The sequence below is a fragment of the Agromyces sp. Root1464 genome (genome assembly GCF_001427265.1).
GTDB classification, from domain to species: Bacteria; Actinomycetota; Actinomycetes; order Actinomycetales; family Microbacteriaceae; genus Agromyces; species Agromyces fucosus.
In genome coordinates, this window is the sequence record NZ_LMFU01000001.1 from 1,190,413 (window position 1) to 1,246,670 (window position 56,258).

Here is a 56,258-nt window from a genome sequence, read left to right on the forward strand (position 1 = left end):
TCGTGAACCTCAGGGGCCTGGAGTTCATCAGCGACGGCCTGACCCACGCGGTGTTCCCCGGCCTGGCGATCGGGCTCGCGGTCGGCGGCAGCGCCGGGCTGCTGCCCGGCGCTGCGATCGCCGCCCTCGCCGGCGCACTCGCCCTCACCTGGCTCGATCGAGCCGGCATCACCTCCGACGCGGCGATCGCGATCGTATTGACGGCGACCTTCAGCGTCGGTGTGATCGTCGTGTCGCGCAGCGACGACTACGCCGGCGAGCTCGAGGCGCTGCTGTTCGGCCGGGTGCTCACGATCCCGCCCGACGAGGTGCTCCCGCTCATCGTCGTGAGCATCACCGCGCTCCTCATGGTGCTGGTCACGCTGAAGCAGCAGTTGTACCGTGCCTTCGACGCGAAGGGCAGCCGCGCCGCCGGCGACTCGGCCCTCGTGCTCGACCTCGTGCTCAACTCGGCGATCGCCCTCGTCGTGGTCGCAGCGGCGAGCACGATCGGCACGCTGCTCGTGCTCGCATTGCTCATCGTTCCGGGTGCCGTTGCGCGGCTGACGACCGCGCGGCTGTGGTGGCTCTTCCCCGCGGCGGCCGGGTTCGCCGCGATCGCCGCATGGCTCGGTCTCGCGCTCGGATTCGCGGTCTCGGTGGGCGCCGGGGTCGACGTGCCGGCCGGCAGTACGGTCGTCGCGGTGTTCGTGGTCGGCTACGCGATCGTGCTGCTCGTGAGCAGCACGATTCGCTGGTCCAGAACCCGCATCAACGGCAGCCGCGACCGCGCTGAACACCGCGATCCCGTCGTGGCGGGGGATGGGCGCTGATGGGGTACTTCGAGCGAGCGCTCCTCGCCGCGATCATCATCGGCGCGGGTGCCGGGCTCGTCGGCGCCCTGGTCGTCGTGCGGCGGCGAACGTTCTTCGCGCAGGCACTGACGCACGGCACGTATCCGGGCGCCGTCGCGGCGGCCGCGCTCGGGGTGAGCGTGCCGGCGGGCGCGGCCGTGGCATCCGTCGTGCTCGTCGCCGTCATGGCCGGCATCGCGCGCGTGCGGCGGCAGGGCGCGCAAGTGGCGGCGGGCATCGTGCTCACGGGCGGATTCGCGGCCGGTGCACTGCTCCAAGCACTCATCCCCGGGCTGCCTGTACGCGCCGAATCCCTGCTCATGGGCTCGATCCTGACGGTGAGCGACGGAGATATTCTGCTTGCGGCATCCGTCGCCGTCGTCGCGGTGGTGTGCATCTCGCTCTTCGGCAAGGAGATCGCGTTCTCGACGTTCGATCCCCACGGGTTCCGTGCCGCCGGGTACCGGGAGTGGCCGATCGAACTCCTCGTGCTCGGCCTCACGGCGGCGTCGGTCGTGAGCTCGCTGCCCGCGGTCGGCGCCATCCTCGCGATCGCCCTGATCGCGGCGCCCGCCGCCGCCGCGCGGCTCATGGTGCGATCGTTCCGCGGCCTGCTGTTCGCGGCTCCGGTGATCGGTGCAGCGTCGGGCGTGCTCGGCGTCACGTCATCGCGACTGTTCGAGATCGCCGCAGGCCCGGCCATCGCGCTCGCGGCGACCGCCTTCTTCCTTCTCGCACTGGGTATCTCCAAGCTTCGGGGACTACCGTTGAACTGAGTCGCCATACCGGTGGAGACCGCGGAGGACGCACGGATCGCATGAAGCGCAACACCTGGCAGCGTGAGGCTGTTCGCGAGGCCCTCGACGACACCGAGGGTTTCATCAGCGCGCAGGCGCTGCACTCGACGCTGCACGCCAACGGCTCGCCGATCGGCCTCGCCACGGTCTACCGAGCGCTCGGCGACCTCGCCTCGAGCGGTGAGGCCGATTCGCTGCAATCACCCGACGGAGAGGCGATCTACCGGGCCTGCAGCACGACGGGGCATCACCATCACCTCATCTGCCGCAACTGCGGGCTGACCGTCGAGATCGCCGCCGACGAGGTCGAGGCATGGGCGAAGACGGTCGCGGCCGAGCACGGGTTCACCGGTGCTGCGCACGTGGTCGACGTCTTCGGCCTGTGCGCCAACTGCACGAAGCTGCAGACGGCAGGGGAGTAGCGCACCACTCGCGCCGAGTGAAAAGCTCTGATCAGGGCATATTTATCACTACTCGATTTGGGTTGCCCCGGTGACCTCGATACGGTGGACACGGTCCTGCAAGACCGAATCGCCCAGTCCGCGCTGCTGCATTCCGTAATCGGCATGCTGCGGCGTATGGTTCGGCGGCGTGGCATCCGGCCCCGATGGCCGCTTGCGCGGAAGTCGTGTTCTCGCCCTCAGACAGGGCTTGAGTCCACACCTCCCATCGCCGTCAACCCGGCCGTGACCCACGAGTCAGCCCTGCCCGATTCTCGACCGCTCGCGTGTCAACGTGCGCGGTGTTCGGCGTGCGCTCCGGGAGCCTGTCCATGTCCGAAACACCCGTATCCGCGGCCGAGAGCCCAGCACTCTCCGTTCGTCGCCTGACCAAGTTCTTCGGCCGGAAGCCGAAGGAGGCGCTCGATCGCCTTCGCGCCGGTGCCGGCCGTGCCGAACTCGCGCCCCTCGGCACCGCAGCGGTGATCGACGCCGACTTCGACGTGCGGCGAGGCGAGATCTTCGTCGTCATGGGCCTGTCGGGTTCGGGCAAGTCGACGCTCATCCGCACGCTCAACGGACTGCTCGAACCGACCGACGGCAGTGTCACGGTGATGGGGGAGACGATCACGGGCATGTCGCCCAAGCGGCTCCGCGAGGTGCGTCGTCGCCACATCTCGATGGTCTTCCAGCACTTCGCGCTGCTGCCCCACCGCAGCGTCCTCGAGAACGCGGCATACGGTCTCGAGATCCAGGGCGTCCCGGCGGCTGAACGGCGCCGACGCGCCGAGCACATCCTCGACCGGGTGGGACTCGGCGGCTGGGGGGACAAGATGCCCTCGGAGCTCTCGGGCGGCATGCAGCAGCGCGTCGGGCTCGCCCGTGCACTCGCGTCGGACACCGACATCCTGCTCATGGACGAGGCGTTCTCCGCGCTCGATCCGCTCATCCGCAAGGAGATGCAGGAGCAGCTCGTGGAGCTGCAGCAGGAGCTCGGCAAGACGATCGTCTTCATCACCCACGACCTCAACGAGGCGATGTTCCTCGGCGATCGCATCGCCGTCATGCGCGACGGGCGCATCGTGCAGCTCGGCACGGCCGAGGAGATCCTCACGGACCCCGCCGACGACTACGTCGCCCAGTTCGTGCAGGACGTCGACCGCTCGCGCGTGCTGACGGCCGGCAACGTCATGGAGGCGCCGCGCGCCGTCGTGACCGCTTCGGCCGGTCCGAGGGCCGCCCTGCGCTCGATGCGCGACCTGCAGACCTCGATGGTGTTCGTGGTCGGCGGCGGCCGGCGCCTGCTCGGCGTCGTGCACGACCGTGACGTGCTGCGCCTCGTGCAGCGCGGTGAGCGGTCGCTCGAACCGGCGATCAGCGACGACCATCCCGTCGTCGGCGCCGACGAGCACCTCTCCGAGCTCTTCGAGAGCGCCGTCGAGAGCCAGTTGCCGCTCGCCGTCGTCGACGACCAGGGACGCCTCCTCGGGGCGGTGCCGCGCGTCACCCTGCTCGCGGCACTCGGCAACGTCTCGTCGAACACGGGGGAGCACGCCGTCATCGAGACGCCGGCGACGATCCCGGTCGACGTCATCACCGCGACGCTGCACCGAACGGCCCGGCCCGACACGGCGATCGCCGACGCGGCCGACGCCAGTGCGGTCGCCGCGGCGGTCGCGGAAGCCGCCGACATCAGGGCCGAAGCCATGCACCGTGACGCAGCGGGGGAGAGGAGCCCGGCATGAACGACATCCGACTCCCGCTCGGCGACTGGGCCGACGCCGTCATCCACTTCATCACCGACGTCTTCGGCGGGTTCTTCGCCGTCGTGCGGAGCGTCTTCGCCGGCTTCTACGACCTCGTCGACGTCGTGCTGCAGACCCCGCCGTTCTGGGTCGTCATCCTCGTGCTCGCGGCGATCGCCTGGTTCGCGAAGGGCTGGAAGCTCGCGACGGGCACCGCGCTCGGCCTCCTCGTGATCGTCGGCGTCGACCAATGGGACAACGCCATGTCGACGCTCGCCCTCGTGCTCGTCGCCTCGCTCATCGCCGTGGCGATCTCGGTGCCGCTCGGCGTGCTCGCCGCCCGCTCCGACCTGGCGTCGAAAGTCATCCGTCCGATCCTCGACTTCATGCAGACGATGCCGGCGATGGTCTACCTGATCCCGGCGCTCATCCTCTTCCGCGTCGGCGTCGTCCCCGGCATCGTCGCGACGATCATCTTCGCGATGGCGCCCGGCGTCAGGCTCACCGAGCTCGGCATCCGCGGCGTCGACAAGGAGGTCGTCGAGGCCGGCCAGGCCTTCGGCTCATCGCCGTGGCGCATCCTCCGCCAGATCCAGCTGCCGCTCGCGATGCCGAGCATCATGGCCGGCGTCAACCAGGTCATCATGCTCTCGCTCTCGATGGTCGTCATCGCCGGCATGGTCGGCGCAGGCGGGCTCGGCGGCGAGGTCGTGCAGTCGCTCACCCGCATCGACGTCGGGCTCGGCTTCGAGGCCGGTCTCTCGGTCGTGATCCTCGCGATCATCCTCGACCGGGTCACGGGGGCGCTCGGCACGCCGAGGAAGCCGCGCGGTCGAGACAAGCAGGCGCCGACGACGGATGCCTCGGAGCCGCTCGGCCCCGAGGCGGAACGCCTGCCCGCGGCATCCGCCACCGCCTGACCCGCTCGCACCGACCGACCGACCGACCTGCCACCGCCCGACCGGCGGTGCAACGCTCGTCGCGCGGAATCGCGCGGCGCTCCCCAACACCCGCGACAGCACGCGGGAGGAAAGGAACACATGAAGAAGCGCATGCTCACCGGAGCACTCGCACTCGGGGCGGTCTCCGCCCTGGCACTCAGCGGCTGCGCCGCCGGCGCCGAGGCCGAGACCCTCGAGAACGGCGACCAGAAGGACGTCACCATCGCCGTGTTCAACGGCTGGGACGAAGGAGTCGCCGCGAGCGAGCTCTGGAAGGCCGTGCTCACCGAACAGGGCTACGACGTCACGCTCGAGTACGCCGACCCGGCGCCCGTCTACACCGGCCTCACGACCGACGACTACGACGTGACCCTCGACACTTGGCTGCCGATCACCCACGCCGACTACATCGAGCAGTACGGCGACGACCTCGTCGACCTCGGCGCGTGGAACGAGGACGCCAAGCTCACGATCGCCGTGAACGAGGACGCCCCGATCGACTCCCTCGAGGAACTCGCCGCGAGTGCCGACCTCTTCGGCGGCAAGCTCGTCGGCATCGAGCCGGGCTCGGGCCTGAACCGGGTCACGACCGACGAGGTCATCCCGACATACGGCCTCGAGAAGATGGAGTACGTGACGAGCTCCACGCCCGCGATGCTCGCCGAGCTGACTGCGGCCACCGAGAACGGCGAGAACGTCGCCGTCACACTCTGGCGCCCGCACTGGGCCTACGACGCGTTCCCGCTCAAGGACCTCGAGGACCCCGAGGGCACGCTCGGCGACGCCGAGGGCATCCACTCCTTCGGCGGCAAGAGCTTCGAGCAGGACTACCCGACCCTCGCCGGCTGGCTGAAGGACTTCCGGATGGACTCCGAGCTGCTCTTCTCGCTCGAGAACGCCATGTTCAACGGCGACGGCGACGCCGACGACTACGCACCGGTCGTCGAGCAGTGGATCGCCGACAACCAGGAGTATGTCGAGACCCTCACCGACTGAGTCGGTTGGTTCCGAACGAGCGGATGCCGCGGGCGCAGTGCTGCCCGCGGCATCCGCTCGTTCGACTCAGTGCGTGAACGTCGAGACCTGGCCCTCGACCGGCATGGGCGCCTCGAGTGCGTCGAGGTAGTCGACGGCCTCGCGGATGTCGAGCACGAGCGACTCGGCGAGGTTGCGACTCAGGCCGTTGCGTACGACGATGCGCTGCACCACCAGGTCCGAGATGTCGTCGGGCATCGGATAGGCCGGGATGAGCCAGCCCTTCAGCCGCAGGCGCTCCGACAGGTGGTACAGGTTCCACTTGTCGGTGTGGCCCTTCGTGAGCTGCCAGGCGAACACGGGGATGTCGGTGCCGTCGTTCCAGAGTTCGAACGCGTCGATCTTCGCGATCTCGCCCGAGAGGTAGACGGCGACGTCCTGCGATGCCTGCTGCACCTTGCGATAGCCGTCCCACCCGAGCCGCAGGAACAGGTAGTACTGCAGCAGCACCTGCGCGCCGGGGCGCGAGAAGTTCAGTGCGAACGACGGCATGTGGCCGCCGAGGTAGGTGACGTCGAAGACGAGCTCCTCGGGGAGGTCCTCGACCGTGCGCCACACGACCCAGCCGAGTCCCGGGTACACGAGCCCGTACTTGTGGGCGGAGGTGCTGATCGAGACGACCCGGTCGACACGGAAGTCCCACTCGAGCTCGGGCTGGAGGAACGGCGCGATCATGCCACCGGATGCCCCGTCGACATGGATCTTCACATCGAGCCCGGTCTTCGCCTCGATGTCGTCCAGCGCCTTCGCGATCTCGGCGATCGGCTCGTACATGCCGGTGTACGTCACGCCCATGATGCCGACGACGCCGATCGTGTTCTCGTCGACGTACTTCTCGAGGTCGTGCCCGTCGAGCACCTTGTGCTCGTCGCTGATCGGCACGTAACGGGCCTCGACGTCGAAGTAGTTGCAGAACTTCTCCCAGCACACCTGCACCGCGCTCGAGAGGATGAGGTTGGGCTTCTCGGTCGACTTGCCCGCTGCGCGACGGGCGAGCTGCCAGCGCCGCTTGAGCGCGAGCCCGCCGAGCATGCACGCCTCCGACGACCCGATCGTGGAGGTGCCGATGGCGCCCTCGGCGCTCGGCGCGTTCCAGAGGCTCGCGATCATCTTCCAGCAGCGCGTCTCGATCGCGGCCGTCTGCGGGTACTCGTCTTTGTCGACCATGTTCTTGTCGGCCGATTCGGAGTACAGCTTCGTGGCGAAGGGGTCCATCCACGTGCCGACGAAGGTCGCCAGGTTCAAGCGGGCATTGCCGTCGAGCATCGACTCGTCGTGCACGACCTGGTAGGCGGTCTCGGGCAACGACTCGGCGTCGGGCAGCCGGTTCAGCGGGAAGTCGGTCGCCTCGCCGGCTCGCGCGAAGATGGGATTCAACTGCGTGCTGTCGCCGATGCCCGAGAAGGCGTGGCTCGATCGATCAGGCGTGATCCGGGCGTTCTCGCCACCGCCCGAGTGTGATCGTGGTTTGCGGTCGGTCATGGTGTTCCCCCGAGTGCTGCATCGTCGTGCACGAATGTGAGCGCCTCGGGAAGACAGGGTGTCAACCCCCGAAGACGGCCCAATCCCCGAGTGTGGTCGCATGGCACTGGAGCGTCAATAGTCCACATCGCGTGAAATCGACGAGGAGAGTTGACGGGCGGGCGAGCGGGTTGCAGGCTCCATCCATGAGCGTGCAGACGAATACTCGTGACCGCCGTCGCTTTCGGCTGCGCCGCGAGGCATGGGGCTTCGCCGTCGGCTCGCTCTGCTTCCTGGTCGGCGCCATCCCGTTCTACGCGGCGTGGGCGGGCCCGGTCGGCGTCGGCATCACCTTCTTCGTCGGGTCGATCTTCTTCACGCTCGCCGCGTTCATCCAGTTGAGCCTCAGCGGCCGGCACGTGCCGAGGCGGGGCACGAACCAGGCCGATCGATGGGACTGGTGGGCGGCCGCCATCCAGTTCGCGGGCACTCTGCTCTTCAATGTCAGCACCGCCGCTGCGCTCGCCGCGGCGATCGCCGACCCTGAGCGACTCGGGGCCGGGTGGCGACCCGACGCATGGGGGTCGGCGGCGTTCCTCATCTCGAGCGTGCTCGCCGTGGTCGCGACGAAAGACCGCGGCCGACTGTGGGACCGGCACGCGCGGTCGTGGCACGGCACCTGGCTGAACCTGCTCGGCTCGATCGCGTTCGGCGTCTCGGCGATCGGCGCGTACGTCGTGCCCCAGACCGACTCGCTCGTGAGCGCGTTCTGGGCGAACCTCGGCACGCTCCTCGGGGCGCTCTGCTTCCTCGTCGCGGCGCTGCTCTCGCGGCGCGTGATCGACGAGGAGCCCGTACCGGCCGGGTGAGGAAGCGAGCCACGGCATCCGCTCGGTTCGGCCCGCCCGCCCGCTTCTGGTAAGCTGGCTCGTTGGCTGGGCACTTCCACTGCCCATGCCGCGACAATCCCTATCGAAACCGTGCGAGAAATCGCGGGCTTCAGCGTGGGGAGGGTCAGCAGACAAGAGACCTTGGGAGGGGCATCCGCCCCTCGGTATTGGAGGAAACCAATGGCAGCAGTGTGCCAGGTGACTGGAGCCGTTCCCGGCTTCGGGCACAACATCTCGCACTCGCACCGCCGGACGAAGCGCCGCTTCGACCCGAACGTGCAGAAGAAGACCTATTTCGTGCCGTCGCTTCGTCGGAACATCACCATCAACGTGTCCGCCAAGGGCATCAAGGTGATCGACGCTCGTGGCATTGAAGCAGTGGTCAAGGACATGCAGGCACGTGGGGTGAAGCTCTAATGGCAAAGGCACAGGACATCCGGCCGATCATCAAGCTTCGGTCGACCGCCGGCACCGGGTACACCTACGTGACCCGCAAGAACCGCCGCAACAACCCCGACCGCCTCGTGCTCAAGAAGTACGACCCTGTAGTGCGCAAGCACGTCGACTTCCGAGAGGAGCGCTAAGACATGGCGAAGAAGAGCAAGATCGCACGCAACGACCAGCGCAAGGTCATCGTCGAGCGGTACGCCGCGAAGCGTCTCGAGCTGAAGAAGGCGCTCGTCGACCCGAACGGCACCGACGAGAGCCGCGAGGCTGCTCGCAAGGGCCTGCAGAAGCTTCCCCGCAACGCGTCGCCGGTTCGCCTGCGTTCGCGTGACGCGATCGACGGCCGCCCCCGCGGTGTCCTCACGAAGTTCGGCGTCTCGCGCGTCCGCTTCCGTGACATGGCGCACCGTGGCGAGCTGCCCGGCATCACCAAGTCGAGCTGGTAAGCACGTAGCTTCACCGAAAGGGGCGTCCCGCAAGGGGCGCCCCTTTCGTCGTCCCCGGGGGATCGACGGGGAGTCCTGCCCATGGCGGACACCGTCCTCCGTTTCGTAGCGTGAGCACCATGCCGTTCCCGGCTCTCACGGAAGGACGTCCGATGCCCTCGCTCACTCCAGACTCACCACCGGCCTCGCGCCGGCGGCGGCTCACCGGAATCCTCGGCGCGCTCGCCATGCTCGTCGGCCTCGCCGGGGTCGCGTCGCCCGCGTACGCCGCAGAGCCCGAGACCGGCTCCATCGCGGGAGTCGTGACGGGCGAGGCCGGCGCACCGCTCGAGGGTGTGCGCGTTCAGCTCTTCCGCTGCGACGAGGACTTCGACCCGCTGGAGCAGCGCGATTGCTGGACGCTGCTGTGGGGCGACGGCACGGAAGGCGCCACGGCGGCCGACGGCAGCTTCTCGATCGAGAACCTCACCCCCGGCACGTATCGGGCCTCGATCAACCCGCAGGTGCAGACTGCCCGGTACGTCTCCGAGTACTGGGACGACGCCGCCGACTTCGAGTCCGCGACCGACATCACCGTGACCGCCGGAGCGACGGTGACCATCGAGCCGACCCTCGAGGTCGGCGCGACCGTGTCGGGCCGGGTGGTCGACGAGGCCGGACAGCCGGTCTCCGGCGGGTACGTCTACGCCTACCTCTCGTCGGACATGACGGGGACCCGGGGCGGGGCATCCGTCGCCTCCGACGGCAGCTACGCGATCACGGGCCTGCCATCGGGGGAGTACGTCCTCAAGGCCGGGCCCGGCTGGGGGAGCGAGTCCGAGCTCGTCGACGAGTACTGGCAGGACGTCTACGACGAGGATGCCGCGGCTCGCGTCGACCTGGTGGCGGGCCAGTCGTTCGCGGCCGACTTCGAGCTGAACGCCGGCGCCGTCATCGAGGGCACCGTCTCCGCCGGGGGCGCACCGGTCGAAGGCGTCGAGGTCGCAGCTTCGTACGCCGGCTCCTCCGACGCCTACGTCGCGACCGTGAAGGCCGTCACGGCCGCCGACGGAACCTACCGCCTGGCGGGCCTCCAAGCGGGCGAGTACGTCGTCGGCTTCTCGGACTTCGACGGCGAGTGGGCGCACCAGTACTGGCAGGGCGCGGTCGATCGCGCATCGTCGACCCACCTCGAGCTGAGCCCCGGCGATGTCGTCGAGACCATCGACGCGAACCTCACTGCCGGCGGCACCCTCACCGGCACCCTCACCGAGCGCGCCGAGGCGGGCAGCGTGCCGTCGGCACAGGCCTACTTCGACGTGCTCCGCAAGAACTCGAGCGGCGCGTGGGAGACGGTCGCCTTCGAACGGGCGGACGCCGCCGGGGCGTACGAGGTGTCGGGCCTGGCGCCCGGCGAGTACACCGTGATGTCGTACGGCTCCTGGAGCGCGAACTGGGCGAAGACCTACTACGGCGGTGCCTTCTATCAGGACGAGGCGGCGGTGGCCCCGGTCACGGCGCAGGCGGTGACCCCCGACGTCGACGTCGAGGCGGCGCCGGGCGTGCAGATCTCCGGCAGCATCATCGACGAGCACGGCGGTCCGGCGACGGGGGCGAGCCTGCGCCTGCTGCACGAGCGTGCACCGGGTGTGTGGGCCCAGCCAGAGCAGATCAGCGGTGCCGGCGACGACATCTCGTTCCGCATGGGCGGACTGCCGCCTGGCAACTACGTCGTCGAGTTCGCCGACCGGAGCGATGCCGCAGTGCCCTATGCCACCCAGTACTGGGAGAACGCGGCGACCCGCGACGCGGCCACCGTGCTCGAGGCGCCGAACGGCGGCGCGTTCACGGGCATCAACGCCGTCATGACCCGCACGGCTCCCGAGCCCGAGCCGGCGCCGATCCCGACGGTGAACGGCGTCGCGCAGGTCGGCCAGGCGTTCACGGTCGACGCGGGGGACTGGGGCGACGGCGCCGTCCTCGCCTACCAGTGGCTCTCGGACGGTGAGCCGCTCCCTGACGCGACGGGCACCGAACTGGTGCCGGGAGACGCACTCGAGGGCGTCACGCTCGCGGTCACCGTCACCGGAACCCGCCCCGGAGCCGAGCCCATCGCGGCCACGTCCGAGGCGACGGCCGCCCTGATGCCGCGGTTCGCCGACCTCACGACCGGCGGTCACGCCGACAATGCGCGCTGGGCCGGGAGCCAGGGCATCATCGGCGGGATCCGCGGCGACGACGGCATCGTGCGGTTCGATCCGAAGGCTCCCGCGACGCGAGGCGTCACCGCGATCGCGCTGTACCGTCTCTTGGGCTCGCCCGAGTTCGAGGTGCCGGCAGTGCCGACGTTCGCCGACGTTCCGGCCGATCACGACGCGTTCACCGCGGTCGAGTACCTCGCGAGCGCCGGCATCACCGCCGTCAAGAGCAACTTCGGCCCCGGCGACGTGCTGACGCGCCAGCAGATCGCCGCGTTCCTGTATCGCGCGTCGGCGCCGTCCTTCACGGCGCCCGGCACCGCGACGTTCAGCGACGTCGCGGTCGGGTCGACGTACTTCAGGTCGATCGAGTGGCTCGCGGCCGAGCGCATCACCTCCGTCAGCGGCGCGTTCCGGCCCGCGGCGACCGTGTCGCGGGAAGAGCTCGCGACGTTCCTGAAGCGCTGGTCGGCGCTCGAGGACTGAGGCGTTCTTCGCGTCCGCTAGTGCGAATTCGCTCCCAGCGGACGCGACACGCCGAGGCGAAGGTGCTCGAAAGGGCCGGAAATCCGCGGGATTCCGCGGAACTCTGTTACATTCGAGGCGGCCTGATCGGCCACGGGGGCGGTTGAACGATCGTTCCCGAGAACTCACAACTGCTGTACCGAACAGCGAACGTCCGAGGAGGACATTCAATGGCTGACAAGTCGCTCAACAAGACCGAGCTCGTCGCGAAGGTCGCAGCGTCGACCGGACAGAGCCAGGCTACCGTCGACGCCGTTCTCGGCGGCCTCTTCGAGGCGCTCGCCGAGTCCGTCGGCTCGGGCACGAAGGTCTCCATCCCGGGCTGGCTCGCCGTCGAGCGCACGCACCGCGCTGCGCGCACCGGCCGCAACCCGCAGACGGGCGCCGAGATCCAGATTCCGGCCGGCTACTCGGTCAAGGTCTCGGCTGGTTCGAAGCTCAAGGCTGCTGCGAAGTAACTGCGACTTCCCGAAGGGGCGTACGGCGCGAGCCGTGCGCCCCTTCGCCGTTCCGGGCTGGTTCACGGGCTCTGCCGGTCGGGCGGGTTCCTGCGGTTCTCGAGCCCGCTCTGGGATGGTTCACGGAATCTGACGTCTAGGCTGGTTCGGTGCCCCGCTCCGTGCGAGTGCTCGGCCCCGCCGCACTCATCGTCGTCGCCCTCGCCGCGACGTTCGCCGGCCTCGCCTACGGCGGCGGAGCGGCCGAACAGCTGATCCAGGACCCGGGCCCCGTCGCCCGCTACGGCGTGCCCGTCGCGAAGCTCTTCGTGAACCTCGGCGCCGCCGGCATGATCGGGGCGCTCGTGCTCGCGGTCTGGGCGCTCAGCCCGAAGCGACGCGAGTTCGACCTGGCACTCGACGTGGCTGCGGCATCCGCTGCCGTGCTGACGGTCGCGAGCGGCGCGACCGGCCTCTTCACCTTCCTGCTCGTCACGGGCGTGCCGTTCGACCTGAGCGACGCGTTCGGGCAGAAGCTCGGCCAGTTCGTGACCACCATCCCGCTCGGCCAGGCGTGGCTCACGACGATGCTCGTGGCCGCCGCCGTCACCGTGCTGTGCTTCGCGGTGCGCAATCACACCGCCCTCGTCTTCGTGACCGTGCTCGCAGTCGCCTCGCTCGTGCCGCTCGCCCAGCAGGGCCATGCGGCGGGCGCCGCCGGCCATGCCGCGGCCGTCACCGGGCTCGGCCTGCACCTCGTCTTCGCCTCGGTGTGGCTCGGCGGGCTGCTCACGATCGTGCTGCTGAAGGGCGAGCTCGGCGAGAAGCGCCTGCCGGTCGTGCTCGCGCGCTACTCGACCGTCGCGCTCATCAGCTTCATCGTCGTGGCGCTCTCGGGATACGCGAGCGCCGCGCTCCGCATCGGCGACTGGGACCAGCTCCTCACTCCCTACGGCATGCTCGTGGTCGTCAAGGTCGTCGCCCTCATCGCGCTCGGCCTGTTCGGCGCCGCGCAGCGCCGGTTCCTGATCGGGCGGATGTCGCGTGGCGACCGTCCTCGGGGCTCCTTCTGGTGGCTCGTGGTGGCCGAGCTCGCCTTCATGGGGCTCGCGTCGGGCGCCGCCGCGGCACTGGCCCGCACGGCCACCCCGGTCTCCGAGGAGGAGGCGGGCTCGCTCGCGCGCACGCCGGCGGAGATCCTCACCGGCGAGCCGCTGCCGCCGTGGCCCGAGTGGACCCGCTTCTTCACCGAGTGGAACCCCGACCTCATCTGGCTGCTCGCATGCGGCTTCGGCATCTTCTTCTACATCGCGGGCGTGCGTCGCCTTCGCAAGCGCGGCGACCGCTGGCCGATCTACCGCACGGTGCTCTGGGTCTCGGGTCTCCTGCTGCTCGCCTACATCACCAACGGCGGCGTCAACGTCTACGAGCAGTACCTCTTCTCGGCGCACATGCTCGCGCACATGGTGCTCACGATGGCCGTGCCGGTGCTGCTCGTGCCCGGCGCACCGGTCACGCTCGCGGCCCGCGCCATCCGTGCCCGCAAGGACGGCAGTCGCGGTGGCCGCGAGTGGATCCTGCTCGCCGTGCACTCGCGGTTCGCCGGATTCATCGCGAACCCGATCGTCGCCGCCCTGCTCTTCGTCGGGTCGCTCTGGATCTTCTACTACTCGCCGCTCTTCCGCTGGACGATGCTCGACCACATCGGGCACGAGTGGATGATCGTGCACTTCCTCATCACGGGCTACCTGTTCGTGCAGTCCCTCATCGGCATCGACCCGGTGCCGTACCGCTTGCCGTACCCGTTCCGCCTGGTGCTGCTGCTCGGCACGATGGCGTTCCACGCGTTCTTCGGCCTCACGATCATGTCGAGCACCGGACTGCTCCTCGCCGACTGGTACGGCGCGATGGGGTGGGGCACCGACGCCCTCGTCGACCAGCAGCTCGGCGGCGGCATCGCGTGGTCGATCGGCGAGATCCCGACGGTGGCGCTCGCGATCACGGTCGCCGTGCAGTGGGCGCGCAGCGACGAGAAGGAGTCGAAGCGCCGCGACCGTCACGCCGACCGCACCGGCGATGCCGAGCTCGAGGCGTACAACGCGCAGCTCGCCGCCATCGCCGAGCACGACCGCCCGCGATAGCGGTTCTGCGGGTCGAGTTCGTGGAGGCGGGGGTCTCGGCAGGCTCGACCCGCAGCGCTACTTCAGCTGGATCGAGATGCTCTCGTCGGGCTGAATGGTCGCACCGAGCGCGACGGTGAACGGGCGGTCCTCTTCAAGCGTGAAGCGGTGCCCGTCGAAGAGCGACTGCACCTCGACCGAGATGTGCGCCACGCCCTCGGTGGGCGGCATGTCGAACGACGATTCCCCCGGGGTCAGGGTGACCTGGGGCGACGCGACGATCGTCCACTGCGGGTCGCCGGTGACGCGGTCGTCGATCTCGATGCCGAACGGGCACTCGGCCGGTTGCAGCACGGGCTGCGCGGCGCACTCGCCCAGGAACTCGTCGAGGGTGACCTGCACGCGGTCGACGAACGCGGCGGTCGGCTGCGCGTCGACGGTCACGGCGGGCCGCTCCGAGGCATCGGCCTGCACCGCGACCGGCACGGCCTCGAGCAGCTCCGAGCTGTACGAGAACTCGTAGACGGCCGGGGCGATCGCGATGTACGGCGCGACCTGGGTGAAGGCCGCGAGCTCTTCGCCCGACTTCAGCGCTCGCGTGTCGAGGGTGAGGGAGCCGACGGTGAACGTCGGGTTGTGCGCGGCCGTGACGTCGATCACGGCGAGCGGACTCACCGCGAACTCCCAGCGGTTCAGCACGCCGTAGAGCGGCTCGATGGGGCGGACATCGAACGATGACTGCACGATCGCGTCGGCGAGCCGGTAGCTCGCGGTCACGGTGTGCGTGCCGTCGGGGTGGGCGACGTCGCCCATGATGCTCACGTCTTCGGGTCCCGACTCGATGACACCGGTGCGCAGCATCGCGGTCGAGACGTCGGGGGCCAGGCCGAGCTCCGCGAGCTCGGCCTCGTCGAGGGCGACGCCGGGGGTCGTGGATGCCTCGGCGATGTCGTCGTTGGCGATGGCGGTGAGGTAGCGCTCGATGAAGCTCGACGAGCCGTAGATCGTCTGGTTCAGCGCGCCGAGCGCGGCGATGAAGGCGCCGGCGAGGAGCACCGCGAGCCCGAGCCACCCGGCGACGGACAACGGCGAAACTCGACTGCCGCGCACTCCGGAGCTCCCCACCCGCAACACTGTACCGGGACCGGGCCGCGGAACCGGCCCCGAGCTGTGAACGCAGGGCCCCGGCACGCCTCGGCGCCCGCGCGAGCCGGTTACAGTGGGATCGCCGCGACCTCCGCCCCGCGGCATCCGCTCGCCGAGTCGAAAGCGCCCCAGTGCAGAACGTCACCCTCAGCCGCGAACAGGCCGCGGTGTTCCAGGCCATCGAGGGCACGCGCGAGCACGTGTTCGTCACGGGTCGCGCCGGCACCGGCAAGTCGACGCTGCTGAACCACCTGAACTGGAACACGCAGAAGCAGATCGTGATCTGCGCGCCGACGGGCGTGGCCGCACTGAACGTCGGCGGCCAGACGATCCACTCGCTGTTCCGGCTGCCGATCGGCGTCATCGCCGACCACGACATCGAGCAGAACGACACCGTCCGCAAGATCCTGAACGCGATGGACACCCTCGTCATCGACGAGGTCTCGATGGTCAACGCCGACCTGCTCGACGCGATGGACCGATCGCTCCGCCAGGCGAGGCAGCGCCCGCTCGAGCCGTTCGGGGGTGCGCAGGTCGTGTTGTTCGGCGACCCGTACCAACTCGCACCGGTGCCGGGCGACGCCGACGAGCGCGCCTACTTCGCCGACACCTACGACTCGATGTGGTTCTTCGACGCCAAGGTGTGGCGCGAGACCGACCTGCGCATCTTCGAGCTCGGCGAGATCCACCGCCAGCACGACGACGAGTTCAAGCACATGTTGAACGCGGTGCGGCACGGCATGGTGACCGCCGAGATCGCGGGCGTGCTCAACAGCGTCGGGGCGCGGCGACCGCTGCCCGAGCAGGGTGCGATCACCCTCGCGACGCGCAACGACACCGTCAATCGCATCAACCGCACGCAGCTGCACCGCCTTCCGGGGCAGTCGCAGGGCAACGAGGCCGAGGTGAACGGCGACTTCGGCGGCCGGGCGTTCCCCGCTGACGAGAACCTCGAGCTGAAGCTCGGCGCTCAGGTGATGTTCCTCCGCAACGACACCGCGATCGGCCCCGAGGGCCAGCGCTGGGTGAACGGCACGATCGGCACGGTGACCTCGCTCGACCGCGTCGTGCGCGTCGACGTGGGCGGTGAGGAGCACGAGGTCGAGCAGGTCACGTGGGAGAAGTACAAGTACACGTGGGACCCGATCCGCAAGAAGCTCGAGAAGCAGATCGTCGCCGAGTTCACGCAGTTCCCGCTGAAACTGGCGTGGGCGGTTACGATCCACAAGTCGCAGGGTGCGAGCTACGACACGGCGATCGTCGACCTCGGGCAGCGCGTCTTCAGCCCCGGGCAGACCTATGTCGCCCTGAGCCGGCTCACCTCCCTCGACGGGCTCTACCTCGAGCGACCGCTGCGGCCGAGCGACATCATCGTCGACCGCAACGTGGAGCGCTTCATGTCGGGGGCCGATCGCGAGATCACGGCGCTGCGACCCTGAGCCGAGGCCGCGCCGTGGCGGCGCGCCGATCGCTGGCCGCCGTCACGACCCGCCGCGGAGTACCACGACCCGCCCCGAAAGCGCGAGGGGACGGGCTTCGCCCCCTCGCCGGGTTACAATTTCACCGGACACACGGCTGAGGGGAGCTAGGTGGCTGGCCAGATCAAGGTCGCACGGAGGCGGGCCGTCATCGCCGTCTTCCTCGTCGGCGTGCTCGGACTCTCCGGGTGCACCGGCGGTTCAGTGGACCCGATGGCCGAACTCGATCCCGTCGGGTCCGCATTCGGCGACGACCTCGCCGGGCAGTTGCAGGCCGTGCTCGATGAGGCCGTGGCGCTCAGCGGATCGAGCGGCGGCGTCGCCGGAGCCTGGTCGCCGTGGTCGGGGGAGTGGACCGGCGCCTCGGGCACCGTCGACTTCGCCGAGAACTCCGAACCCGTCACCACCGACACCGAGTTCCGCCTCGGCACGCTCACGAGCGAGGTGACGTGCACGGTGCTGCTGCGCCTCGTCGACGAGGGTCGAGTGGCGCTCGACGACCACGTCGACGACTACGTCGACTGGGTGCCGGGCCTCGACGGCATCACGCTCGGCCAGCTCTGCGCGCACACCTCGGGCGTCGCCGACTACTACCCGGGGCTGAAGAGCCACTTCGTGGCGAACCCCGAGCGCATCTGGCCGCCCAACGAACTGCTCTCGAGCGGCCTCGCGCTGCCGCGCACCGGTGCTCCGGGCGAGCAGTGGACGCTCTCGCGCACCGGGGTGCTGCTGCTCTCGATGGCGCTCGAGCGACGCACCGGCCGCGCTTGGAACGATCTCGCCGAGCAGTACGTCCTCGATCCGCTGGGGCTCGAGGACACGAAGCTCCCCGCGCCGAACGACACCGAGCTCGAGGACGGCCTCGGCGCATACTCGGCCGCGCTCGCCGCCGACGGAACCGCCGACTGCGCCGTCATCCGCGACGACAGCCGCCAGTCGAGTTCGATGGGCGGTGCCGCGGCGGGAGCCGTCTCGAGCCTCGACGACGCCCGTCGGCTCAGCGCCGCGTTCGCGACCGGCGCCCTGCTCGACGAGGGCACGGCGCGAAAGCAGTGGACTCCGATCCCGCTCGGCGGCGATACGCCGGCCTGGCAGAGCTGGGGACTCGGAGGCGCCGAGTTCGGCCCGATGCGCGGCCTCGCCGGGGAGTCGACCGGTGCACTGACGGCCGCGTTCACGGATCCCGAGAGCGGGCTCACGGTGGTCATCGCTCTCAACAACTCGACCTCAGGCGGGGACTTCGCGAGGGAAGCGGCATTCGCCCTCGCCTCGCTCGCGTCGAAGGCCGCTCCCGCTCCAGAGCACGAGAAGCCGCTCGTCGAGCTGCCGTGGTCGTTCGAACAGGCGACGACCAAGATGCGCGAGCTGGCGAAGTGCCCGAAGCCCGATGCCGCTGCCGAGCCGGCACCGGAGGCGGCGCCCGCGGGCTGAAGTGTCAGGCCGTTCACCCGCGAGGAGGTGAGGATTCATCGCGGCGGCGCTAGGCTGACCGCATCCGCGCTCCGATGCCGGACGCGCTCCGATGCAGGACGAAGGAGCTGAGCCCATGTGCCGCTGGCTTGCCTACGCGGGAGAACCGCTCCAACCATCGCTCGTGATCCTCGACGCGCAGCATTCGCTCGTCGCCCAGGCGCTCGATTCGCCGCTCGGCGCTGAGACCGTGAACGGCGACGGCTTCGGGTTCGGCTGGTATCCCGTCGGCTCGACGGAGGGGAGCATCCCGTCCATCTACCACAGCGTCGAACCTGCGTGGAACGACGAGAACCTGCGCGAGATCACCGACGCGGTCGAGAGCCCGCTGTTCTTCAGCCACGTCCGTGCGGCCGCCGGGCCGCCGATCCAGCGCACCAACTGCCATCCGTACCGGTACCTGAACTGGCTCTTCATGCACAACGGGGTGATCCACGGCTTCCACGAGATGAAGCGCGACCTCACCTTCGCGGTCGACCCCGAGCTCTACCCGCACATCCTGGGCACGACGGACTCCGAGGTGCTGTTCCACCTCGCGCTCACCTTCGGCCTGCAAGGCGATCCGGTCGGCGGCATGACGAGGGCCGTGCAGTTCGTCGAGGAGACCGGCCGCAAGCACGGCATCGACTACCCGATGCAGGGCACGATCGCTCTCGCCGACGGCGCGACCATCTGGGCCTTCCGGTACTCCTCGGAGGGCAAGTCGCGCACGCTGTTCCACTCCGTCGACATCCCCACGCTGCACGAGATGTACCCGGATGTCCCGCGGCTGAAGCTCTTCGGCCAGCGGGCGCGCGTCGTGGTCTCCGAACCGCTCAACAACCTGCCCGGCGCCTTCCTCGAGGTGCCCGAGTCGTCGGTCGCGATCCTCGGTTCCGAGGGCTACAGCTACGAGCCGTTCATGTCGAGCGCCGTGCGTGCCTGATCGCCGTGCCGGCCTGATCTCGCCGTGCCGGCCTGAGGCGCCGCCGGGGCATCCGGTGCCATACTGACCTCGACTCCACATCGCGCGTCGGAAACGGGGATCAGATGAAGAAGTGGTCCGTCGTCGCGATCCTCGGGGCCGCGCAATTCGTCATGGTGCTCGACGGCACCGTCATGAACGTGTCGATCTCGACCGTCGTCGTCGACCTCGACACCACGGTCACGGCGATGCAGGCCGCCATCACGTTCTACACGCTCACGATGGCGGCGCTCATGCTGCTCGGCGCGAAGCTCGGCGATGTGTGGGGGCGGCGCCGGGCGTTCGTCATCGGCTCGTGCATCTACGCGCTCGGCTCGCTCATGACCGCGCTCAGCCCGAACGTGCAGGTGCTCTTCCTCGGCTGGTCGGTCATCGAGGGCGTCGGCGCCGTGCTCGTCATCCCGGCGGTCGCCGCACTCATCGCCGACAACTACGAGGGCGCCGACCGCATCACCGCGTTCGCGGTCATCGGCGCCGTCTCGGGTGCTGCGGTCGCGGCCGGCCCGCTGATCGGCGGGTTCCTCACGACGTACGCCAGCTGGCGCTACGTCTTCGTCGGCGAAGTGGTCATCATGATCGTCGTCGTGCTCTTCACGAGGGTCATCGCCGATCGCACGGCTCGGCAGGCCGCGCACATCGACGTCTGGAGCGTGCTGCTCTCGGCCGTCGGGCTCATCTTCGTGGTGCTCGGCATGCTGCAGAGCAAGACGTGGGGCTGGATCACGCCGCTGAACTCGCCCGAGATCGGCGGCGTCGAGATCGCCCCGCTCGGCATCTCGCTCTGCGCGTGGCTGATCGTCGCCGGCGCGGGGCTGCTCGCGCTCTTCGTGCGTCGCCAGCGCCACCTCTCAGCAACCGGGCGCCAGCCGCTCGTCGACGTCGAACTCTTCAGGATCGCGCGGCTCCGCAGCGGCCTCTCGGTGCTCGGCGCGCAGTACGCGATCACGGCCGGCCTTTTCTTCATGGTGCCGGTCTACCTGCAGATGACCCTCGGCCTCGATGCGCTCGAGACGGGCCTGAAGATCTTCCCGCTGTCGATCTCGCTCATCCTCTTCTCGATCGTCGGCACACGCCTCTCGCGGCTCTGGTCGCCGCGGCGCATCGTGCGCATCGGCCAGATCGCCCTCGTGCTGAGCTCGATCCTGCTGCTCGCCTCGGTCGACCTCGAACTGCAGAGCTTCGCCTTCGGCTTCGGCATGTTCGTCGCGGGCGCAGCCCTCGGCCTTCTCGCCTCGCAGCTCGGCAACGTCAACATGTCGAGCGTCTCCGAGTCGCAGACGAGCGAGGTCGGGGGCCTCCAGGGCGTGTTCCAGAACCTCGGCTCCTCGCTCGGCACCGCGCTCATCGGCTCGGTGCTGATCGGCGCGCTCGCCTCGAGCTTCGCGCTCGGCGTCGCGTCGAGCGAACTCTCGCCCGAGACGAAGGCGCTCGTCAGCGAGCAGACCGAAGCCGGCGTCGCGATCCTCCCCGCAGCCGACGTCGCCGACATCGCGAAGGAGGCCGGCCTCGACGAGTCCGAGAGCGCCGAACTCACCCGCATCTACACCGACTCCCAGATCTCGTCGCTGCACACCGCGTTCTTCGCGCTCATCGTGATCGCGTTCTTCGCCCTCTTCTTCTCGCGCGGGATCCCGACCGAGGTCATGGGCCGAAAGCGCGAGAAAGCGGATGTCCCGCCGGTGACGTGAGCCGGGCGGGGAGACGAGGAACGGGGGAGCACCATGACGACGCACCACGGGGCATCCGAAGCGGGCCGATCGCGCGATGGGGCCGTCGCGCCGCCCGACCCGCTCCCCGATCCCACCGACTTCGCGGCCAGGGCCGAGTGGGGGCGGGCGGCGCGCCGGCGCTCGCCGCGCACCGAGCATGCCGATTGGGCGCCCGCGGCCGACCGGCCCGACCCGGTGGCACTGCTCGAGGAGCAGGCCGAGACCCGCGTGCCCGAGCTGATCCCGATCCGCCACGCGCGCATGATGGTCTCGCCGTTCACGTTCTACCGGGGTGCGGCGCTCATCATGGCGGCCGACCTCGCGCACACGGCCGACTCGGGCATCACCGTGCAGGTCTGCGGTGACGCGCACCTCTCGAACTTCGGCGTCTTCGGCACGCCCGAGCGCAAGCTGGCTTTCGACATCAACGACTTCGACGAGACGCTGCCGGGCCCGTGGGAGTGGGACCTCAAGCGGCTCGCAGCGAGCTTCGAGATCGCCGGCCGGTCGCGTGGCTTCACCGACGCCGAGCGCCGCGACACCACCGTCGCGGCGGTCCGCGGCTATCGCGAGCGGATGCATCGGGCCGCCGAGTCCCGGGTGCTCGACGCCTGGTACGACCGACTCGACGCCGACACGCTCGCCGAATGGGTGCGCGCGGAGCGCGAAGCGGGCCACGCCGAGAAGGAGCAGGTGAAGCGCACCGATTCGATCATCGCGAAGGCGAAGACCCGCGACAGCATGAAGGCCTTCTCGAAGCTCGTGCGGGTCATCGACGGGAAACTGCGCATCGCCGCGGACCCGCCCCTCATCGTGCCGGTCGAGGACCTCGCGCCCGTCGGCCGCACGCATGCCGATGACGAGGAGGCCATGCGCGAGCTGCTGCGCGACTACCGCACGACGCTGCCGCTCGCGAGGCATCCGCTCGATGAGTTCTCCTACCTGCACATGGCGCGCAAGGTCGTCGGCGTCGGCAGCGTCGGCACCCGCGCGTGGATCGTGCTGCTGCGCGGCCGCGACGACGAGGACCCGCTGCTGCTCCAGGCGAAGGAGGCGCAGGCGTCGGTGCTCGAGCGCTTCCTCGGGCCGAGCGAATTCGACCATCACGGCGAACGCGTCGTGCGCGGGCAACGGGTGATGCAGGCCGCGAGCGACCTGTTCCTCGGCTGGCAGCGCGTGCGTGCCGACGAAGGCACGGAGCGCGACTTCTACCTGCGTCAGCTGCACGACTGGAAGGGCGCCTTCGACATCGAGAGCAGCGTGCCGTCGGGTGCGAAGCTCTACGCCAAGGTCTGCGGCGAGACGCTCGCCCGGGCCCACGCCCGCTCGGGCGACCGCGTCGCGATCGCCGGCTACCTCGGCGACAGCGACCGCTTCGACCAGGCGATCGCCGACTTCGCGGTGGCGTACGCCGACCAGAACGAGCGCGACCACCGCGCGTTCGTCGCGGCGGTGCAGTCGGGGCGGCTCGAGGCGTCGGAGGGGTGAGGCCGCACGCACGGGGGTTTCCCCCCGTGCGAACCGGGGGAGCACCCCGTGCCGGTCCGGCGCGCCGGTCGCCATGCTGAGCCGCATGAGCACCGGAACCAGGACCCCAGCCGCATCGGCCCCCGACGCACCGCACGTGCGGGGAGAGGGGATGCCGCCGCCTCGCGCGCCTCGATCGTTCGCCGCGCGCGCGGGATGGACGTGGGTGCTCCTCTCCTCACTGGCGATCACGGTCTACGCCGTCACGCCCTACCTCACCGCATCGCTCGCCGCCCTCTCGGAAGGCGGCGTCGGCCTCGCCTCGAACTACGACGGGCGACCCGGGTTCGTGCAGCTCGCGTTCTACGTGCACATCGTCGCGGGCGCCATCGCCCTCATCGCCGGGCCGTTCCAGTTCTGGCGCGGGCTTCGCACGAGGCATCCGCGGGTACATCGCTGGACCGGCAGGACCTACCTCGGTGCCGTGCTGATCGCGGGCGTCGCCGGCCTCGTGATGGCGCCGTTCAACTCGGCCGGCCTCGTGGGGTTCTTCGGGTTCGGCGCGCTCGCCGTGCTGTGGATCGTCACCGGCGTGCGCGCCTACCGCGCCATCCGGGCGGGGGATGTCCCGAGCCACCGGGCCTGGATGATGCGCAACTTCGCCCTGACCTACGCGGCGGTGACGTTGCGGCTCTGGATCGGCGTGCTGCTCGGCGTGCAGGCGCTGCCCGGCGACTTCGACTTCGAAGCGGCGTTCGACAACGCGTACGCGGCGGTGCCGTTCCTCTGCTGGATCCCGAATCTCATCGTGGCCGAGTGGCTGATCCGCCGTCGGGGACTCCCGTCCTACGCGCTGCCGGCGTGAGCCCGCGTGGCCTCTGTCCTCCGGGGTGGGGGCTGCGCTAGGTTGACGGCAGAAGGACGACCGGCGCCGTCACGGTGCCGATTCTGCACGCCGGTGATCCCGGCTCGGGCGAAAGGCGATCACCATGTACTTCCTCAACAGCGTCTGGGACTGGTTCTGGTTCTGCTTCTGGATCTTCGCCTACGTCGCGTACCTGTTCGCCCTCATCTACATCCTCATCGACATCTTCCGCGATCACTCGCTCAACGGATGGCTCAAGGCCGTGTGGGTGCTCTTCCTCGTCTTCGTGCCGTTCGTCACGGCGCTGGTCTACCTGATCGCGCGCGGCAAGGGCATGGCGGAGCGCTCGGCGCGCAAGCAGGTCGAGTACCAGGAGTACTCCGAGGAGGAGATCCGCGCGACATCGTTCGCGAACCCGGCGTCGGAGATCGAGAAGGCGCAGTCGCTGCGCGAACAGGGACTCATCACCGACGGCGAGTTCGAGGCGCTGAAGAACAAGGCGCTCGGCGGCAAGTACTGACCGCTCCGAACTGCTGACGCGGGCGGGCGCGCGCGGTGCGCGCTCGCCGCGTCAGTCGAGGGGTTCGATCAGCGTCGGGTCGCCCGGGTCGACGGCACGCGAGTTGTTGACCCGACGGTCCACCTCGTAGTTCGAGATAGACGAGGCGACGCGTTCGGATTCGGCCGTCATGAGCTCGATCATCTCGGCCTTGCCGGCGTCGTCGAGCTTCACGGGTGCGAGGTAGTCGTCCCAGGCGTCGCGGTCGAGGAAGACGGGCATGCGGTCGTGCACCTCGCCCGAGGCATCCCGAGCCTCGCGCGTGATGATCGACGTCGAGACCTCCCACTCGTCGCCCACCTTGCGCGCCGTGTAGATGCCGGCCGCCGCGAGGAGCGGCTGCTCGCCGTGCAGGAACCAGGCCTGCTTGCTGCCGGGCTCGCCGGTCCACTCGTAGTAGCCGCGCATCGGCACGAGGCAGCGGGATGACGCGAAGGCGCCCTTCCACAACCCGTTGGTGGCGACGGTCTCGATGCGCGTGTTGAACTGCGGGCGCTTCGACTCCTTCATGAACGACGGGCGGAAGTTCCAGACCGCGGGATCGACCGAACGCCGCACCTCGCCGGTCTCGCTGTTCTTGCGCTCCCGCACGATCGGCACGACCTCGGTCGGGGCGATGGAGAACTGGGGCCGCCAGTCGCGGTAGTCGCCGCCCTCGGCGACGAACTCCTGGATGAGCTCGTCGATCTTGGCGTCGTTCGCGAATCGTCCGCACATACTGCCAGTCTGCACCCCGCCCCCGACACGTGGCCAGAGCGGCCGTCGAGCCGAGTTCGAAGGGGATGGGGCCGCCGGGCCGGTGAAGGGGTCTCACCGGCCCGGCCATCGGTGACCTACGCGGGTAGGGTCGCGGTTCCACCGATGGCGCACGCATTGAGCGAGCGCGTCACTCAGGGGCGAAGAACGGTTGGCCCCCTCCTGCTCCTCGTCCGACCATCACGAGCGGTAGTGAGGAGGCTGCGAACCCGAATCGCAGTCGCCGCCGTTCGTGCTGGTGGGTCGAGATTACCACCCGAACGGCCCCCATTGGGGGGTCGGCGCGCCAGAGCGTTCGGTGCGCGACGCACCCGAATTCGCGATGTGGAGCGGATGACGGGAATCGAACCCGCGCTATCAGCTTGGGAAGCTGAAGTTCTACCATTGAACTACATCCGCACGCGGCATCCGCAGACACCGTGTGCACCATCGTATCAATGGTCTCGATACGCTTCGCTACTCCGCCGGCCGACTCGGCGGGGCCGCGTTGCTACGCTGGCAGCGTGCTGCTCTCAGATCGCGACATCCGGGCCGAACTCGACGCGAACCGCATCGGGCTCGACCCGTACGAACCGGGCATGATCCAGCCCTCGTCGATCGATGTGCGCCTCGACCGGTACTTCCGTCTCTTCGACAACCACAAGTACCCCTTCATCGATCCGGCCGAGGACCAGCCCGAGCTGACCCACCTCATCGAGGTGCGGCCCGACGAGGCGTTCATCCTGCACCCGGGCGAGTTCGTGCTCGCCTCGACGTACGAGGCCGTGACCCTGCCCGACGACGTCGCCGCGCGCCTCGAGGGCAAGAGCTCGCTCGGCCGGCTGGGCCTGCTCACGCACTCGACGGCCGGGTTCATCGACCCGGGCTTCACGGGCCACGTCACGCTCGAGCTGTCGAACGTCGCCACCTTGCCGATCAAGCTCTGGCCGGGCATGAAGATCGGTCAGATGTGCTTCTTCCGCCTGTCGTCGCCGAGCGAGCGGCCCTACGGCTCGGCCGAGTACGCGAACCGCTACCAGGGCCAGCGCGGGCCGACGGCGTCGCGCTCGTTCCACCAGTTCCACCGCACGGATGTCGGTGTCACCGACGCAGGATCGCGGGGCGACTAGCCTGCACCGGCTGTTCAGAGGAACAGCAGCACCGCGGCGACGATCATCAGCGCCGCTGTCGAGACGTGGATGCCGAGGGCTGCCGACAGCCGGCCGTGGTTGCGGATGATCATGAGCGCGTCGCCGATCGGGATGAGCGCTTCGACGAGCAGGATGGCGGCGGCCGCCGCCGGACCGAAGAACACGAGCATCGCCAGCACGGCGAGCCCCGAGGCGATGTCGCGCGGACCCTTGATGTGCTGCCACGGCGTCACCTCGGGGGTGATCGCGGTGGTGAAGCCGAAGCCCTGCGAGACGGCCGTCGGCCACGCCAGGTACGAGATCCCGACGGCGATGATGCCGAGGGCGGGCACGAGGGCGGGCACGAGGGCGGGCACGAGGGCGAGCGAGGCGCCGATCCAGGTGGCGACGGTGAACTGGGTGAGGTCCATGTGGATTCCTATCGTTGACAGATTTATTGCGACGCTAGCATTCCTTTTGATCGAGCAGTAGTCTCGGATTCGTGGCAACGAGTGAACGCATGGCCCGGCGCCGGGAGCAGCGACGCCTGGCGATCCTCGCGGCCGCCCGGGAGTTCGCCGAGGCCGAAGGCTGGCCGTCGGTGACGTCGCGGCGCCTCGCCGATGCGATCGACTACACGCAGCCCGTCATCTACTCGCACTTCGACTCGATGGACGCACTGATCGACGCGGTCGCCGTCGAGGGCTTCGGTGAGATGGCCGACGCCCTCGCGCAGGCTCGATCGGGCGCGTCCACCCCAGAGGGCGCGCTCGAGGCGGTGAGTCGCGCCTATCTCCGGTATGCCGAGGCGCACCCAGCCATGTACGACGCCATGTTCGTGCGCGGCACGGGGCTCGCGTTCGCCGAAGCCGGCACCCTGCCGCAGCTCGTCGCGGGATTCGCCGAGATCCGCGCCGTGGTGCAGCCGTTCACCGAGCACCCCGACACGCTCGCCGAGGTGCTGTGGGCGAGCCTCCACGGCCTCACGATGCTGCAGCGCACCCGCCGGGTTCCGGGCGACGGCGAGGGCCGCCTGGCGGTGCTGCTCGGCCTCATCGCGAGCTGAACCGAGTCGGCTCGAGTCAGCGCGAGGCCGCCTGAGTCAGCCCACCGCTGCCGAGGGGTGCGCTGCGAGTGAGGCCTCCCGTGCCATCTGCCCGGTCGACGCCTCGTCACCCGCGAGCATGAACTCCATGACGGCGTCGAGCGTGACGTCGGCCCTGAGCACCCGGTTGTGGCTGAGCCCCTCGGTCGCGAGCAGCCGGGCGTGACCGCGGTTCGCCTCCAGCAGTCGCTCCGATTCGATGAACGGGATTCGCAGGTCGCCTCGGTCGTGCACGAGCAGCAGTGGCGTCTCGAAGGGCAGCGGATGCCGCACCGCCGAGTAGCGCTCGAAGGGGTCGGGCTGCCCGGTGAAGTCGCGCGCAGCGTATCTCGCGGCGAGGGCGTCGCGAGTCGAAGCATCGAGGCGGAGCATCGTGCCGAAGCCGTCGACGAATATGCGGGGGTCCGCTGCGCTGGCGATGCCGACGACCCGCGTCGCCGGGATCCCGCCGTGCACGGCCATGAGCGCGGCGAGCGAACCGAACGAGTGCCCGACGATCGCGTGCCACGCACCCTCGCGCCGGGTGAGCTCGCCGATGACGTCGAGGTGGTCGACGACGTACGTGTGGCGGCCGGGCGAGTCGCCGTTGGCCGGCCCGTCGAACGCGAGCACGCGGAACCCCTCGCTGCGGAGCTCGCGAACGAGTGGGGCGAACATGCTGGCGCGCGACTGCCAGCCGTGCGCGAGGAGGACGGTGCGCTCGCCCGCGCCCCACTCGTAGGTGACGACATCGACGCCCCTGCCCTGGATACCGGGAATGCGAACGGTGCCGCGACGAGCGGCACGATGCGTCGCGAGGTCGCTGGCGACGACGGGTGCGCGCTTCCCGACGCGCCGGAAGAGCGGCAGCGCGAGGGCCGCACCGAGGTCGGGGGAGATGCGCGCCGCGGCGCGCACTCCGGTGGCGATTGCGGACGCTGCTGACATCGTGGCTCCTCGGTGATGCACCTGACAATACGAACGGTCGTACGCATACTATACGAACGATCGTGCGTACAATCAAGACATGATCGAGACCGACGGGCGCAGGCTGAAGGGCGACGCGTCGCGACGCCTCGTGCTCGATCGCGCCGTCGACCTCGCCTCGGTCGAGGGGCTCGACGGACTCTCGATCGGCCGGCTCGCCGAGGCCGCGCACGTCAGCAAGAGCGGTGTCGCGACCCTGTTCGGCTCGAAGGAGCGCCTGCAGCTCGCCGCGATCGAGGCGGCGCGCCTGCGCTTCGTCGCGAGCGTCATCGAGCCGGCGCGCGGCGAGCCCCGAGGCATCCGTCGCATCGTGGCCCTGCTCGACGGCTGGATCGCGTACTCACGCGGCCGGGTCTTCGCGGGCGGGTGCTTCTTCGCCGCGACCACCGCGGAGTTCGACTCCAAGCCCGGGCCCGTGCGCGACGCGCTCGCCGCGGCCATGGGCGAATGGAACGGGTACATCGCCGCGTCCTTCGGCTACGCCGTGGCGCAGGGCGAGGTCGCGGCCGATGAGGATCACGAGCAGTTCGCCTTCGAGGCGACCGCGCTGCTCGACGCCGCGAACACCCGCTCATTGCTCGGTGGCTCGAACCTGCCCTACGTCTTCGCGCGGCGCGCGCTCGTCGCCCGCCTTCGCGCCGCCGGAGCCGACGACGCGCTCGTCGCGCGGCTCGCCGAGGTCGACGACCTCACCGCCTGACGGGGCGACCCGGGCCACGCGACCGCGTTCGCGGGCGCACCGATCAGGTCGTCGCGAACACGAGCGCGAGGGTCGTGTCGCCGCACGGCACCACGAACTGACCGCCGGGCAGCACGCCGGCCGAGGCCTGGCCCTGATGCTCGTGCAGTGGCGCGAGCACCGAGGCGAGCCCGTCGAGCCGGAGCAGCGCACCGGTGGCGTGCCGTGAGTCGGTCGAGGCGACGATGCGCCCCGAGGCGTTCACGAGGGTGCACGGATGCCCCGACTCGCGCAGCACCGGCAGCAGTTCCTGCTCGAGGCGGGCGACGTACGCGTCGGTGCCGACGACGCCGGCCATCTCGCCGTCGACCATGACGCCCGTGGTGATCGTGACGGTGTAGTCGTCGGTGCAGAGGTAGTCGACGTACGGGCCGGTGAGGTGACGCGTGCCGGTGCGTGCCGGGATGCGCCACCACTCGAGCGTCGTGTAGTCGCGGAACTGCTCGGCGTCGGGGTCGCTCTCGGCGTCGAGGCGACGCACGCCCCCGTCAGCGGCGGCGCGGAACGTGTTCGTGCCGCTCAGCCACCACGCGAGGTGCCACGGCGCATCGGGCAGGAACCCGGGCGCGGCCACGAACCCCGCGCCGGTGATCAGCGCGCTGGAGTCGTCGAGGGCGGGGCGCACGAGCGCGGCGACGACGGGGTCGAGCTCGGCGGCGCTCGGCTCGGCGGTCCTCGCGAGGCGCGCCTCGAGCTCGTCGCGCCAGGTGTCGATGAGCGCGAAGAGCGGGTCGATCGTGGCGGCGATGCGGTGGGCGATGGTGTCGGCTGCGTTGACGACGGGGGTGGTCATGGCCTCAGCCCTTCCGGTCTTCGGCATCCGGTGCCGGTTGCCGACCCTGTTCGGGACCCTGCTGCGGGGACTCGAGCCGGGACTTCTCGTCGATGAGCCACTCGGTGGCGGCTGCGATGTGGTCGGTGGTCGCGCGCCGTGCCCGTGGCGGGTCGACGCTGCGGATCGCCTCGATGACCTCGACCCGCGCCTGTCTACTGCGGTCACGATACGCCTGTTCGCGCAGGCACAGCCAGAGCAGGGGGCCGGATTCGGCCTGCAGGCGGAGCTCCTCGTGCACGAGCCGGGGCGACTGGCTCACCGCGGCGATCTCGAGCTGGAACCGGCTCATCGCCCGTCGGGCGCCGCCCGCGGAGCCGAGGTCGGCACGGGCGTCGACCTCGACGAGGCTCGCGAGGTCGTCGTCGCTCGCGCGATCGGCCGCGACCTCGGCCGCCATGCCCGCGATCGCGGCGTAGTGCAGGGAGAGATCGCGCAGCTCGATGCGGCTGAGCGCGCGAACCCGCGCGTCGGTCATGCGCATGGCGGCGTCGCGGTCGTGGGTGACGAAGCTGCCACCGTCGCGGCCTCGTCGCGTGAGCACGAGGCCCTTGTCGCGAAGCGCCACGAGCGCCTCGCGGGCGGTCACGACGGCGACGCCGAGGCTCTTCGCGAGTTCGGACTCGCTGGGGAGGCGCTCGCCGTCGCGCAGCACGCCCGCGACGATCGCATCCGTCAGTCGCTGCTCGACGAGTTCGGCGCGACCGGCCCCCTCGAGCGGCGAGAAGACGACCGCGCGCGTGGCGTCGGAGCGGCTCGTGGCCTGCGGCATCCGACCTCCCCGCATCTGTGCTGGCGAATCCGTGACACGACCGTAACACGGGGGTCTGGACTTTTACATCTGGAGTCATATGATTCTGGACAGACGAACATCTGGTTTCAGATGTTTCGGGTCGCATCGAAGGAGATGTCCATGACCGAGACGCAACCGGCCATCCGCCTCACCGCACTCACCAAGGAGTTCGGGGCGGTCACGGCGGTCGACCACGTCGACCTCGAGATCGCGGCCGGCGAGTTCTTCTCGATGCTCGGGCCGTCGGGCTCGGGCAAGACCACGGTGCTGCGGCTCATCGCCGGCTTCGAGCAGCCGAGCGGGGGCACGGTCGAGCTCTTCGGGCAGGATGTCACGAAGCGAGCGCCGTTCGACCGCGACGTCAACACGGTGTTCCAGGACTACGCGCTGTTCCCCCACATGAGCGTGCTCGACAACGTGGCGTACGGCCTTCGCGTGCGCGGCCTCGGCCGCAAGGAGCGAAACGAGCGCGCGCTTCGCGCCCTCGCCTCGGTGCGGCTCGAGCAGATGGCCGGCCGCAAGCCCTCGCAGCTCTCGGGCGGCCAGCGCCAACGCGTCGCCCTCGCGCGGGCCACCGTCGTGCAGCCGAAGGTGCTGCTGCTCGACGAGCCGCTCGGCGCCCTCGACCTCAAGCTCCGCGAGCAGATGCAGGTCGAGTTGAAGCAGATCCAGCGCGAGCTCGGCATCACCTTCATCTTCGTCACGCACGACCAGGAGGAGGCGCTCACGCTCTCCGACCGGATCGCGGTGTTCAACGACGGCCGCATCGAGCAGCTCGGCACCCCCGCCGAACTCTACGAGCGCCCCCGCTCGCGCTTCGTCGCCGACTTCGTCGGCACCTCGAACCTCTTCGACGCCGACCGCTCACGCACGATCCTCGGACGCGAAGGCCACCACTCCGTGCGCCCCGAGAAGATGACCGTGACACGCGACGGCCTGCGCCAGCAGGGAGTCGTCGACGTGCCGGGCACGGTCGTCGAGGCGATCTACCTCGGCAGCGGCGTGCGCCTCGTCGTCGACCTCGACGACGGCACCCGCGTGACCGTGCTCGAGCAGAACGACCGGGGTCGCCAGCACGACGACGAGCGCGGCGACCGCGTCGTCGTCTCGTGGCACGACGACGACGTCGTGCCGCTCGGCATCGAGGTGCTCCCGGGGATCTCGGGCTGACGCACCACGCACGTTCTCGACGACCGCATCGAAGACCAGCACCACAACTGCACCACACGGCACACCAGAAGAGGAGAGAACCATGAAGCGCACCACGCACACGGCACGCCGCGGCGCGACCGTGGGACTCGCGATCGCCTCGATCGCGATGCTCACCGCCTGCGGCACGACGTCGGGCGGCGGTTCGGACGGCGGCGAGGCCGCCACCGAACTCGGCGAGATGGAGGGCCAGGTCTCCCTGCTCGCCTGGCCCGGATACGTCGAGGACGGCTCGAACGACCCCGCCGTCGACTGGGTGACGCCCTTCGAGGAGGACACCGGCTGCGAGGTCACGACGAAGACCTTCGGCACCTCCGACGAGGCGCTGAACCTCATGAAGACCGGCGACTACGACGTGGTCTCCGCATCGGGCGACGCGTCGCTCCGCCTCGTCGCCGCCGGCGACGTGGCACCCGTCAACACCGACCTGATCCCGAACTACGAGAACATCTACCCGTTCCTGAAGGACCAGGCGTGGAACTCGGTCGACGGCGTCGCGTACGGAGTGCCCCACGGCTACGGCGCGAACCTCCTCATGTACAACACCGAGGTCTTCCCGACCGCACCCACCTCGTGGGACGTCGTCTTCGACGGCTCGAGCGAGTACGCCGGCCAGGTGACGGCGTACGACTCGCCGATCTACATCGCGGACGCCGCGGTCTACCTCATGGCGCACAACCCCGAGCTCGGCATCGAGAACCCGTACTCCCTCGATGAGGAGCAGCTCGCCGCCGCGGTCGACCTGCTGAAGCAGCAGCGCGAGAACATCGGCGAGTACTGGTCCGACTACCTCAAGGAGATCCAGGCCTTCACGACCGGCGACACCGTCGTCGGCACGAGCTGGCAGGTCATCGAGAACGTGCTCGAGAGCGAGGGTGTCGCGACCGATGTCGTGCTGCCCGAAGAGGGCACGACCGGATGGTCGGACACCTGGATGATCGCGTCGGAGTCGAAGAACCCGAACTGCGCGTACGCGTGGCTCGACTACATCGCCAGCCCCGAGGCGAACGCCGCGGCCACGTCGTACTTCGGCGAGGCTCCGTCGAGCGACGAGGCCTGCGAGTACCGCGAGGACTGCGAGGCGTACCACGCCGGCGACGCCGACTACGCGTCGCAGATCTGGTATTGGTCGACCCCGATCGAGAAGTGCCTCGACGGCCGCACCGACGTGCAGTGCACCGACTACGCCGCGTGGACCGAGGCGTGGCAGGAGATCAAGGGCTGACCCCGCCCACCACGGGCCGGGGGAGACCTCGCGAGGACTCCCTCGGCCCCGCGGCATCCGGATCATTCGACCGACAGGACACGCATTTGACGCACGCGACCGTGCCCCGACCGCGGGAGACCCCGGCACGCCGGGTCTCCGTCTTCCTCAGCACGCACCCACGCGCCCGGCTCGGCCTGCTGCTCAGCGCACCGCTCTTCTGGCTCGGCATCGTCTACATCGTCGCCCTCGTGCTGCTGCTCGTCACCGCGTTCTGGTCGGTCGACAGCTTCACGGGCGAGATCACCCAGGAGTGGACGCTCGACAACATCGTCACGGTGATCACCGGCTCGCTGTACCAGACGGTGACCCTGCGCACCTTGGGCGTCGCGCTCGCCGTCACGCTCATCGACGTGGCGCTCGCGCTGCCGATCGCGTTCTTCATGGCGAAGGTGGCGACGCCGCGCATGCAGCGGATCCTCGTGATCGCGGTGCTGACGCCGCTGTGGGCGAGCTACCTCGTGAAGGCCTACGCCTGGCGGTCGGTGCTCTCGCAGGACGGCATCCTCGAGTGGCTGCTCGCGCCCTTCGGTGGCAGCACGCCCGGCTACGGCTTGCCCGCGACCATCATCACGCTGTCGTACCTGTGGCTGCCGTACGTGATCCTCCCGATCTATGCGGGACTCGAGCGCGTGCCGGACTCGCTGCTCGAGGCCTCCTCCGACCTCGGCGGGCGCACCTGGCCGACGCTCCGCCTCGTCGTCTTCCCGCTCGTGCTGCCGGCGATCATCGCGGGCACGATCTTCAGCTTCGCGCTCTCGCTCGGCGACTACATCACGGTGAACATCGTCGGCGGCGCGAACCAGATGCTCGGAAACCTCGTCTACACGAACGTCGGCGCGGCGAACAACCTGCCCCTGGCCTCGGCGATCGCGCTCATTCCGATCGTGATCATCTTCGGCTACCTCTTCCTCGTGCGTCGCACCGGCGCGCTCGACAACCTCTAGGGGCGACGGATGCGACTCTCCAGACTCTCCCGCACGATGCTCGGCGTCGTGACCGGCGCGATCCTCCTGGTCGTCTACGTGCCGCTCTTCGTCGTGCTCGTGAACTCGTTCTCGACGTCGACGTCGCTGACCTGGCCGCCGCCCGGCTTCACGCTCGAGTGGTGGGGCCGGGCGTTCCAGAGCGCCGGAGCCATGGAGGCCGTGGCGACGAGCGTGCAGATCGCGGTGATCGCCACGATCGTCTCGCTCGTGCTGGGCACCCTCATCTCGCTCGCCCTGCAGCGCTTCGAGTTCTTCGGGCGCGAGGCGATCAGCCTGCTCGTGATCCTGCCGATCGCACTCCCGGGCATCATCACGGGTATCGCGCTCAACAACTTCTTCCGCACCATCATGGGGGTGCCGCTCTCGATCTGGACGATCGTGATCGCGCACGCGACGTTCTGCATCGTCACGGTGTTCAACAACGTGATCGCGCGGCTCCGGAGGCAGGGCACCAACCTCGAGGAGGCGTCGGCCGACCTCGGGGCAGGGGTGTGGACGACCTTCCGGCTCGTGACCTTCCCGCAGTTGCGCTCGGCGCTGCTCGCGGGCGGACTGCTCGCCTTCGCCCTCTCGTTCGACGAGATCATCGTGACGACGTTCACGGCCGGGTCGGGGGTGACGACGCTGCCGATCTTCATCCTGAACAACATGTTCCGGCCGAACCAGGCGCCGATCGTGTCGGTCATCGCCGTCGTGCTCGTGCTCGTCTCGATCATCCCGATCTACATCGCACAGCGACTCTCGGGCTCGGAGGCTGAGAAGCGCTGAGGTGCGACGAGCGGATGCCGCAAGCAGACGAGGGACCCGCCGGTGGCGGGTCCCTCGTGGTGTGCAGCGATGCCCGGGGGCGGCGCGCTGCTGTGTTCGGCCGGGCTCAGGCGCGGTCGCGACCGCGCCCGTGGCCTTCGTGGCCGTGGTCACCGCGCTCGTGCGGGTGACCGGGGCGACCGGCGTCGCCGTGCAGGTGGACGTGCACGTGGACGTCGTTGCGAGTGGCGCCGTGGCCGTGGCCGTGGCCGTGGCCGCACCGACCGTGGCCGGCGCCGTGCCCTTCGCCGCCGTGACGTCGGCCGAAGCCCTCGCCGTGGTGACGTCGGCCGAAGCCTTCGCCGCCGTGACGTCGGCCGAAGCCGCGTCGGCGCCCACGCGGCATCCGCGCGCCTTCGACCCAGCCGAGCTCGCCGGCGATGGCCTCGAGCGAGGCCATGGTCGTGGCGAAGTCCTCGGGGCTGACGGCGCCGGCGACCTTCGCGCGGAGCGTGGCGACGCGCTCCTGCAGTGAGGCACGAGCGGTCTCGCCGGCCTCGGTGAGGCGCCAGGCGCCGGGTTCGCCCTCGACCCAGCCGCGCTCGACGAGGGGCTCGACGCGCTCGGGGCGCGCTGCGAGCTTCTCGCTCATGCGGGGGTCGGTGACGGTGCCCGCCACGAGGTTGAGGCGCCGCCAGTCGCGGCGCGTGAGGCCCTCTTCGGTGAAGAGGTCGCCCATCGCCTCGTCGAGGCGGCGGTCGATGACCTTGAGCCAGAAGCCGAAGGGGCGGGGGCTCGCGGAGAGGCTGTCGGTGCTGTTGGTGTTCTGAGTTTCGTCGGGGGTGGTCATTCGTATTCCTTTCGTGACGCGAAGCGCGTCGAGGTCGCGGGCGGCGCTGGAGGCTCGCCCGCAGAGGGCGGGTGCGCTCGGGCGGCGTCGCCTCAGTCGGCGTTCGCTTCGACCCGGGTGGAGCACCCGATCAATTGCATGCACTGTAGCATGTATATGTACAATGACATACATGAACGCATCGAGTCAAGTCCCTCCCGGAGAACGTTCAGGGTCGGATGCCGCGGGCGCAGCCCCGAACGACCCGATCACCTTGATCGAACAGGCCCTCGTCACGATGCGCCGCGATCAGGAACGCCGGCGGCTCCAGCGCCGGGCCGAGCACTTCGGGCAGGAGGGCCACGACGGGCACGGGGGCGGGCACTCGCACGACCACCCGCACGGGCACGGGCACGACGGGCACCATCCTGGGGAGCATCCGGGGCACGCCGACCACGAGCGCGGCGAGGGGGCCGAGTCCGACGACCGGCGGGGCCACCGCGGCGGGCGCGGAGGCCCCGACGGATGGGGCGGGCGAGGTCGCGGGCGAGGCCCGGGTGGCGGTCCCGGCCGTCACGCGCTCGCGCACGCTGCGCGCTTCCGCCTGCTCGATGCGCTCGAGGGCGCCGAGCGCCCGCCCTCGGTGAGCCAGCTCGCCGAGGCGATCGGCGTCGATCAGCCGCGCGCGAGCCGACTCGTGCAGGCGGCCGTCGAGGCGGGGCATGTGCGCCGCGAGGCGGACCCGACCGACGCCCGCCGGAGCGCCCTCGTGCTCACCGCTTCCGGCCGCAAGCTCCTCGAGAGCGCCCGAGACACGCGACGCGGCGCCGTCGAGACCGCGCTCGCCGCCTTCACTCCCGAGGAGACCGCCGAGTTCGCGCGTCTACTCTCGCGCTTCATCGCCGACTGGCCGCGCGACGAGGGCTAGACGCATCCGCACAGGAGGGAACCCCGTGGCCACAGCCCATGACGACGCGCGCGGCAGGCCGGCCGCCGAGCGCGCCCTGCGCCCGCAGGCCCGCACCACCGAGCGCCGCGAGGCCGTGCTGAAGGCGGCGATGAACGTGTTCGGCGCCCGCGGGTACAACAAGGGCGCTCTCGTCGAGGTGGCCGAGCAGGCCGGGATGACCCATGCCGGCGTGCTGCATCACTTCGGCAGCAAGGAGGGGCTGCTCGTCGCCATGCTGAAGTACCGCGACGGCGAGGAGGTCGCGGGCGTGCCCGCCCGTGCGCAGACCGAGGGCCCGGCGTTCCTGCAGCACCTCGTCGACACGGTGGAGGAGAACACACGACGCCGCGGCGTCGTGCAGGCCTACGCCGTGCTGTCGGGGGAGTCGGTCACCGACGGGCATCCGGCGCACGAGTACTTCCAGGCGCGCCTCGACGTGCTGCGCGAGAAGATCGCCGGCGTGCTGGGCGAGGTCACCGGCAACACCGACCCCGACGACCTCGCCGACTCGGCCTCCGCGCTCATCGCCGTCATGGACGGCCTGCAGGTGCAGTGGCTCCTGAACCCCGACGCCGTCGACATGACCCGCATCGTGGGCCGCACGCTCGACGAGACCGTCGCCCGCCTGCGTGCGCGGGCGAGCGACTGACCGCTACCTCGTCGGTGCGCTCGCCTTCACGGGGATGAGGAGCGCGAGCCCCAGCGCGATCACGAGCACGATGCCGAGGATGCCGTAGTACGGCTCGCCGCCGATCGTGACGAAGAGCGCGAAGGCGGTCGGCGCGAGGAAGCTCACGGCGCGACCGGTCGTGGCGTAGAGGCCGAAGACCTCGCCCTCGCGACCGGCGGGGATGAGGCGGGCGAGGAAGGTTCGGCTCGCCGACTGCGCGGGTCCCACGAAGAGGCAGAGCGCGAGACCCGCGGTCCAGAACACGATCTGCCCGCCGTCGTGCAGGAAGAACACGATGAGCCCGCTCACCACGAGCCCGATGAGGGCCGCCATGATCACCGGCTTCGCGCCGAGCTTGTCGTCGAGCGCGCCGACGGCGATCGTCGAGATGCCGGCCACGACGTTCGCCGCGATGGCGAAGATGATGACCTCGCCGGCAGAGAACCCGAAGACGGATGCCGCGAGCACGCCGCCGAACGTGAAGACGCCCGCGAGGCCGTCGCGGAAGACCGCGCTCGCCAGCAGGAACCAGACGGTGTTGCGCTGCTCGTTCCAGAGCCGCTTGATGTCGCGGCCGAGGCGTGCGTAGGAGGCGAAGAAGCCGATCTTCTCCCGCTCGACGGCGGCGGGGTTGCGGTACTCGGGCACCGCGAACAGCACGGGCAGGGCGAACAGGCCGAACCACAGGGCGGAGACGAGCATCGTGACGCGCACGTCCATGCCGTTCTCGCCGGTGACCCCGAAGAGGCCGACCTCGGGCTGGATGAAGCCGAAGTACACGACGAGCAGCAGCACGATGCCGCCGACGTATCCCATGCCCCAGCCGAAGCCCGAGACCTTGCCGATCGAGCGGGGCGTGGAGACCTGCACGAGCATGGCGTTGTAGTTCACGCCCGCGAACTCGAAGAAGACGTTGCCGGCGGCCACCAGGAACAGGCCGAGCAGCAGGTACTCGGGGCCGGGCTGCACGAAGAACATCGCGACCGTGATGGCCACGACGATGTACGTGTTGACGGCGAGCCAGAACTTGCGACGGCCGCTCGTGTCGGAGCGCTGGCCCGTGATGGGTGCGAGCAGTGCGATGAGCAGGCCGGCGATCGCGAGTGCCCAGCCGAGCTGCGCCTCGACCGTGCCCTTCGGCCCGAACGACTCGCTCGTGAGGTACACCGTGAACACGAACGTCGTGACGACCGCGTTGAACGCCGCGGACCCCCAGTCCCAGAGACCCCACGCGAAGATGCGCCCCTTGCGCGCGCCGGCCTCCGCAACGGCCTCGACCTGCCCGGTCGCCACCCCGATCGTCGCCGCGGCCCCGTCGGCCGGGGTGAGGTGCGAGGGCGGGAAGTTGCGGGGCCCTTCGGGTGAGCGCGGCGCGTCGGGATCGGTCATGGGCTGCAGTCTCGTTCTCTCAGGTGAACAGCGGGTGGCGGATGCCGCGGCCGGGCGCGACCCGGGCGGCCTCGCTCGCACGAGCCGGGGTCCTCATCGACCCGAGGGCACTGTATCGCTGCTGCGGACCCCGCCGCTCGCGGCTCGCGGCCTGCCCGGCCGCGAGCCGGGTCGACTACTGCAGTTCGCGCACCTCTCGGAGCAGGCGGTTGTCGCCCACGAAGTGCAGCACGCCGGAGTCGAGCAGCACCGACGGCTGGTCGTTCGCGTCGTAGTCCGCCGGCGCCTGGTAGCTGCCGTCGCCCTGGTGGGTGTCCTCGAGCCAGCCCTCGGCTTGCAGCTGATCGAGCCATGCCTGGCCCTGGTCGCCGACCTCGAGCCGGGCGTACCAGACGGCGACGTCGCTGTTCGGCTTGTTCCAGACGCAGACGAGCGCGCCCTCGTCGGCCATGCGCTCCATGGCAGGGCCGAGGAGGAACGGATTCTCCCGGGGCTCGTGGCCCTCGGCGGCGAGCCGCGTGTATTCGGCGTCGGTGAGCACGGTGTCGCAGCTGAGCGCACCGGCCTCCGGATCGGAAGGTGCCTCCGTGGCGGTGGCGGCGGGATCAGCCGTCGCCGAGGCCTCCGGGGCAGCGCCGGAGCCGGACGTCGCGGGTGCGCCGGCGCCGCAGCCGGTGAGGACGAGGGCGAGCGCGCCGGCGGCGATCGTCGCGAGGAGTGTGGTTCGAGAGGCCATGCCCAGAGAATAGGAACATATCTTCCTATTCGCAACGGATGTGCTCGAACCGTGACCCCATCTCAGGGATACCCCTGACATCGCGCGGCCCTCAGACGCTCACCGCTCAGCTGTAGACCTCCGCGATCAGCTCGCCGAACAACTGCTCGGCGTCGCACTCGAGGCGCTGCCGCGTGAACCAGTCGCAGACGTTCCGGCAGTCGCGGTGCAGCAGGTCGAAGCCCTGCGGGTTCGACACCACGTCGACGACCTGCGGCAGGTCGATCGCGACCATCCTGCCGTCGTGCACCAGCAGGTTGTACGGCGAGAGGTCGCCATGCGCGAGCCCCGAGCGCGCGAGCGTGCGCATGAAGCCGACGACCTGGTGGAACAGTTCCCGCAGCTCGTCGGGCGTCGCCCGCACCTGTGCGAGGCGAGGCGCGGCGACCCGGCCGTCGCCGATGAACTCCATGAGCACCTCGGTGCCGCTCACCTGCACCGGGTACGGCACGGCCGCCCCGAGTTCGGTGAGCCGGGTCAACGCCTCGAACTCGGCGTAGGCCCACTGCATGCGCGCGACCTCGCGGCCGAACGTCGTGCCCTTGGCGAGGGCGCGCGCGTCACGGCTGCGACGTGTGGTGCGGCCTTCGGTGTAGACGGTCGAGCGGTGGAAGTCGCTGTGCTCACTGCCGCGATACCGCTTCGCGGCGAGCAGCACGTGCTTGCCGAGCGTGCCGGGTTCGGCGTCGGGCACGGCCCGTTCGATGAGGCAGAGGTCGGCCTCCTTGCCGGTCTTCACGACACCGAGTTCGGTGTCGATCGCCGCGGCATCCGTGACGAGCCACTCGGGTCGCGGCTGGGGGCCGCGCTCGAGCGGAGTGGTGGCCGGCCAGGTCGACCAGCGTTGGCCCTCGCCGGGTTCCGTGGTCTGGAAGGCGAGGTCGCCCGCGTCGAACCGCGGGGTCATGAATGAAGTGGATGCCGCGTGCGCACGCACGACGGCGGATTCGTCGAGAGACGAGGTGATGTGCAAGGTGGATCTCCGAAGGTCGCGGAGGCCACCGGACCGCTCAGCGGGTGGAGGCCTCGCAAGTGAAGGGAACATGGAGGTTCACGACAACGACAGCCATGATCGACTCCTTTCTTCACCGGATGCACCGGAGCGGATGCTGCGCGAAAGGGCAGCGTCGGCAGCTTAGGGCGTTTCGCCGGCGGCGTCCAGTGTCATCGTTCGCTGAGCCCGTCGAAGCGGGAGGCGGAGTAGGGTCACCCCATGCGAGGCGACCCGGGGCAAGCGGCATCCGACACCCTGCTGCTCGTCGAGGGGAACAGCGACCGGCTCGCGGTCGAGGCACTCGCAGTACGGCTCGGGCGCGACCTGGCGGCCGCGCGGGTGCGGGTCGTCTCGATGGACGGGATCACGAACCTGCACCATCGCCTCGGTGAACTCGCCCGTTGGCCCGAGCGGCCGCGGGTGCTCGGCCTCTTCGACGCCGCCGAGATCTCCTACGTGCAGCGTGCTCTGGAAGGCGGTGGACTCGGTTCAGCCGCCACCCTGCCCGAGCTGGCCGGGCTCGGGTTCTTCGCGTGCGACCCCGACCTCGAAGGGGAGCTGATCCGTGCGCTCGGCGTCGATCGCATGCAGCAACTGCTAGCCGAGCACGGCGAGATCGTCCGCTTCCGCGGGTTCCAGCATCAGCCCGCGCAACGCGGGAGGGCGACGGACGCGCAGCTCCGGCGATTCCTCGGCACGCACGCCGGGCGCAAGGCGCAGTTCGCGCCGCTCATGATCGACGCGCTCGAGGAGTCGCGGATCCCGGCCGGGATGCGGGCGCTCATCGAGACCGCGGTGGAGCACCCGGAAGACGCCGTCAGGCTCGGTGCTGCACCACGACCGTCGGGTCCGCCACCTCGATGACGACCGGGCTCGCGCTCGCCGCGACGTCGGCATCGGCGATCCGCCAGACCCGCACCGCGGTGCCGACTCCCGGCACCTGCGTCTGCAGCAACGGGCGACCCGACGAGGTGCGCGGCCGCCAGCTCCCGCTCAGCGTCGCTCCCCGGCCGAGCGTCACGACGAGGTCGAAGGAGGAGACGGAGCCGTCGTCCGAGAGCGCGATGCGCCGGTCCGCCACCGTGCCCGGCTCGGCTCGGGCGCGATCACGGTGCTCCTGCCAGGTCTCCTGCAGCGCTCGCTCGGCGGCCGCATCCTGGATCGAACCGACCAGGATCGCCCACACGACGACCGGAATGCCGCCGATCATGATCGTGAAGATCAGGTTGAACCACCAACCCGGCGTCTCATCGGTCCAGAGCGGCACGAGGGCGACGGCGGCGCCGACGGTCGCGATCACACCGGCGAGTGCGAACATCGCGCGCCCGAGGGTGCGCATCCGCTTCGGGAGCAGCAGGGATTCCGGCGCGCTCTGCGGGGTGTCGAATCGCTCGATGAGGTGCACGACGTGGCCGGCAGTGGCGTCGGAGGACGGCTTCAGCATGGCCGCATCGTAGCTTCAGCCGGGGAACGAGTCGTGAACGGGCTCTTCCGGCGGCGTCCGCGATGTGGTTCAGTGAGCCATGGAACCTCATGGAGCCGCCGGGGGCCGGTTCAACGGACGACTCGCCATCCTGCTCGCGATGGCCATGTTCGTGCTGGTCGTCGACACCTCCCTCATGAACGTGTCCATCTCGGCAGTCGTTCGCGATCTCGACACCACGGTGAGCGGTGTGCAGGGCGCGATCGCTCTCGAGGCGCTCGTCTCGGCGGCGTTCATCCTGATCGGCGGCAAGACGGGCGACCTCATCGGGCGCAAGCTCGCGTACATCCTCGGCCTGCTCGGCTACGCGATCGGCGCGATCGCGATGGTGTTCGCGCAGGACCTCACCGCGATCATCATCTTCTGGGCCTTCATCGGCGGCATCGGTGCGTCGCTGCTGCTGCCGGCGATGCAGTCGCTCATCCACGGCAACTTCGAGGGGGCGCAGCAGACCCGGGTGTACGCCCTCGTCGGGGCATCCGCCGCCATCGCGGCCGCCGTCGGCCCGCTCCTCGGCGGGTTCATCACGACCTTCCTCTCCTGGCGGGTCGGGTTCGCGCTCGAAGCCGTGATCATCGCGGTCGTACTGGCCGGCATCGGACTCGTGAAGGACGTTCCGTACCACGGCGACCGCTCGATCGACCTCGTCGGGGCGTTCCTCTCGATCGTCGGCATGGGCGGCGTCGTCACCGGCATCCTCGTCTGGCAGGAGGGCGGCGGCTACGTCGGCCTCATCATCGGCATCGGCGTGCTCGGCCTCGGCCTGCTCGTGTTCTGGCTGCGGAGCCGCAAGCGTCGCGGAAAGCCGACGCTGCTCGACCCGACGCTGTTCGAGTCGAAGATGTTCCGAGCGGGTGCGAGCGGGCAGTTGCTGCAGCAGATCGCCCTCGGCGGCACGATGATCGTGCTGCCCATCTACCTGCAGATGGTCTTCGAGTACAACGCGTTGCAGGCCGGACTCTCGATCGCGCCGCTGTCGCTCAGCATGTTCGTCGTCGCGCTGCTCGCCGGTCGCGGACTCAAGCGGCGCCCCGCCACGATCATCCTCTGGGGATTCGCCCTCGTCGTCGTCGGCATCGCGGTGGTCGTGCCGATCGTGCCCATCGCCGACTCGGGCTGGTACCTCACCATTCCGCTCGTCGTGGCGGGCTGCGGACTCGGCCTCCTCGTCTCGCAACTGAACAACTACACGCTCTCGCCGATCTCCGACGAGCGCGTCAGCGAGGCGGCGGGCGTGAACTCGGCGGCCGGCTCGTTCGGCCTCTCGTTCGGCCTCGCCTTCGCCGGCGCGATCATGCTCGCGACGCTCGCCTTCACGTTCACCGCGAGCGCCGAGGCGAGTTCGGTGCTCAGCCCCGACGAGCAGCAACAGGTCTCGTCGGTGCTCGAGGAGGACGCCGAGATCATGACGAACACCGGGCTCGAGGAACTCCTCGTCGATCAGCCTCCCGAGGTGCAGGCGGAGATCGTGCGCATCAACACCGACTCCCGCTTCATCGCCCTGCAGGTCGCACTGCTCGTGCCGATCCTCGCCGGTCTCCTCGGCGTCGCGAACGCGCTGCGGATGCGCCGGCTCCCCGACCCGAAGCCCTCGGCGTCGGCGGAGGGCGCGGCGCTCGGCTGACGAACGGCGGCGTCGGCGGCTTTCGCGCGGCCGTTCCCGTTCGAACGACTCTCTATGCTGCGGGCGCGAGCATCGTCGCGAACGTGGGAGCGCTGACGAAGGTGAGCGTGCCGTCGGTGAGGACGGCGATCGGGCTGATGCCGCTTCCCGGTTCCGCCGGCCCGCTGTACGCCCGCGCCACCGGGTCATCCGTGAGCACGTATCCGGTCTCTGCGAGCGCCTCGGTCCAGGCGTCATCGGGCGGCGTGACCCCGATCTGCACCACCGTCAGTGCGATGTCGGTGTTCGGCTTGCCCCAGCTGCAGGCGACACCGCCCGCCTCCACCATCCGGACGGCGAGTGCATCGAACACGCGGGGGGCGGGAAGCGGCTCGAGTCCGTCGTCGGTGAGTTTCTGGTAGCCCTCCGCCGCGAGCACGGTTTCGCACGTCGCGGACGGCGCGGCGCTTAGTGTCGGTGTCGGTGTCGGTGTCGGTTTCGGCGACGCGCTCGGGGCCGATGATGCCGATGAGGCGGCTGGCGACGACGTCGACGGCGCAAGGTCATCGGTCATCGTGCACCCGCCGAGCAGGGCGATGGCGACGGCAGCGATCAGGGCACCGCCGATGGCAGGGCGTCGAGTCATGGTCGCCAGCATATCGACCGCTGGTCAGGCGCTACAGCTGCCGTCAGATGCCGAGTTCGTCGTCGATCGCGACGATCGATCGCAGCGTCTTGCCGGGGGCGGTGAAGTACGTGACGCCATCGACATGCGCCATCGCCGGCTGGAGATCCTCATCGAACTCCGGATACCGAACGAGCGCCCCCGGCACCGGGCCATCGACGGCGGTCCATCCGGATGGCGCTAGTTCGGCGACGCGGGCGTTCCACAGCTCATCCGACTCGGCGAGACGAGCGATCCAGACCCGGTCGTCACCTGCAGCCCAGAGGCACTCGAGTGCGCCATCGGCGACGAGGTCGGCGCCGGCTGGCTGGGGATAGTCGTCTCCTTCCGGACGAAACTCGAGGCCTCGGTCGTCGAGGGCCGCGTACCCGTCCAACGTCAAGAGGTTCGAGCAATCCAGGACCGTCTCCGCCTCCGGGGTGGGCTGATCGGCGATGTCGGTCGTAGGAGTGGGCTGAGCTTCGACCGCTTCGGGCGACGCGACGGGCGTCTGGATCGTCGCCGCATCTCCCGCGCTTGCACACCCGGCTAGGAGCAGGACCGAGATGCCGGCCGCAAGGATCGAGCCGGTCGTTGAGAGTCGGGTCATGCCCGGAGCATATAAGGGCGAACCGGCGTGGGCCCATCCGGGCCAGCCCTGATGCGGGCTTCGCGCTGTTCGGGAGCGCCGAGAGGCAGAGTCCAGGTTGCCGGCGACTTCACCGACTCTTACAGCCAGCCCGGGAGTTTCGCCGTCGGCCGTCAGCTCGAACCGATCGCCCAGATGGCGTGCAGCACCCCGACGCTCACGAGCCCGACCGCCCTGGACGCCGCTACCATCCCGGAAGCACCCGGCACGACTACGGCATGGTCCAGGTGGCCGGCGGCTTGGCCTGCTCGTAGAGCCAGGTCTGGAAGAAGGCGTCGAGGTCTCGGCCCGAGACCTCCTCGAAGACGGCTTGGAAGTCCTCCGCCGTTCCCGCCGAGTCGTCGAAGCGCTCGAGCCAGAGCCGCGTGCCCGCGAAGAACGCCTCGTCGCCGAGCTCGACGCGGAGCGCGTGCAGTGTGCCCGCGCCACGGTCGTAGACCGGCTCCTGGAACAGTCCCAGCGGGCCCGGGTCGCCGATCTGGAGGTCCCAGTACTCGGCATCGGCATCTTCGGAGGCGTACCAGTCGTTGTACGACTCCTGGACGGGGGTGCCGCCGTCCGCCTCGACCCACATCCAGGTCGCGTAGGTCGCCCACCCCTCGTTGAGCCAGATGTCCTGCCAGCGCTCGGGGCTGACCGCGTCGCCGAACCACTGGTGGGCGAGCTCGTGCGCGACCGTGCCTTGTCTCGCCTGGCTCGAGTAGACCGGGCGGGTCTGCGTCTCGAGGGCGTACCCGACGGTGTCGTTGTCGACGATCGCCCCGAAGGCACTGAACGGGTACGGGCCGAAGCGGCTCTCGAAGAAGTCGAGCATGTCGACCTGTCGCGCGAGGCTCGCGTTCGTGGTCGCGAGCCTCGCGGGCGACAGCTTCGTGTCGACCGCGTCGATGATCGGTACGCCGCTCGACGAGAGGTACGGGTCGCGCAGGTCGAAGTCGCCGACCGAGGCGGTCGTCAAGTAGCTCGCCTGCTGGTCGGGGGCGTCCCAGTACCAGGTGGTCCAGCCGCCGGCGGTCTCCTCGGGTTTCGGCTGCACGCCGTTCGCCACGGCGGTCTTGCCCTCGGGCACCGTGATCGCGAAGCTGTAGCTCGCCTTGTCGGTCTGGTGGTCGCTGACGGGGTACCACGTCATCGAGCCGTCGGGCTCGCTGACCACCATGGCGCCGTCGCGCGTCGTCACCCAGCCGTAGAGGGCGTCCTCGATGTCGAGGGGCCGGGTGGTCGGGCCGCCGTATTCGACGACCACCTGTACGCTCTGGCCAGACTTGAGCTTCGGGCGCGGCTGCACGGTGAGCTCCCAGCGGCGCTCCTCGTCGTTCTGCACGCGCCAGTACGCGGCGCCGTCGACGACGGCGCCGGCGGCCGGTGGCGCGACGGCCTTCGCGGGCTTGCCGTTCACCGTGACCGAGTTGACCGCCATGCCGCGCAGGTCGAGGTTGAACCGGTCGAGATCCTGCGTGGCCACGAGGTCGATCGTCGCGGTGCCGTCGAACTGCCCCACGAGCGGTGCGGGTTCGGCGGCCGGCGGCGTGTAGGTGACATCGAGGTCGTAGTGCTGCACGTCGTAGCCGCCGTTGCCGGAATACGGGAAGTACACGTCACCCGCTCCGGGCGCGCCCGCCGTGTAGCGCGGGCCGTTCGGCGTCCCGGGAGCTGCGATCGCGCCGGTCGCCCCGAGTCCCCCGATCACCGCGAGTGCGACCGTCAGGCCGCCTGCCAGTTGCATCCGCCTCTTGTTCACGATCGCTCCCGTCGCCGTATCCGCATGGCCGTGCCCTCGGCGAAACTCTATGGACGGGCGGGCTCGGCCGGTAGCCCCCGCCTCGGAATACTGGACGCCGGCTGTGAGTTGAGTCAAGTACACTCAAGTTTCACCACCTCGACTTGACACGTTCACGGGGCGCTGAGAAGCTTGAGTCGGCAAGGCTCAAGTCTTGCCTCAGGTACTTCGGTTGCGGGCCAGCAAGGGTCGAACCGGTATCCGGCCAGCTGATCCACGGGCCGCGCGGCACTCGCGTGCGGCCGGGGCCGCCGGCCGGGAGAAGGAGAACACACATGTCACGTGCAGTAGGAATCGACCTCGGCACCACCAACTCGGTCGTCGCGGTCCTCGAGGGCGGCGAGCCCACGGTCATCGCGAACGCGGAGGGTCTGCGCACCACCCCGTCGGTCGTCGCGTTCACGAAAGACGGCGAGGTGCTCGTCGGCGAGACCGCCAAGCGCCAGGCGGTCACCAACGTCGACCGCACCATCGCGTCGGTCAAGCGCCACATGGGCACCGACTGGAAGACCGACGAGATCGACGGCAAGCAGTACACGCCGCAGGAGATCTCGGCGCGCATCCTGCAGAAGCTGAAGCGAGATGCAGAGCAGTACCTCGGCGACACCGTCACCGACGCCGTCATCACGGTGCCCGCGTACTTCAACGACGCCGAGCGCCAGGCGACGAAGGAGGCCGGCGAGATCGCGGGCCTCAACGTGCTGCGCATCATCAACGAGCCCACCGCCGCCGCGCTCGCGTACGGCCTCGACAAGGGCAAGGAGGACGAGCTCATCCTCGTCTTCGACCTCGGTGGCGGCACGTTCGACGTGTCCCTCCTCGAGGTGGGCAAGGACGACGACTTCTCGACCATCCAGGTGAAGGCGACCGCCGGCGACAACCGCCTCGGCGGCGACGACTGGGACCAGCGCGTCGTCGACTGGCTCATCAAGAAGTTCAAGGAGTCGACCGGCGTCGACGTCTCGAACGACAAGATCGCCAAGCAGCGCCTGAAGGAGGCCGCCGAGCAGGCCAAGAAGGAACTGTCCTCGAACCTGAAGGCGTCCATCCAGCTGCCCTACCTCTCGCTCACCGAGAACGGCCCCGCGAACCTCGACGAGACGCTCACGCGCGCCGAGTTCGAGAACATGACGAGCGACCTGCTCGACCGCACGAAGAAGCCGTTCGAAGACGTCATCCGCGAGGCGGGCGTCAAGCTCTCCGACATCGCGCACGTCGTGCTCGTCGGTGGATCGACGCGCATGCCCGCGGTCAGCGAGCTCGTGAAGAAGGAGACCGGCCAGGAGCCCAACAAGGGCGTCAACCCCGATGAGGTCGTCGCCGTCGGCGCCGCTCTCCAGGCGGGCGTCCTCAAGGGCGAGCGCAAGGACGTGCTCCTGATCGACGTCACCCCCCTCAGCCTCGGCATCGAGACCAAGGGCGGCATCATGACGAAGCTCATCGAGCGCAACACGGCCATCCCGACCAAGCGCAGCGAGACCTTCACGACCGCCGACGACAACCAGCCGTCGGTCGCGATCCAGGTCTTCCAGGGCGAGCGCGAGTTCACCCGCGACAACAAGCCACTCGGTACCTTCGAGCTCACCGGCATCGCGCCGGCGCCGCGGGGCATTCCGCAGATCGAGGTCACGTTCGACATCGACGCCAACGGCATCGTGCACGTGTCGGCGAAGGACAAGGGCACCGGCAAGGAGCAGCGCATGACGATCTCGGGCGGCTCGAGCCTCCCGAAGGACGACATCGAGCGCATGGTGCGCGAGGCCGAGGAGCACGCCGCCGAAGACAAGGCGCGTCGCGAGTCGGCTGAGACCCGCAACCAGGCCGAGCAGCTCGTCTACTCGATCGAGAAGCTGATCAAGGACAACGACGACAAGCTCCCCGCCGACGTAAAGTCCGAGGTGCAGGGCGATGTCGACGCGCTGAAGACCGCGCTCGCGGGCGAAGACGACGACGCCGTGAAGTCGGCGTTCGAGAAGCTCAACGCATCGCAGGGCAAGCTCGGCGAGGCGATCTACGCGCAGAGCCAGGCCGACGCCTCCGCTCCGGCCGGCGAAGACGCGACGCCCACCGGTGAAGAGGCCGCGTCCGACGAAGACGTGGTCGACGCCGAGGTCATCGACGACGAAGAAGAGAAGAAGTAACCATGTCAGGCAAGCACGAGAACGAGCCGGAAGGCCTCGATGACGAACTCATCGAGGCCGAGGGGCCCGATATCGAGACGCCAGAGGCTGAGACGGATGCCGCGGCATCCGCTGCCGGTGACGACGACGAGGTGCTCACGGTCGACGACATCCTGAACGCGGCGAACGCCGAGGTGCAGGATCCGAGCGACGAGCACCTCGCCGACCTCAAGCGCATCACCGCGGAGTACGCCAACTACCGCAAGCGCACCGAGGCCAACCGCGAGCTCGAGCGCGAGCGCGCCGTCGGTGCGGCCGTGGCCGTGCTGCTGCCCGTGCTCGACGACCTCGACCGGGCCGAGAAGCACGGCGACCTCGACGGAGACGCGCCGTTCGCGACCATCGCGGCGAAGCTGCGCGGCGCTGCCGAGAAGCTCGGCCTCACCTCGTTCGGCGAGGTCGGCGAGCCGTTCGACCCGCAGCGGCACGAGGCGATCTTCCAGCAGCCGGCCGACGACGTCGAGATCGACACGGTCGCCGACGTCGTCGAGACCGGGTACGCCCTCGGCGGCACGCTGCTCCGCGCAGCGAAGGTCGTCGTGAAGACCCCGCAGTAGTGCATCCGCCGGTCGAGTAGCGCGAAGCGCGTATCGAGACCCGTTCGAGGTCTCGATACGCTCCTTCGTCGCTACTCGACCAGCGGGATCGCGTGCCCCGACAGACAGACCCGACTAGATTTCAGAAGAGGAGGTGCCGGTGGCCAGTCAGGATTGGTTCGACAAAGACTTCTACAAGGTGCTCGGCGTCTCCAAAGACGTGAGCGACGCAGACCTCAAGAAGACGTACCGCAAGCTCGCGCGCAAGTACCACCCCGACTCCAACCCCGGTGACGCTGCCGCCGAGGCGAAGTTCAAGGAGATCAGCGAGGCGCACTCCGTGCTCGCCGATCCCGAGCAGCGCAAGGAGTACGACGCCGTGCGGGCCATGGGCTCCGGCGCGCGTTTCACCGCGCCCGGCAGTGCCGGCGGCGCGGGCGGCTTCGAAGACGTCTTCGGCGGCATGTTCGGCCAGGGCGGCGGCGGTCGCGGCCAGTCCTACACGTTCCAGCAGGGCGGCGACTACGACGACCTGCTCGGCGGGCTCTTCGGCGGCGGCCGCTTCGGCCAGCCCACCGGCGGCTACCGCGGCGCCGGCGGGCCCACCAAGGGTCGGGATGTCACGGCGTCGACGACGCTCGACTTCGTCACGGCCACCAAGGGCGACCAGATCACCCTGCAGACCGCAGAGGGCAAGCCGATCACGGTGCGAATCCCCGCGGGTGTCGCCGACGGGCAGAAGATCCGACTGCGCGGCAAGGGTCAGCCCTCGCCCGACGGCGGCGAGCCCGGCGACATCGTGCTGACCGTGACGGTGCGCAAGCACCCGGTCTTCGAGCGCGACGGCCTGAACCTCAGGGTCACCGTGCCCGTCACCTTCACCGAGGCCGCCCTCGGCGCGACGATCCAGGTTCCGACCCTCGGCGGCGGCCCCGTCAAGCTGCGGGTCGCCCCCGGCACGCCGAGCGGCCGGGTCCTGCGCGTCAAGGGCCGCGGAGTCGAGACCCCGAAGGGCACCGGAGACCTGCTCGCGGTCGTGCAGGTCGCCGTTCCATCCCATCTCTCGAAGGAGGCGGAGGCGAAGCTCGAGGAGTTCGCCGCGCTGCTGCCCGACGAGAATCCCCGCGACGACCTGCTCGCGAAGGCGAAGGGCTAGGCGGTGGAGATGAACGAGAGGAGCCCGCTCTTCGTCATCTCCGTCGCCGCCGAACTCGCGGGCATGCACCCCCAGACGCTGCGCCAGTACGACCGGCTCGGGCTCGTCTCGCCGACCCGCACCGCGGGCAAGTCTCGGCGGTACTCGATGCACGACGTCGTGCAGTTGCGTGAGATCGCCCAGCTCTCGAGCGAGGGCGTGAGCCTCGAGGGCATCCGACGGGTGCTCGGACTCGAAGACGAGGTGGCGACCCTGCGCGCCAGGGTGCGCGAACTCGAGGGCGCGCTCGCCGACGAGATGCTGAACCGCCCGGGCCGCCGCGTCTTCGCGGCGGGTTCGGCCGGCGAGGTCATCTCGCTGCGAGCCGGAACCCGCGTGCGCCGCGAGAACGCGGTCGTCGTGTGGCGTCCGCTGGAGCGCGAGTAGGCGGGTCAGCGACCCCAGGCCGAAGCCGGGGCTTCGATGACGTCGTAGGGCCGCGAACTCCAGTGCGTGCCGTACCCGTAGTGGCTCGAGGCCCAGGCCGACGCCCAGATCGCCTGCGCGGTGGCGTCGGCCGAATCGCCTCGCGCGAGCGCGGCGTCGACCTCGGGATAGCGACCCGACTGCAGGTTCTCGGCGGCGTAGTAGGCCGCTTCGACGAGGCTCGGGTAGCTGCCGAGGCCGGAGCCGCCGCCCGACCCCTGTCCGTTGTTCAGCGGGTTGTTGCGGTTCCACCAGTTGTCGGCGCCGTTCTCCTGACGCATCCAGCGCATCATGAAGGTGACGTTCTCCTCGGTCAACGGCCAACCGCCCTCGATGAGCACGAGCTTGGCCCAGTCGACGTTCGTGCCGCCGGCGACGAGCGTCTGGGTGCCGGTGGTCGCGACGTAGGAATCGTGCGAGACGGTCGGCGCCGCGACATCCGCTGCGACCGTGAGATCCTGCGCCTCGCCGCGGTGCTGGCCGCTCGCGGCGGCGAAGGAGGCGAGGCCGGCGGGTTGCGGCAGCGGCGCGAGGGCGAGGCCCGCGAGCAGGCCGAGCACCGAGAGCACGGCGGCGGCGGCGAGCGATCGGCGGGGCGAGCTCGCCCGCGGCGACGCCTGGCGGCGGGGACGCGTCACGGGCGTCGCGACCTCATGTCGCGCCGCCCGTCGTCCCCCGGCTCGTGCGTCCTGCATGCGGACCCGAGGGTAGCAAACCCCGCCGAGAGCCGCACTCAGCGAATTCGGCCGTGATCAGGAGCACCGGCCCGGACGTCAGCGGATGCCGACGGTGGCGGCGACGGGATTCGCCGCGAGGCGGCGTGCGAGCCGGCGCCGACGGAACCACTTGTCGCCCTCGACGACGACCAGCAGCACCATCGTGAGGCCGATGCAGCCGAGCCACTGCCAGCCCGTGAGCGAGACGGTGCCGAGCGCACGCTGCAGGAAGCCGATCTCGGTCGACGCGACGATGAGCAGCACCGGCCAGACGAGGATCTTGGCGACCGCCGCGATGGGCGCCAGCAGACCCGACTCGGGCGTGCGGCGCATGAGCAGGGCGCTCAGCACGGTGGCGAGTCCGAGCACGACGTAGGCCATCGTCATCGACGCGGTCGGTTCGACCGGGCTCGGTTCGTCGGGCCCCCAGAGGAGCGGCACGAGCGCGATCAGGAAGATGACGGCGCCGTAGACGAGCCACTCGACGAGTGAGACCCGGTTGACGACGCCGATCTTCGGATCCCGTGGCGGGTGGTTCATGATGCCGGGCGGGTTCGCGTCGGCGGCGATCGCGAAGACCGCGAACAGTGCCACGAAGAAGTTGATGAACAGCACCTGCGCCGGGAACAGCGCCACGCCCTCGGCGATCGAGAACGCGCTCGCCGCCAGGAACAGCATGATGAGGCTGAGCAGCTGCGTCATCTGGAATCGCAGGTACGCCGTGATCTTGGAGTAGACGATGCGGCCGATCTCGACGGCATGCACGAGGGTCGCGAAGTTGTCGTCGGTGAGCACGAGTTTCGCGGCCTGCTTCGTCACCTCCGATCCCGAGCCCATCGCGACGCCGATGTTCGCCTGCTTGATGGCCGCGGCATCGTTCACGGCGTCGCCCGTCATGGCGACGATGGCGCCGTCGGCCTGCAGGAGGCCGACGAGTCGCAGCTTGTCGTCGGGCGTGACCCGGCCGAATACGTGCAGGTCCGGCAGCCGCCGGCTGAGCTCCTCGTCGCTCATCTGCTTGAGGTCGGCTCCGCTGACGGCCCCGGTGCCGAGCCCGAGCTCTGCGCCGATCGCGCCCGCGGTGACGGCGTGGTCGCCCGTGATCATGCGCACGTCGATGCCGGCGTTGTGGGCGACCGCGACGGCGTCCTTCGCCTCCGTGCGCAGCGGGTCGACGATGCCGACGATGCCGATCAGCGACAGTTCAGCGACCCACGACATCGGGTCGGCCGCGATGCGGCCCTCGTCGGCGTCGTCGACGAACCGAGCGGCGATCGCGAGGGTGCGCAGGCCGGTCGCCGACATCCGCTCGAGCTCCGCTGTGGCGGCGTCGGATGCCACGGGCACGACCTCCCGCGTCTCGCTGAGCATCGTCGTGCAACGTCCGAGCACCACGTCGGGCGCGCCCTTCACGATGAGCACGAGTCGCTGCTCTCCGCGGTAGGGGATGCGCTGCAGCGTCGCCATGAACTTGTAGTCGGAGTCGAACGGCACTTCGGCGAGGCGGGGGTAGTCCTTGCGCGCCTGGTCGGCATCGATGCCGAGCCTGGCGGCGAGCACCACGAGCGCCGCCTCGGTGGGGTCGCCGACCACGTCGCCGTCGGGCGAGACCGTCGCGTCGTTCGGCAGGCCGATCGCGAGCCCGAGGGTCGGCGCGTCGATCGGCTCGTCGGAGGTGCCCAGCACCGTGCCCTCGAACGAGTAGCCCTCACCGGTGACCCGGTAGGTGTTGCCGCCGAACCAGGCGGTGCGCACGGTCATCATGTTCAGGGTCAGGGTGCCGGTCTTGTCGGAGCAGATCGCGCTCGTCGCGCCGAGCGTCTCGACGTCGTTCAGGGAGGTGACGATCGCACGTTCCTTCGCCAGCTTCGACGCGCCCCAGGCGAGCAGGCTCTGCACGAAGACCGGCAGGCCCGTCGGTATCGCCGAGATCGCGACGGCCGTGGCGAGGAAGAGCAGCTCATCGAGGCTCTGTCCGCGCGCGAAGCCGATCAGCACGATGACGAGCACGGCGCTCCACGCGATGATGCCGAGCACCTTCGTGAGGCCGTCGAGCTCGAGCTGGAGGGGGGACTTCTTGTCGCCCACCTGCGAGAGCAGCGATGCGATGCGGCCCATCTGGGTGCGCATGCCGGTCTCGACGACGACGATGCGCGCCGTGCCCCGGGTGATCGACGTGTTCTGGAACACCATCGAGGTGCGGTCGGCGAGGGCGGTCCCTGCGGTGTTCTCGGCCGGTCCCTTCGGGATCGGCAGCGACTCGCCGGTGAGCGACGACTCCTGGGTCTCGAGGTTCGCCGATCGGAGGATCCGGCCGTCGGCGGGAGCGAGATCACCGGATTCCAGCTCGACGATGTCGCCCGGCACGAGCCCGGTCGCATCGATCTGGAGCAGCACCCCGTCGCGGATCACCCGCGCCTTCGGCGTCTGCAGCTTCGCGAGCGCGTCGACGCTGCGGCGGGCCTTCACCTCCTGCTGGGTGCCCGTGATCACGTTGAACAGCACCAGGACCGCCACGATGATGGCGGTCGTGACCTGCCCGATGAGGAGCGACACGATCGTCACCGCGATGAGCATGAGCGTCATGAGCTCGAGCACCTGGCTGAGCGCGATGCGCCAGACGCTCGGCGGCGGCGCACTCTGCAGGGCGTTGGGCCCGGCCTCGGCGAGGCGCCGTTCGGCCTCGGCGGCGGTCAGCCCGCGAGCGGCCTCGGTCTTCACCTGAACGACCACGTCGGCGGGGGCGAGCGCCCACCATTCGACGGCGTGCTCGTCCGGACTGATGTGCTGAGCTTCGATGGTCATGGAGAACCCCCAGAAGTCGTGCCGACATTCGACAGGCTAGTGGGGCGGATGTCTCCAGCGGGAGAGGCATCCGAGATCAGTTCGACGCGCCGTACCCTTGGGGGATGTCCTTCGACTTCGACGCCCTGCGGCGCCATCCCGATGTCGAGGGCTCGGGGCTCGAGGCATCGGATGCCGCGGACCGCCTGATCCTCGACGAGGCCGCGGCGCTCATCGGCGAGGCGGGGCCGGGGGAGATCGTCGTCATCGACGACTCCTACGGGGCGCTCGCGCTCGCCGCGGCGGACGCCGGCGGCCGCGGTATCCGGGTGCACCAGGACCTCGTGACGGGGGAGCGGGCGCTCGCCCAGAACGCGGGCAGGCTCGGCTCCGACGGCAAGGTGCGCTCGCTCACGCTCGGGCCCGACCTCGTCTCGGGCGCGCGGCTCGTGCTCATGCGCCTGCCGCGATCGCTCGACCGGCTCGACGAGGTGTCGCAGCTCATCGCCGCGCACGCCGGCCCTGAGGTCGTGGTCGTCGCCGGCGGCAGGATCAAGCACATGTCGCTCGCGATGAACGACATGCTCGGGCAGAGCTTCGGGCGGCTCGACGTGAGCCGCGCCCGGCAGAAGTCTCGAGTGCTCTTCGCGCGCGAGCCCGTCGTGCGGCCGTCGTCCGACGGGCCGCGCTGGCCGCGGAGCGCCCGGCACGACGACCTCGGGCTCACGGTCGTCGCCCACGGCGGCGTCTTCGCCGGCACCGGGATCGACATCGGCACCCGGTTCCTGCTCGCGCAACTGGGCGACGCGGTTCCGGATGCCGCGACCGCCGTCGATCTCGCGTGCGGCACGGGCGTCGTGGCGTCGTGGCTCGCTCGGGCGCGTCCGGCGCTGCGGGTCACGGCGACCGATCGATCGGCGTCTGCCGCGGCATCCGCTCGGCTCACCGCCGAGGCCAACGGGGTCTCGGATCGGGTGCACGTCACCCGCGCCGACGGCCTCGAAGCGCTCGTCGACGCGAGCGAGCGACTCATCGTGCTGAATCCGCCGTTCCACAGCGACGCGGCGATCTCGACCGGCATCGCCGCCCACCTCTTCGCCGACGCGGCGCGCGCGCTGGCACCCGGTGGCGAGTTGTGGTGCGTGTGGAACTCCCACCTGGGGTATCGCCCGCTCCTCGAACGCGTCGTCGGGCGCACCCGGCAGATCGCCCGGAATCCGAAGTTCACGGTGACGGCCTCGCGGCGGGCGGGATGACCGGAGAGGTGCCGGTCGTGACCGGCCCATCGCAGCGTGGCGACCGGGAGGACGCGCGGCAGCTCACCGCGGTCGAGCTGGCCCTCGACCGCGGTGCGCATCGCCTGCTCGCAGGAGCGTCGGAGCGCGGCATCCGTGCCGGGTTCATCGAATTCCTCGTGTTCGGCGCCAAGCAGGCCTGGGCCTGCATCTTCGGCGCGGCACTGCTCGCCGCGATCGTCGCCGCGAGGCTCTGGTACCCCGACGACGCGGCGCTCGCGCGCAACGACGCGCTCACGATCGCCGCCGTCGTGATCCAGGTCGTGATGGTCGCGACGCGACTCGAGTCGGGGCGCGAACTCTGGGTCATCGTGCTCTTCCACCTCACGGGCACGGTCATGGAGATCTTCAAGACCGACGTCGGCTCGTGGTCGTACGACGGCGACGGCGTGCTGCGCATCGCAGGGGTGCCGCTCTTCACCGGCTTCATGTACGCGGCCGTCGGCTCGTACATGGTGCGCGTCTACCGGCTCTTCGACCTCGGATTCACGCGGTACCCCCGGCGATGGCTCACCGTGGTCGTGGCCGTCGCCATCTACGCGAACTTCTTCACCCACCACTTCATCGTCGACCTGCGCTGGGTGCTGGTCGCGGCGGTCGTCGTGGTGTGGTGGCCGACCGTGATGCACTTCCGCGTCTGGCGGCGCACCCCGCGCATGCCCGTGCTCGTGAGCTTCGTGCTCGTCGCCCTCTTCATCTGGTTCGCCGAGAACATCGCCACGTGGGCCGGCGCCTGGCTCTACCCCGACCAGCTCGACGGCTGGCACCTCGTGTCGCCGTCGAAACTCGTGTCGTGGTTCCTGCTGATGATCATCTCGGTCGTGCTCGTCACCCTCGTGTATCCGCCACGAAGTTCTTCGGACAACTCTGCCGCGTCGTC

Annotated in this window: 55 protein-coding genes and 1 tRNA gene (2 of these 56 only partly in view); 37 read left to right on the forward strand and 19 right to left on the reverse strand. The window is 69.8% G+C overall.

Annotated features, from left to right (window positions below; translation table 11 throughout):
* The 6 genes from ASD23_RS05440 to ASD23_RS05465 form a co-directional block, all read left to right on the forward strand.
* A protein-coding gene (locus ASD23_RS05440; protein ID WP_056007273.1) for a metal ABC transporter permease crosses the window boundary here: on the forward strand, positions 1-812 show its 3' portion. The gene continues 106 nt to the left of window position 1, outside the view; the window shows 812 of its 918 coding nt (coding positions 107-918); its start codon lies off the left edge, out of view; its stop codon occupies positions 810-812.
* A complete protein-coding gene (locus tag ASD23_RS05445) occupies positions 812-1,609 on the forward strand; it encodes a metal ABC transporter permease (RefSeq protein ID WP_056007276.1) in 798 nt (265 codons plus the stop codon). Before ASD23_RS05440 ends, ASD23_RS05445 begins: the two co-directional genes overlap by 1 nt.
* A 41-nt stretch (positions 1,610-1,650) precedes the next feature.
* Positions 1,651-2,052: a Fur family transcriptional regulator gene (locus ASD23_RS05450; RefSeq protein ID WP_056007279.1), complete on the forward strand. Its 402-nt coding sequence runs from the start codon at positions 1,651-1,653 to the stop codon at positions 2,050-2,052.
* Between the two features lie 350 nt (positions 2,053-2,402).
* Positions 2,403-3,815, forward strand: coding sequence for a quaternary amine ABC transporter ATP-binding protein (locus tag ASD23_RS05455; RefSeq protein ID WP_056007940.1), 1,413 nt, complete (start codon positions 2,403-2,405; stop codon positions 3,813-3,815).
* Entirely contained in the window at positions 3,812-4,735 is a 924-nt protein-coding gene (locus ASD23_RS05460) for an ABC transporter permease (RefSeq protein WP_056007282.1), read from the forward strand. The genes ASD23_RS05455 and ASD23_RS05460 overlap by 4 nt, the downstream gene beginning before the upstream one ends.
* 120 nt (positions 4,736-4,855) lie before the next feature.
* The gene (locus tag ASD23_RS05465; RefSeq protein WP_056007285.1) at positions 4,856-5,752 is read left to right on the forward strand and encodes a glycine betaine ABC transporter substrate-binding protein; all 897 of its coding nucleotides are present in this window, start codon (positions 4,856-4,858) and stop codon (positions 5,750-5,752) included.
* Between the two features lie 66 nt (positions 5,753-5,818).
* Here ASD23_RS05465 and ASD23_RS05470 read toward each other — a convergent pair whose 3' ends face one another.
* A complete protein-coding gene (locus ASD23_RS05470) occupies positions 5,819-7,273 on the reverse strand; it encodes a glutamate decarboxylase (protein ID WP_082571208.1) in 1,455 nt (484 codons plus the stop codon).
* Between the two features lie 185 nt (positions 7,274-7,458).
* Between ASD23_RS05470 and ASD23_RS05475 the strand changes: the two genes are divergently transcribed.
* From ASD23_RS05475 to ASD23_RS05505, 7 genes are all read left to right on the forward strand, one after another.
* Entirely contained in the window at positions 7,459-8,121 is a 663-nt protein-coding gene (locus tag ASD23_RS05475) for a YrhK family protein (RefSeq protein ID WP_056007288.1), read from the forward strand.
* Between the two features lie 201 nt (positions 8,122-8,322).
* The gene (gene rpmB, locus ASD23_RS05480) at positions 8,323-8,559 is read left to right on the forward strand and encodes a 50S ribosomal protein L28 (RefSeq protein WP_056007296.1); all 237 of its coding nucleotides are present in this window, start codon (positions 8,323-8,325) and stop codon (positions 8,557-8,559) included.
* Positions 8,559-8,726 (forward strand): 50S ribosomal protein L33, encoded by a 168-nt coding sequence (gene rpmG, locus ASD23_RS05485; RefSeq protein ID WP_022892462.1) that lies wholly within the window; start codon positions 8,559-8,561, stop codon positions 8,724-8,726. Before rpmB ends, rpmG begins: the two co-directional genes overlap by 1 nt.
* 3 nt (positions 8,727-8,729) lie before the next feature.
* Positions 8,730-9,035 carry a 30S ribosomal protein S14 gene (rpsN, locus tag ASD23_RS05490; protein ID WP_056007299.1) on the forward strand — a complete coding sequence of 102 codons (306 nt, stop codon included), beginning with the start codon at positions 8,730-8,732 and terminating at the stop codon, positions 9,033-9,035.
* A 152-nt stretch (positions 9,036-9,187) separates the two neighbouring features.
* A complete protein-coding gene (locus ASD23_RS05495; protein ID WP_056007302.1) occupies positions 9,188-11,698 on the forward strand; it encodes a carboxypeptidase regulatory-like domain-containing protein in 2,511 nt (836 codons plus the stop codon).
* Positions 11,699-11,907: 209 nt separating this feature from the next.
* The gene (locus ASD23_RS05500) at positions 11,908-12,195 is read left to right on the forward strand and encodes an HU family DNA-binding protein (RefSeq protein WP_056007305.1); all 288 of its coding nucleotides are present in this window, start codon (positions 11,908-11,910) and stop codon (positions 12,193-12,195) included.
* A 149-nt stretch (positions 12,196-12,344) separates the two neighbouring features.
* Positions 12,345-14,315, forward strand: a complete 1,971-nt coding sequence (locus ASD23_RS05505; protein ID WP_200941680.1) for a cytochrome c oxidase assembly protein — start codon at positions 12,345-12,347, stop codon at positions 14,313-14,315.
* Positions 14,316-14,372: 57 nt separating this feature from the next.
* Here the strand turns inward: ASD23_RS05505 and ASD23_RS05510 are convergent, their stop codons facing one another.
* Positions 14,373-15,419: a hypothetical protein gene (locus ASD23_RS05510; protein ID WP_147305657.1), complete on the reverse strand. Its 1,047-nt coding sequence runs from the start codon at positions 15,417-15,419 to the stop codon at positions 14,373-14,375.
* Positions 15,420-15,571: 152 nt separating this feature from the next.
* On the opposite strand from ASD23_RS05510, the gene ASD23_RS05515 reads away from it, so the two are divergent.
* The 7 genes from ASD23_RS05515 (at position 15,572) to ASD23_RS05545 (ending at position 23,913) form a co-directional block, all read left to right on the forward strand.
* A complete protein-coding gene (locus ASD23_RS05515) occupies positions 15,572-16,879 on the forward strand; it encodes an ATP-dependent DNA helicase (RefSeq protein WP_056007311.1) in 1,308 nt (435 codons plus the stop codon).
* 150 nt (positions 16,880-17,029) lie between these two features.
* Positions 17,030-18,349: a serine hydrolase domain-containing protein gene (locus ASD23_RS05520; RefSeq protein WP_056007314.1), complete on the forward strand. Its 1,320-nt coding sequence runs from the start codon at positions 17,030-17,032 to the stop codon at positions 18,347-18,349.
* A gap of 115 nt (positions 18,350-18,464) precedes the next feature.
* Entirely contained in the window at positions 18,465-19,313 is an 849-nt protein-coding gene (locus ASD23_RS05525; RefSeq protein ID WP_056007317.1) for a class II glutamine amidotransferase, read from the forward strand.
* A gap of 104 nt (positions 19,314-19,417) precedes the next feature.
* Positions 19,418-21,040 (forward strand): MFS transporter, encoded by a 1,623-nt coding sequence (locus ASD23_RS05530; RefSeq protein WP_056007320.1) that lies wholly within the window; start codon positions 19,418-19,420, stop codon positions 21,038-21,040.
* Positions 21,041-21,073: 33 nt separating this feature from the next.
* The gene (locus ASD23_RS05535; RefSeq protein ID WP_056007323.1) at positions 21,074-22,549 is read left to right on the forward strand and encodes a DUF2252 domain-containing protein; all 1,476 of its coding nucleotides are present in this window, start codon (positions 21,074-21,076) and stop codon (positions 22,547-22,549) included.
* Between the two features lie 85 nt (positions 22,550-22,634).
* Positions 22,635-23,393 carry a DUF2306 domain-containing protein gene (locus ASD23_RS05540; RefSeq protein WP_082571254.1) on the forward strand — a complete coding sequence of 253 codons (759 nt, stop codon included), beginning with the start codon at positions 22,635-22,637 and terminating at the stop codon, positions 23,391-23,393.
* A gap of 124 nt (positions 23,394-23,517) precedes the next feature.
* Positions 23,518-23,913 carry an SHOCT domain-containing protein gene (locus ASD23_RS05545; protein WP_056007328.1) on the forward strand — a complete coding sequence of 132 codons (396 nt, stop codon included), beginning with the start codon at positions 23,518-23,520 and terminating at the stop codon, positions 23,911-23,913.
* Positions 23,914-23,964: 51 nt separating this feature from the next.
* On the opposite strand, the gene ASD23_RS05550 is transcribed toward ASD23_RS05545, so the two are convergent.
* Together ASD23_RS05550 and ASD23_RS05555 are read right to left on the reverse strand one after the other, a co-directional pair.
* Complete coding sequence (locus ASD23_RS05550; RefSeq protein WP_082571210.1) at positions 23,965-24,669, reverse strand: SOS response-associated peptidase; 705 nt, start codon at positions 24,667-24,669, stop codon at positions 23,965-23,967.
* Positions 24,670-25,033: 364 nt separating this feature from the next.
* Positions 25,034-25,107: transfer RNA gene (locus ASD23_RS05555), tRNA-Gly, on the reverse strand.
* A gap of 104 nt (positions 25,108-25,211) precedes the next feature.
* Between ASD23_RS05555 and dcd the strand changes: the two genes are divergently transcribed.
* Positions 25,212-25,817: a dCTP deaminase gene (gene dcd, locus ASD23_RS05560; protein ID WP_056007332.1), complete on the forward strand. Its 606-nt coding sequence runs from the start codon at positions 25,212-25,214 to the stop codon at positions 25,815-25,817.
* 14 nt (positions 25,818-25,831) lie between these two features.
* Here the strand turns inward: dcd and ASD23_RS05565 are convergent, their stop codons facing one another.
* Complete coding sequence (locus ASD23_RS05565; RefSeq protein WP_082571211.1) at positions 25,832-26,248, reverse strand: DUF4267 domain-containing protein; 417 nt, start codon at positions 26,246-26,248, stop codon at positions 25,832-25,834.
* A gap of 71 nt (positions 26,249-26,319) precedes the next feature.
* Between ASD23_RS05565 and ASD23_RS05570 the strand changes: the two genes are divergently transcribed.
* Positions 26,320-26,883, forward strand: coding sequence for a TetR/AcrR family transcriptional regulator (locus ASD23_RS05570; RefSeq protein WP_056007335.1), 564 nt, complete (start codon positions 26,320-26,322; stop codon positions 26,881-26,883).
* 36 nt (positions 26,884-26,919) lie between these two features.
* Here the strand turns inward: ASD23_RS05570 and ASD23_RS05575 are convergent, their stop codons facing one another.
* Positions 26,920-27,849: an alpha/beta hydrolase family protein gene (locus ASD23_RS05575; RefSeq protein ID WP_082571212.1), complete on the reverse strand. Its 930-nt coding sequence runs from the start codon at positions 27,847-27,849 to the stop codon at positions 26,920-26,922.
* A gap of 79 nt (positions 27,850-27,928) precedes the next feature.
* Between ASD23_RS05575 and ASD23_RS05580 the strand changes: the two genes are divergently transcribed.
* Positions 27,929-28,588, forward strand: a complete 660-nt coding sequence (locus ASD23_RS05580) for a TetR/AcrR family transcriptional regulator (RefSeq protein ID WP_056007344.1) — start codon at positions 27,929-27,931, stop codon at positions 28,586-28,588.
* A gap of 43 nt (positions 28,589-28,631) precedes the next feature.
* On the opposite strand, the gene ASD23_RS05585 is transcribed toward ASD23_RS05580, so the two are convergent.
* A complete protein-coding gene (locus ASD23_RS05585; protein ID WP_056007347.1) occupies positions 28,632-29,420 on the reverse strand; it encodes a cache domain-containing protein in 789 nt (262 codons plus the stop codon).
* 4 nt (positions 29,421-29,424) lie between these two features.
* Positions 29,425-30,231 (reverse strand): FadR/GntR family transcriptional regulator, encoded by an 807-nt coding sequence (locus tag ASD23_RS05590; RefSeq protein WP_082571213.1) that lies wholly within the window; start codon positions 30,229-30,231, stop codon positions 29,425-29,427.
* Positions 30,232-30,372: 141 nt separating this feature from the next.
* Between ASD23_RS05590 and ASD23_RS05595 the strand changes: the two genes are divergently transcribed.
* The 4 genes from ASD23_RS05595 (at position 30,373) to ASD23_RS05610 (ending at position 34,482) form a co-directional block, all read left to right on the forward strand.
* The gene (locus ASD23_RS05595; protein WP_056007956.1) at positions 30,373-31,422 is read left to right on the forward strand and encodes an ABC transporter ATP-binding protein; all 1,050 of its coding nucleotides are present in this window, start codon (positions 30,373-30,375) and stop codon (positions 31,420-31,422) included.
* 82 nt (positions 31,423-31,504) lie between these two features.
* A complete protein-coding gene (locus ASD23_RS05600) occupies positions 31,505-32,686 on the forward strand; it encodes an ABC transporter substrate-binding protein (protein WP_056007352.1) in 1,182 nt (393 codons plus the stop codon).
* An 86-nt stretch (positions 32,687-32,772) separates the two neighbouring features.
* The gene (locus ASD23_RS05605) at positions 32,773-33,672 is read left to right on the forward strand and encodes an ABC transporter permease (RefSeq protein WP_199470642.1); all 900 of its coding nucleotides are present in this window, start codon (positions 32,773-32,775) and stop codon (positions 33,670-33,672) included.
* A gap of 9 nt (positions 33,673-33,681) precedes the next feature.
* Entirely contained in the window at positions 33,682-34,482 is an 801-nt protein-coding gene (locus ASD23_RS05610) for an ABC transporter permease (protein WP_056007353.1), read from the forward strand.
* A 106-nt stretch (positions 34,483-34,588) separates the two neighbouring features.
* Here ASD23_RS05610 and ASD23_RS05615 read toward each other — a convergent pair whose 3' ends face one another.
* Both ASD23_RS05615 and ASD23_RS19195 read right to left on the reverse strand, forming a co-directional pair.
* Complete coding sequence (locus tag ASD23_RS05615; RefSeq protein WP_056007357.1) at positions 34,589-35,311, reverse strand: hypothetical protein; 723 nt, start codon at positions 35,309-35,311, stop codon at positions 34,589-34,591.
* Positions 35,312-35,519: 208 nt separating this feature from the next.
* The gene (locus ASD23_RS19195) at positions 35,520-36,014 is read right to left on the reverse strand and encodes a hypothetical protein (RefSeq protein ID WP_235507660.1); all 495 of its coding nucleotides are present in this window, start codon (positions 36,012-36,014) and stop codon (positions 35,520-35,522) included.
* On the opposite strand from ASD23_RS19195, the gene ASD23_RS19200 reads away from it, so the two are divergent.
* Positions 35,934-36,218 (forward strand): MarR family winged helix-turn-helix transcriptional regulator, encoded by a 285-nt coding sequence (locus ASD23_RS19200; protein WP_235507658.1) that lies wholly within the window; start codon positions 35,934-35,936, stop codon positions 36,216-36,218. The genes ASD23_RS19195 and ASD23_RS19200 overlap by 81 nt on opposite strands.
* A 25-nt stretch (positions 36,219-36,243) precedes the next feature.
* The gene (locus ASD23_RS05625; protein ID WP_056007362.1) at positions 36,244-36,888 is read left to right on the forward strand and encodes a TetR/AcrR family transcriptional regulator; all 645 of its coding nucleotides are present in this window, start codon (positions 36,244-36,246) and stop codon (positions 36,886-36,888) included.
* Between the two features lie 3 nt (positions 36,889-36,891).
* Here ASD23_RS05625 and ASD23_RS05630 read toward each other — a convergent pair whose 3' ends face one another.
* From ASD23_RS05630 to ASD23_RS05640, 3 genes are all read right to left on the reverse strand, one after another.
* Positions 36,892-38,298: an MFS transporter gene (locus tag ASD23_RS05630; protein WP_056007364.1), complete on the reverse strand. Its 1,407-nt coding sequence runs from the start codon at positions 38,296-38,298 to the stop codon at positions 36,892-36,894.
* A 175-nt stretch (positions 38,299-38,473) separates the two neighbouring features.
* Entirely contained in the window at positions 38,474-39,034 is a 561-nt protein-coding gene (locus ASD23_RS05635) for a hypothetical protein (protein WP_056007366.1), read from the reverse strand.
* A 106-nt stretch (positions 39,035-39,140) separates the two neighbouring features.
* Positions 39,141-39,980: a serine protein kinase RIO gene (locus ASD23_RS05640; protein ID WP_056007965.1), complete on the reverse strand. Its 840-nt coding sequence runs from the start codon at positions 39,978-39,980 to the stop codon at positions 39,141-39,143.
* A 306-nt stretch (positions 39,981-40,286) separates the two neighbouring features.
* Between ASD23_RS05640 and ASD23_RS05645 the strand changes: the two genes are divergently transcribed.
* On the forward strand, positions 40,287-40,931 hold the full coding sequence (locus ASD23_RS05645) for a TOPRIM nucleotidyl transferase/hydrolase domain-containing protein (protein ID WP_200941681.1): 645 nt from the start codon (positions 40,287-40,289) through the stop codon (positions 40,929-40,931).
* Here the strand turns inward: ASD23_RS05645 and ASD23_RS05650 are convergent.
* Positions 40,885-41,511: a hypothetical protein gene (locus tag ASD23_RS05650; protein WP_056007369.1), complete on the reverse strand. Its 627-nt coding sequence runs from the start codon at positions 41,509-41,511 to the stop codon at positions 40,885-40,887. The two genes, ASD23_RS05645 and ASD23_RS05650, sit on opposite strands and share 47 nt — an antisense overlap.
* A gap of 79 nt (positions 41,512-41,590) precedes the next feature.
* On the opposite strand from ASD23_RS05650, the gene ASD23_RS05655 reads away from it, so the two are divergent.
* Positions 41,591-43,174 (forward strand): MFS transporter, encoded by a 1,584-nt coding sequence (locus ASD23_RS05655; protein WP_056007372.1) that lies wholly within the window; start codon positions 41,591-41,593, stop codon positions 43,172-43,174.
* 52 nt (positions 43,175-43,226) lie between these two features.
* On the opposite strand, the gene ASD23_RS05660 is transcribed toward ASD23_RS05655, so the two are convergent.
* The 3 genes from ASD23_RS05660 to ASD23_RS05670 form a co-directional block, all read right to left on the reverse strand.
* The gene (locus ASD23_RS05660) at positions 43,227-43,592 is read right to left on the reverse strand and encodes a hypothetical protein (RefSeq protein ID WP_056007373.1); all 366 of its coding nucleotides are present in this window, start codon (positions 43,590-43,592) and stop codon (positions 43,227-43,229) included.
* Between the two features lie 250 nt (positions 43,593-43,842).
* Positions 43,843-44,427 (reverse strand): hypothetical protein, encoded by a 585-nt coding sequence (locus ASD23_RS18800; RefSeq protein WP_157377016.1) that lies wholly within the window; start codon positions 44,425-44,427, stop codon positions 43,843-43,845.
* Between the two features lie 250 nt (positions 44,428-44,677).
* On the reverse strand, positions 44,678-46,192 hold the full coding sequence (locus tag ASD23_RS05670) for a M1 family metallopeptidase (protein ID WP_056007377.1): 1,515 nt from the start codon (positions 46,190-46,192) through the stop codon (positions 44,678-44,680).
* Positions 46,193-46,521: 329 nt separating this feature from the next.
* On the opposite strand from ASD23_RS05670, the gene dnaK reads away from it, so the two are divergent.
* From dnaK to ASD23_RS05690, 4 genes are all read left to right on the forward strand, one after another.
* Positions 46,522-48,387: a molecular chaperone DnaK gene (gene dnaK, locus ASD23_RS05675; RefSeq protein ID WP_056007379.1), complete on the forward strand. Its 1,866-nt coding sequence runs from the start codon at positions 46,522-46,524 to the stop codon at positions 48,385-48,387.
* Between the two features lie 2 nt (positions 48,388-48,389).
* Positions 48,390-48,983, forward strand: coding sequence for a nucleotide exchange factor GrpE (locus tag ASD23_RS05680; protein ID WP_056007382.1), 594 nt, complete (start codon positions 48,390-48,392; stop codon positions 48,981-48,983).
* Between the two features lie 139 nt (positions 48,984-49,122).
* Positions 49,123-50,118 carry a DnaJ C-terminal domain-containing protein gene (locus ASD23_RS05685; protein WP_056007384.1) on the forward strand — a complete coding sequence of 332 codons (996 nt, stop codon included), beginning with the start codon at positions 49,123-49,125 and terminating at the stop codon, positions 50,116-50,118.
* A 9-nt stretch (positions 50,119-50,127) separates the two neighbouring features.
* Entirely contained in the window at positions 50,128-50,544 is a 417-nt protein-coding gene (locus ASD23_RS05690) for a heat shock protein transcriptional repressor HspR (protein ID WP_056007968.1), read from the forward strand.
* A gap of 5 nt (positions 50,545-50,549) precedes the next feature.
* Here the strand turns inward: ASD23_RS05690 and ASD23_RS05695 are convergent, their stop codons facing one another.
* Positions 50,550-51,278: a hypothetical protein gene (locus ASD23_RS05695; RefSeq protein ID WP_235507633.1), complete on the reverse strand. Its 729-nt coding sequence runs from the start codon at positions 51,276-51,278 to the stop codon at positions 50,550-50,552.
* Positions 51,279-51,356: 78 nt separating this feature from the next.
* Positions 51,357-54,104: a cation-translocating P-type ATPase gene (locus ASD23_RS05700; protein ID WP_056007390.1), complete on the reverse strand. Its 2,748-nt coding sequence runs from the start codon at positions 54,102-54,104 to the stop codon at positions 51,357-51,359.
* A 104-nt stretch (positions 54,105-54,208) separates the two neighbouring features.
* Here ASD23_RS05700 and ASD23_RS05705 point away from each other — a divergent pair, with 104 nt between their 5' ends.
* Positions 54,209-55,339, forward strand: coding sequence for a class I SAM-dependent methyltransferase (locus tag ASD23_RS05705; RefSeq protein ID WP_056007394.1), 1,131 nt, complete (start codon positions 54,209-54,211; stop codon positions 55,337-55,339).
* Positions 55,340-55,356: 17 nt separating this feature from the next.
* Positions 55,357-56,258, forward strand: the 5' portion of a protein-coding gene (locus tag ASD23_RS05710; protein ID WP_056007971.1) for a DUF817 domain-containing protein. Its footprint extends 4 nt past the window's final position; 902 of the gene's 906 nt are visible here — the first part of the coding sequence; the start codon lies at positions 55,357-55,359; its stop codon lies beyond the right edge, outside the window.

Coding starts and splice junctions, on each gene's coding strand:
- ASD23_RS05445 (WP_056007276.1), top strand. CDS start 812: ATGGGGTACTTCGAGCGAGCGCTCCTCGCCGCGATCATCATCGGCGCG.
- ASD23_RS05450 (WP_056007279.1), top strand. CDS start 1,651: ATGAAGCGCAACACCTGGCAGCGTGAGGCTGTTCGCGAGGCCCTCGAC.
- ASD23_RS05455 (WP_056007940.1), top strand. CDS start 2,403: ATGTCCGAAACACCCGTATCCGCGGCCGAGAGCCCAGCACTCTCCGTT.
- ASD23_RS05460 (WP_056007282.1), top strand. CDS start 3,812: ATGAACGACATCCGACTCCCGCTCGGCGACTGGGCCGACGCCGTCATC.
- ASD23_RS05465 (WP_056007285.1), top strand. CDS start 4,856: ATGAAGAAGCGCATGCTCACCGGAGCACTCGCACTCGGGGCGGTCTCC.
- ASD23_RS05470 (WP_082571208.1), bottom strand. CDS start 7,273: ATGACCGACCGCAAACCACGATCACACTCGGGCGGTGGCGAGAACGCC.
- ASD23_RS05475 (WP_056007288.1), top strand. CDS start 7,459: ATGAGCGTGCAGACGAATACTCGTGACCGCCGTCGCTTTCGGCTGCGC.
- rpmB (WP_056007296.1), top strand. CDS start 8,323: ATGGCAGCAGTGTGCCAGGTGACTGGAGCCGTTCCCGGCTTCGGGCAC.
- rpmG (WP_022892462.1), top strand. CDS start 8,559: ATGGCAAAGGCACAGGACATCCGGCCGATCATCAAGCTTCGGTCGACC.
- rpsN (WP_056007299.1), top strand. CDS start 8,730: ATGGCGAAGAAGAGCAAGATCGCACGCAACGACCAGCGCAAGGTCATC.
- ASD23_RS05495 (WP_056007302.1), top strand. CDS start 9,188: ATGCCCTCGCTCACTCCAGACTCACCACCGGCCTCGCGCCGGCGGCGG.
- ASD23_RS05500 (WP_056007305.1), top strand. CDS start 11,908: ATGGCTGACAAGTCGCTCAACAAGACCGAGCTCGTCGCGAAGGTCGCA.
- ASD23_RS05525 (WP_056007317.1), top strand. CDS start 18,465: ATGTGCCGCTGGCTTGCCTACGCGGGAGAACCGCTCCAACCATCGCTC.
- ASD23_RS05530 (WP_056007320.1), top strand. CDS start 19,418: ATGAAGAAGTGGTCCGTCGTCGCGATCCTCGGGGCCGCGCAATTCGTC.
- ASD23_RS05535 (WP_056007323.1), top strand. CDS start 21,074: ATGACGACGCACCACGGGGCATCCGAAGCGGGCCGATCGCGCGATGGG.
- ASD23_RS05540 (WP_082571254.1), top strand. CDS start 22,635: ATGAGCACCGGAACCAGGACCCCAGCCGCATCGGCCCCCGACGCACCG.
- ASD23_RS05545 (WP_056007328.1), top strand. CDS start 23,518: ATGTACTTCCTCAACAGCGTCTGGGACTGGTTCTGGTTCTGCTTCTGG.
- ASD23_RS05550 (WP_082571210.1), bottom strand. CDS start 24,669: ATGTGCGGACGATTCGCGAACGACGCCAAGATCGACGAGCTCATCCAG.
- ASD23_RS05565 (WP_082571211.1), bottom strand. CDS start 26,248: ATGGACCTCACCCAGTTCACCGTCGCCACCTGGATCGGCGCCTCGCTC.
- ASD23_RS05575 (WP_082571212.1), bottom strand. CDS start 27,849: ATGTCAGCAGCGTCCGCAATCGCCACCGGAGTGCGCGCCGCGGCGCGC.
- ASD23_RS05580 (WP_056007344.1), top strand. CDS start 27,929: ATGATCGAGACCGACGGGCGCAGGCTGAAGGGCGACGCGTCGCGACGC.
- ASD23_RS05585 (WP_056007347.1), bottom strand. CDS start 29,420: ATGACCACCCCCGTCGTCAACGCAGCCGACACCATCGCCCACCGCATC.
- ASD23_RS05590 (WP_082571213.1), bottom strand. CDS start 30,231: ATGCCGCAGGCCACGAGCCGCTCCGACGCCACGCGCGCGGTCGTCTTC.
- ASD23_RS05595 (WP_056007956.1), top strand. CDS start 30,373: ATGACCGAGACGCAACCGGCCATCCGCCTCACCGCACTCACCAAGGAG.
- ASD23_RS05600 (WP_056007352.1), top strand. CDS start 31,505: ATGAAGCGCACCACGCACACGGCACGCCGCGGCGCGACCGTGGGACTC.
- ASD23_RS05610 (WP_056007353.1), top strand. CDS start 33,682: ATGCGACTCTCCAGACTCTCCCGCACGATGCTCGGCGTCGTGACCGGC.
- ASD23_RS05615 (WP_056007357.1), bottom strand. CDS start 35,311: ATGACCACCCCCGACGAAACTCAGAACACCAACAGCACCGACAGCCTC.
- ASD23_RS19195 (WP_235507660.1), bottom strand. CDS start 36,014: ATGCCCCGCCTCGACGGCCGCCTGCACGAGTCGGCTCGCGCGCGGCTG.
- ASD23_RS05630 (WP_056007364.1), bottom strand. CDS start 38,298: ATGACCGATCCCGACGCGCCGCGCTCACCCGAAGGGCCCCGCAACTTC.
- ASD23_RS05635 (WP_056007366.1), bottom strand. CDS start 39,034: ATGGCCTCTCGAACCACACTCCTCGCGACGATCGCCGCCGGCGCGCTC.
- ASD23_RS05640 (WP_056007965.1), bottom strand. CDS start 39,980: ATGACCCCGCGGTTCGACGCGGGCGACCTCGCCTTCCAGACCACGGAA.
- ASD23_RS05645 (WP_200941681.1), top strand. CDS start 40,287: ATGCGAGGCGACCCGGGGCAAGCGGCATCCGACACCCTGCTGCTCGTC.
- ASD23_RS05650 (WP_056007369.1), bottom strand. CDS start 41,511: ATGCTGAAGCCGTCCTCCGACGCCACTGCCGGCCACGTCGTGCACCTC.
- ASD23_RS05655 (WP_056007372.1), top strand. CDS start 41,591: ATGGAACCTCATGGAGCCGCCGGGGGCCGGTTCAACGGACGACTCGCC.
- ASD23_RS18800 (WP_157377016.1), bottom strand. CDS start 44,427: ATGACCCGACTCTCAACGACCGGCTCGATCCTTGCGGCCGGCATCTCG.
- ASD23_RS05670 (WP_056007377.1), bottom strand. CDS start 46,192: ATGCAACTGGCAGGCGGCCTGACGGTCGCACTCGCGGTGATCGGGGGA.
- dnaK (WP_056007379.1), top strand. CDS start 46,522: ATGTCACGTGCAGTAGGAATCGACCTCGGCACCACCAACTCGGTCGTC.
- ASD23_RS05680 (WP_056007382.1), top strand. CDS start 48,390: ATGTCAGGCAAGCACGAGAACGAGCCGGAAGGCCTCGATGACGAACTC.
- ASD23_RS05690 (WP_056007968.1), top strand. CDS start 50,128: ATGAACGAGAGGAGCCCGCTCTTCGTCATCTCCGTCGCCGCCGAACTC.
- ASD23_RS05695 (WP_235507633.1), bottom strand. CDS start 51,278: ATGCAGGACGCACGAGCCGGGGGACGACGGGCGGCGCGACATGAGGTC.
- ASD23_RS05700 (WP_056007390.1), bottom strand. CDS start 54,104: ATGACCATCGAAGCTCAGCACATCAGTCCGGACGAGCACGCCGTCGAA.
- ASD23_RS05705 (WP_056007394.1), top strand. CDS start 54,209: ATGTCCTTCGACTTCGACGCCCTGCGGCGCCATCCCGATGTCGAGGGC.